General features: G+C 72.0%; 49 protein-coding genes and 1 pseudogene. 27 read left to right on the top strand and 23 right to left on the bottom strand.

Annotation, left to right across the window (positions count from 1 at the left end):
- Positions 1-15: 15 nt before the first annotated feature.
- On the top strand, positions 16-984 hold the full coding sequence (locus ABTY62_RS20310) for an acetylxylan esterase (RefSeq protein ID WP_352130812.1): 969 nt from the start codon (positions 16-18) through the stop codon (positions 982-984).
- Between the two features lie 194 nt (positions 985-1,178).
- Here the strand turns inward: ABTY62_RS20310 and ABTY62_RS20305 are convergent, their stop codons facing one another.
- Positions 1,179-1,922: an SDR family NAD(P)-dependent oxidoreductase gene (locus tag ABTY62_RS20305; protein ID WP_352130811.1), complete on the bottom strand. Its 744-nt coding sequence runs from the start codon at positions 1,920-1,922 to the stop codon at positions 1,179-1,181.
- A gap of 230 nt (positions 1,923-2,152) precedes the next feature.
- Here ABTY62_RS20305 and ABTY62_RS20300 point away from each other — a divergent pair, with 230 nt between their 5' ends.
- The 8 genes from ABTY62_RS20300 (at position 2,153) to ABTY62_RS20265 (ending at position 8,895) form a co-directional block, all read left to right on the top strand.
- Positions 2,153-3,550 carry a cytochrome ubiquinol oxidase subunit I gene (locus tag ABTY62_RS20300; RefSeq protein ID WP_352130810.1) on the top strand — a complete coding sequence of 466 codons (1,398 nt, stop codon included), beginning with the start codon at positions 2,153-2,155 and terminating at the stop codon, positions 3,548-3,550.
- 25 nt (positions 3,551-3,575) lie between these two features.
- Positions 3,576-4,595 (top strand): cytochrome d ubiquinol oxidase subunit II, encoded by a 1,020-nt coding sequence (locus ABTY62_RS20295; RefSeq protein WP_352130809.1) that lies wholly within the window; start codon positions 3,576-3,578, stop codon positions 4,593-4,595.
- 133 nt (positions 4,596-4,728) lie between these two features.
- Positions 4,729-5,211, top strand: coding sequence for an SPW repeat protein (locus ABTY62_RS20290; RefSeq protein WP_352130808.1), 483 nt, complete (start codon positions 4,729-4,731; stop codon positions 5,209-5,211).
- Positions 5,212-5,239: 28 nt separating this feature from the next.
- Positions 5,240-5,410: a hypothetical protein gene (locus tag ABTY62_RS20285; RefSeq protein WP_352130807.1), complete on the top strand. Its 171-nt coding sequence runs from the start codon at positions 5,240-5,242 to the stop codon at positions 5,408-5,410.
- Positions 5,411-5,523: 113 nt separating this feature from the next.
- Entirely contained in the window at positions 5,524-6,348 is an 825-nt protein-coding gene (locus ABTY62_RS20280; protein WP_352130806.1) for an LLM class F420-dependent oxidoreductase, read from the top strand.
- An 18-nt stretch (positions 6,349-6,366) separates the two neighbouring features.
- Positions 6,367-6,813, top strand: coding sequence for a TIGR03668 family PPOX class F420-dependent oxidoreductase (locus ABTY62_RS20275; protein WP_352130805.1), 447 nt, complete (start codon positions 6,367-6,369; stop codon positions 6,811-6,813).
- A gap of 101 nt (positions 6,814-6,914) precedes the next feature.
- Positions 6,915-7,673 (top strand): HdeD family acid-resistance protein, encoded by a 759-nt coding sequence (locus ABTY62_RS20270; RefSeq protein WP_352130804.1) that lies wholly within the window; start codon positions 6,915-6,917, stop codon positions 7,671-7,673.
- 148 nt (positions 7,674-7,821) lie between these two features.
- Positions 7,822-8,895: a LacI family DNA-binding transcriptional regulator gene (locus ABTY62_RS20265; RefSeq protein WP_352130803.1), complete on the top strand. Its 1,074-nt coding sequence runs from the start codon at positions 7,822-7,824 to the stop codon at positions 8,893-8,895.
- 43 nt (positions 8,896-8,938) lie between these two features.
- Here the strand turns inward: ABTY62_RS20265 and ABTY62_RS20260 are convergent.
- The 8 genes and pseudogenes from ABTY62_RS20260 to ABTY62_RS20225 all read right to left on the bottom strand — a co-directional run.
- A pseudogene (locus tag ABTY62_RS20260) lies at positions 8,939-10,027 on the bottom strand (pectate lyase family protein); the annotation flags it as partial.
- Between the two features lie 135 nt (positions 10,028-10,162).
- A complete protein-coding gene (locus ABTY62_RS20255; RefSeq protein WP_352130802.1) occupies positions 10,163-11,368 on the bottom strand; it encodes a PP2C family protein-serine/threonine phosphatase in 1,206 nt (401 codons plus the stop codon).
- A 24-nt stretch (positions 11,369-11,392) separates the two neighbouring features.
- The gene (locus ABTY62_RS20250) at positions 11,393-12,157 is read right to left on the bottom strand and encodes an ABC transporter ATP-binding protein (protein ID WP_352130801.1); all 765 of its coding nucleotides are present in this window, start codon (positions 12,155-12,157) and stop codon (positions 11,393-11,395) included.
- Positions 12,154-12,945: an ATP-binding cassette domain-containing protein gene (locus ABTY62_RS20245; protein WP_352130800.1), complete on the bottom strand. Its 792-nt coding sequence runs from the start codon at positions 12,943-12,945 to the stop codon at positions 12,154-12,156. The genes ABTY62_RS20250 and ABTY62_RS20245 overlap by 4 nt, the downstream gene beginning before the upstream one ends.
- Complete coding sequence (locus tag ABTY62_RS20240) at positions 12,942-13,784, bottom strand: ABC transporter permease (protein WP_352130799.1); 843 nt, start codon at positions 13,782-13,784, stop codon at positions 12,942-12,944. Before ABTY62_RS20240 ends, ABTY62_RS20245 begins: the two co-directional genes overlap by 4 nt.
- Complete coding sequence (locus tag ABTY62_RS20235; protein ID WP_352130798.1) at positions 13,781-14,746, bottom strand: ABC transporter permease; 966 nt, start codon at positions 14,744-14,746, stop codon at positions 13,781-13,783. Before ABTY62_RS20235 ends, ABTY62_RS20240 begins: the two co-directional genes overlap by 4 nt.
- Positions 14,746-16,266 (bottom strand): ABC transporter substrate-binding protein, encoded by a 1,521-nt coding sequence (locus ABTY62_RS20230; protein WP_352130797.1) that lies wholly within the window; start codon positions 16,264-16,266, stop codon positions 14,746-14,748. The genes ABTY62_RS20235 and ABTY62_RS20230 overlap by 1 nt, the downstream gene beginning before the upstream one ends.
- Positions 16,267-16,342: 76 nt before the next feature.
- The gene (locus ABTY62_RS20225) at positions 16,343-17,086 is read right to left on the bottom strand and encodes a DUF1684 domain-containing protein (protein ID WP_352130796.1); all 744 of its coding nucleotides are present in this window, start codon (positions 17,084-17,086) and stop codon (positions 16,343-16,345) included.
- A gap of 265 nt (positions 17,087-17,351) precedes the next feature.
- On the opposite strand from ABTY62_RS20225, the gene ABTY62_RS20220 reads away from it, so the two are divergent.
- The 3 genes from ABTY62_RS20220 to ABTY62_RS20210 all read left to right on the top strand — a co-directional run bounded on the left by ABTY62_RS20220 (position 17,352) and on the right by ABTY62_RS20210 (position 20,826).
- Positions 17,352-18,533: an ROK family transcriptional regulator gene (locus ABTY62_RS20220; protein WP_352130795.1), complete on the top strand. Its 1,182-nt coding sequence runs from the start codon at positions 17,352-17,354 to the stop codon at positions 18,531-18,533.
- 146 nt (positions 18,534-18,679) lie between these two features.
- The gene (locus ABTY62_RS20215) at positions 18,680-19,750 is read left to right on the top strand and encodes a substrate-binding domain-containing protein (RefSeq protein WP_352130794.1); all 1,071 of its coding nucleotides are present in this window, start codon (positions 18,680-18,682) and stop codon (positions 19,748-19,750) included.
- A 68-nt stretch (positions 19,751-19,818) separates the two neighbouring features.
- Positions 19,819-20,826, top strand: coding sequence for a sugar phosphate isomerase/epimerase family protein (locus ABTY62_RS20210; protein ID WP_352130793.1), 1,008 nt, complete (start codon positions 19,819-19,821; stop codon positions 20,824-20,826).
- Here the strand turns inward: ABTY62_RS20210 and ABTY62_RS20205 are convergent.
- Positions 20,823-21,002, bottom strand: a complete 180-nt coding sequence (locus tag ABTY62_RS20205) for a hypothetical protein (protein WP_352130792.1) — start codon at positions 21,000-21,002, stop codon at positions 20,823-20,825. The genes ABTY62_RS20210 and ABTY62_RS20205 overlap by 4 nt on opposite strands.
- Here ABTY62_RS20205 and ABTY62_RS20200 point away from each other — a divergent pair.
- Complete coding sequence (locus tag ABTY62_RS20200; protein ID WP_352130791.1) at positions 21,001-21,681, top strand: response regulator; 681 nt, start codon at positions 21,001-21,003, stop codon at positions 21,679-21,681. The genes ABTY62_RS20205 and ABTY62_RS20200 overlap by 2 nt on opposite strands.
- Here ABTY62_RS20200 and ABTY62_RS20195 read toward each other — a convergent pair.
- Positions 21,678-22,661, bottom strand: coding sequence for an extracellular catalytic domain type 1 short-chain-length polyhydroxyalkanoate depolymerase (locus ABTY62_RS20195; RefSeq protein ID WP_352130790.1), 984 nt, complete (start codon positions 22,659-22,661; stop codon positions 21,678-21,680). The genes ABTY62_RS20200 and ABTY62_RS20195 overlap by 4 nt on opposite strands.
- Before the next feature lie 27 nt (positions 22,662-22,688).
- Between ABTY62_RS20195 and ABTY62_RS20190 the strand changes: the two genes are divergently transcribed.
- Positions 22,689-23,861, top strand: a complete 1,173-nt coding sequence (locus ABTY62_RS20190; RefSeq protein WP_352130789.1) for a PucR family transcriptional regulator — start codon at positions 22,689-22,691, stop codon at positions 23,859-23,861.
- 22 nt (positions 23,862-23,883) lie between these two features.
- On the opposite strand, the gene ABTY62_RS20185 is transcribed toward ABTY62_RS20190, so the two are convergent.
- Positions 23,884-24,840 carry an alpha/beta hydrolase gene (locus ABTY62_RS20185; RefSeq protein ID WP_352130788.1) on the bottom strand — a complete coding sequence of 319 codons (957 nt, stop codon included), beginning with the start codon at positions 24,838-24,840 and terminating at the stop codon, positions 23,884-23,886.
- Positions 24,841-25,026: 186 nt separating this feature from the next.
- Between ABTY62_RS20185 and ABTY62_RS20180 the strand changes: the two genes are divergently transcribed.
- Entirely contained in the window at positions 25,027-27,084 is a 2,058-nt protein-coding gene (locus tag ABTY62_RS20180) for an amino acid adenylation domain-containing protein (protein WP_352130787.1), read from the top strand.
- A gap of 93 nt (positions 27,085-27,177) precedes the next feature.
- Here ABTY62_RS20180 and ABTY62_RS20175 read toward each other — a convergent pair whose 3' ends face one another.
- The 5 genes from ABTY62_RS20175 to ABTY62_RS20155 form a co-directional block, all read right to left on the bottom strand.
- Positions 27,178-29,238, bottom strand: coding sequence for an RICIN domain-containing protein (locus ABTY62_RS20175; RefSeq protein ID WP_352130786.1), 2,061 nt, complete (start codon positions 29,236-29,238; stop codon positions 27,178-27,180).
- A gap of 75 nt (positions 29,239-29,313) precedes the next feature.
- Entirely contained in the window at positions 29,314-31,395 is a 2,082-nt protein-coding gene (locus ABTY62_RS20170; protein ID WP_352130785.1) for a beta-galactosidase, read from the bottom strand.
- Between the two features lie 129 nt (positions 31,396-31,524).
- A complete protein-coding gene (locus ABTY62_RS20165) occupies positions 31,525-32,865 on the bottom strand; it encodes an ABC transporter substrate-binding protein (protein ID WP_352130784.1) in 1,341 nt (446 codons plus the stop codon).
- Between the two features lie 32 nt (positions 32,866-32,897).
- Positions 32,898-33,848, bottom strand: coding sequence for a carbohydrate ABC transporter permease (locus ABTY62_RS20160; RefSeq protein ID WP_352130783.1), 951 nt, complete (start codon positions 33,846-33,848; stop codon positions 32,898-32,900).
- Between the two features lie 3 nt (positions 33,849-33,851).
- Entirely contained in the window at positions 33,852-34,775 is a 924-nt protein-coding gene (locus ABTY62_RS20155) for a carbohydrate ABC transporter permease (RefSeq protein ID WP_352130782.1), read from the bottom strand.
- 293 nt (positions 34,776-35,068) lie between these two features.
- On the opposite strand from ABTY62_RS20155, the gene ABTY62_RS20150 reads away from it, so the two are divergent.
- Both ABTY62_RS20150 and prcB read left to right on the top strand, forming a co-directional pair.
- Positions 35,069-36,070, top strand: coding sequence for a LacI family DNA-binding transcriptional regulator (locus ABTY62_RS20150; protein WP_352130781.1), 1,002 nt, complete (start codon positions 35,069-35,071; stop codon positions 36,068-36,070).
- A gap of 148 nt (positions 36,071-36,218) precedes the next feature.
- The gene (gene prcB / locus ABTY62_RS20145) at positions 36,219-37,064 is read left to right on the top strand and encodes a proteasome subunit beta (RefSeq protein ID WP_352130780.1); all 846 of its coding nucleotides are present in this window, start codon (positions 36,219-36,221) and stop codon (positions 37,062-37,064) included.
- A 92-nt stretch (positions 37,065-37,156) separates the two neighbouring features.
- Here prcB and ABTY62_RS20140 read toward each other — a convergent pair whose 3' ends face one another.
- A complete protein-coding gene (locus ABTY62_RS20140; RefSeq protein WP_352130779.1) occupies positions 37,157-37,762 on the bottom strand; it encodes a phosphatase PAP2 family protein in 606 nt (201 codons plus the stop codon).
- On the bottom strand, positions 37,759-38,424 hold the full coding sequence (locus tag ABTY62_RS20135; RefSeq protein WP_352130778.1) for a DedA family protein: 666 nt from the start codon (positions 38,422-38,424) through the stop codon (positions 37,759-37,761). The genes ABTY62_RS20140 and ABTY62_RS20135 overlap by 4 nt, the downstream gene beginning before the upstream one ends.
- A gap of 139 nt (positions 38,425-38,563) precedes the next feature.
- Here ABTY62_RS20135 and ABTY62_RS20130 point away from each other — a divergent pair, with 139 nt between their 5' ends.
- Both ABTY62_RS20130 and ABTY62_RS20125 read left to right on the top strand, forming a co-directional pair.
- The gene (locus tag ABTY62_RS20130; protein ID WP_352130777.1) at positions 38,564-38,935 is read left to right on the top strand and encodes a BlaI/MecI/CopY family transcriptional regulator; all 372 of its coding nucleotides are present in this window, start codon (positions 38,564-38,566) and stop codon (positions 38,933-38,935) included.
- Positions 38,932-39,882: a M56 family metallopeptidase gene (locus ABTY62_RS20125; protein ID WP_352130776.1), complete on the top strand. Its 951-nt coding sequence runs from the start codon at positions 38,932-38,934 to the stop codon at positions 39,880-39,882. The genes ABTY62_RS20130 and ABTY62_RS20125 overlap by 4 nt, the downstream gene beginning before the upstream one ends.
- On the opposite strand, the gene ABTY62_RS20120 is transcribed toward ABTY62_RS20125, so the two are convergent.
- The 3 genes from ABTY62_RS20120 to ABTY62_RS20110 form a co-directional block, all read right to left on the bottom strand.
- Entirely contained in the window at positions 39,830-41,113 is a 1,284-nt protein-coding gene (locus tag ABTY62_RS20120) for an aspartate kinase (RefSeq protein ID WP_352130775.1), read from the bottom strand. The two genes, ABTY62_RS20125 and ABTY62_RS20120, sit on opposite strands and share 53 nt — an antisense overlap.
- 14 nt (positions 41,114-41,127) lie before the next feature.
- Positions 41,128-42,540 carry an aspartate aminotransferase family protein gene (locus tag ABTY62_RS20115; RefSeq protein ID WP_352130774.1) on the bottom strand — a complete coding sequence of 471 codons (1,413 nt, stop codon included), beginning with the start codon at positions 42,538-42,540 and terminating at the stop codon, positions 41,128-41,130.
- 126 nt (positions 42,541-42,666) lie between these two features.
- A complete protein-coding gene (locus ABTY62_RS20110) occupies positions 42,667-43,407 on the bottom strand; it encodes a response regulator transcription factor (protein WP_352130773.1) in 741 nt (246 codons plus the stop codon).
- 143 nt (positions 43,408-43,550) lie between these two features.
- Between ABTY62_RS20110 and ABTY62_RS20105 the strand changes: the two genes are divergently transcribed.
- A complete protein-coding gene (locus ABTY62_RS20105; protein WP_352130772.1) occupies positions 43,551-44,849 on the top strand; it encodes a HAMP domain-containing sensor histidine kinase in 1,299 nt (432 codons plus the stop codon).
- Positions 44,850-44,886: 37 nt separating this feature from the next.
- Here ABTY62_RS20105 and ABTY62_RS20100 read toward each other — a convergent pair whose 3' ends face one another.
- Positions 44,887-45,168: a DUF1876 domain-containing protein gene (locus tag ABTY62_RS20100; RefSeq protein ID WP_352130771.1), complete on the bottom strand. Its 282-nt coding sequence runs from the start codon at positions 45,166-45,168 to the stop codon at positions 44,887-44,889.
- A 135-nt stretch (positions 45,169-45,303) separates the two neighbouring features.
- Here ABTY62_RS20100 and ABTY62_RS20095 point away from each other — a divergent pair, with 135 nt between their 5' ends.
- The 7 genes from ABTY62_RS20095 to ABTY62_RS20065 all read left to right on the top strand — a co-directional run bounded on the left by ABTY62_RS20095 (position 45,304) and on the right by ABTY62_RS20065 (position 56,380).
- Positions 45,304-45,840 carry a hypothetical protein gene (locus ABTY62_RS20095; RefSeq protein ID WP_352130770.1) on the top strand — a complete coding sequence of 179 codons (537 nt, stop codon included), beginning with the start codon at positions 45,304-45,306 and terminating at the stop codon, positions 45,838-45,840.
- A gap of 158 nt (positions 45,841-45,998) precedes the next feature.
- On the top strand, positions 45,999-48,260 hold the full coding sequence (locus ABTY62_RS20090; protein ID WP_352130769.1) for an MMPL family transporter: 2,262 nt from the start codon (positions 45,999-46,001) through the stop codon (positions 48,258-48,260).
- A 150-nt stretch (positions 48,261-48,410) separates the two neighbouring features.
- Entirely contained in the window at positions 48,411-49,682 is a 1,272-nt protein-coding gene (locus ABTY62_RS20085) for a sensor histidine kinase (RefSeq protein ID WP_352130768.1), read from the top strand.
- A 124-nt stretch (positions 49,683-49,806) separates the two neighbouring features.
- Positions 49,807-54,030, top strand: coding sequence for a type VII secretion EssC family protein (locus tag ABTY62_RS20080; protein WP_352130767.1), 4,224 nt, complete (start codon positions 49,807-49,809; stop codon positions 54,028-54,030).
- A gap of 124 nt (positions 54,031-54,154) precedes the next feature.
- Positions 54,155-54,451, top strand: coding sequence for a hypothetical protein (locus tag ABTY62_RS20075; RefSeq protein ID WP_352130766.1), 297 nt, complete (start codon positions 54,155-54,157; stop codon positions 54,449-54,451).
- Positions 54,452-54,464: 13 nt separating this feature from the next.
- Entirely contained in the window at positions 54,465-56,054 is a 1,590-nt protein-coding gene (locus ABTY62_RS20070) for a hypothetical protein (RefSeq protein ID WP_352130765.1), read from the top strand.
- A gap of 38 nt (positions 56,055-56,092) precedes the next feature.
- Positions 56,093-56,380: a hypothetical protein gene (locus tag ABTY62_RS20065; protein ID WP_352130764.1), complete on the top strand. Its 288-nt coding sequence runs from the start codon at positions 56,093-56,095 to the stop codon at positions 56,378-56,380.
- Positions 56,381-56,683 lie beyond the last annotated feature (303 nt).

The following is a 56,683-nucleotide window of genomic DNA, read 5'->3' as shown; positions in this document are numbered from 1 at the left end:
GGGAGCTGCCTGCCCATGGCCCTGTTCGACCTTCCGCTCGATCAACTGCGCGACTACCGGCCGCTGATCGCCGAACCCGAGGACTTCGACGGGTTCTGGGAGAAGACCCTCGCCGAGGCCCGCGAACACGAGCTCAACGCCACGTTCACGCCGGTCCGCACGGCGCTCACCGGTATGGAGGTGTACGACGTCACCTTCGCGGGGTTCGGCGGCCACCCGGTCAAGGGCTGGTTCCTGCACCCGGCCGGGGCCCGGGAGCCACTGCCGGTCGTGGTCGAGTACATCGGCTACGGCGGCGGCCGCGGGCTGCCGCACACCCATCTGGTGTGGCCGGCCGCGGGCTTCGCCCATCTCGTGATGGACACCCGTGGCCAGGGCAGCGGCTGGACCAACGGTGACACCCCGGACCCGGTCGGCTCGGCGCCCGCGTACCCGGGGTTCATGACCCGGGGCATCGAGAACCCCGAGGACTACTACTACCGGCGGGTCTTCACCGACGCCGTGCGCGCGGTGGAGGCGGCCCGCTCCCACCCGCTGACCGACCCCGCCCGCACCGCGGTCGTCGGCGCCAGCCAGGGCGGGGGCATCGCGCTGGCCGTGGGCGGCCTGGTGCCCGACCTGGCCGCGATCGCCCCCGACGTGCCCTTCCTGTGCCACTTCCCGCGGGCGGCGACGCTGACCGACCGCGATCCGTACCGTGAGATCGGCAACTACCTCAAGACCCACCGCGGCAAGGACGAGCGGATCTTCCGCACGCTCTCCTATTTCGACGGGGTCCACTTCGCCGCCCGGGGGCGGGCGCCGGCGCTCTTCTCGACCGCGCTGGAGGACCAGACCTGCCCGCCGTCAACCGTGTTCGCCGCGTACAACACCTACGCGGGCGAGGACAAGCGCATCGAGGTGTACTCGTTCAACGGCCACGAGGGCGGCGGCCCCGTCCACCAGGAGATCCAGCTGGACTGGCTGCCGCCGAAGCTGCGGTAGTCCCCGAGCGCCCCAAGGGCGGACGGCCGGGTCCGGAGATGGTTGAGAGCCTTCGGGGAGGCTCCCTCCGGACCGGCCGTCCGTCCTTCGTTCCCCCCACCTTGTGGGGATAAATCCTGGCTGGTGGCCGGCGGCGGGGGCAGGGCCGTCCGACCCCGGAACCAGGGCCGTCCGGCCCTGGACGAATGATCGGTTCAGCGGCCGAGCTGCGCCCCGCCGTTGATGTGGAGCACCTGGCCGGTGACATAGGCCGCCTCCGGGGAGGCCAGATAGCGGATGGCGGCCGCGACCTCGGCGGGGTGGCCGGGCTGCCCGGTGAGCGTCTGCCCGATCTGCTGCGCGATGAACTCGGGAGTGCCCCGCTCGCCGAAGAACTCGGTGTCCTGGACATAGCCGGGGGCCACCGCGTTGACCGTGACGCCCTCCGCGCCGAGCCGCTTGGCCAGGTCGTAGGTGTAGACGTGCAGATGCGCCTTGGTGCCGCCGTACGAGCCGGGGCCGCGCAGCGACGCCACGGAGGACAGGTGCACGATCCGGCCGCCGGGCCGGGTGAGGTGCGGCAGCAGGCCCTCGGTCAGCAGCACCGCGGTCAGCACATTGGCCGTGAAGTTCCGCTGGAACTGGTCGGCTATGCCTTCGAGGGTGCCGTCGTTGCCGGGCGCGACATTGCCGCCCGCGTTGGTGACCACCACGTCGACCGGGCCGTCCGCGGCGATGAACTCGACGGCGCGCCGGGTCTGCCCGGGGTCGCTGAGGTCGGTGCTGGTCCAGGTGACCAGGTCGGCCCCGTGCGCGGCGTTGACCTTGTCCGCCGCGGCGCGCAGCACCTCGGCGCGGCGCCCGAGGATGACCACCCGGTCCCCGTCGGCGGCGAAGGCCTCGGCGGTCGCGAGCCCGATGCCCGTGCCGCCGCCCGACACCACGATCCGTCGTCCCATCCCGGCCTCCCCGTGCAACTTATTGAACCTTGGCCATATCCGTGAACAGACGCTAGGGAGTAAGCGCTTTCCCGTCAAGGGGCCCACCGGCCCTCGGGGCCTGAACGGGCCGTCGGCGAGCTCCTCGCTCCGGACCGCCGTTCGGCCGTATCCGTGTTTGGCCGCCGGGCCGCCGGGATACGGCAGCGTGTGGCTCCGTACCTCGCCCCGCCCCGCCCCGGAGGCTCCAGGTGTTCGCTGTCCCGCTCGCTCATGCCGCCACCGAGGGCGATCTCAGCGGGGCCCGGGCACAGATGGGGTTCTCGCTGGCCTGGCACATCGTGGTGGCCTGTCTGGGGGTGGGGCTGCCGCTGCTCACCCTGATCGCCGAATGGCGGGGGTGGCGCACCGGGGATCCGGCCCTGCGGATCCTGGCCCGGCGATGGGCGCGGGCCATGGGGGTGCTGTTCGCGGTCGGCGCGGTGTCCGGCACGATCCTCAGCTTTGAGCTCGGGCTGCTGTGGCCGGGGCTGATGGGGACGTACGGGCAGGTGATCGGGTTGCCGTTCGCACTGGAGGGGATCGCGTTCTTCATCGAGGCGATCTTCGTGGGCCTCTATCTCTACGCGTGGGACCGGCTGTCGCCCGGCAAACACCTGCTCACCGGGGTGCCGATCGTCGTCGCCGGGGTGGCCTCGGCGTTCTTCGTGGTGTGTGCCAACGCCTGGATGAACCAGCCGCGTGGCTTCGAACTGTCCCGCGACGGGCGCGTGGTGTCCGTCGACCCCTGGGCCGCGATGATCAACCCGGCCGCGCCGCCGCAGACCACGCATATGATCCTGGCCGCGCTGATGGTGGCCGCGTTTCTGACCGCGAGTGTGTACGCGGTGGCGCTGCTGCGCGGCCGCCGGGACCGGTACCACCGGGCCGGGTTCTTCATCCCGTTCACGGTCGGGGCGGTCGTCACCCCCTTCCAACTGGTCGTCGGGGACTGGGCGGCCCGTTTCGTGGCCGAGTTCCAGCCGGTCAAGCTCGCCGCCATCGAGGGCGTCTACCGCACCGGCGACCATGCGCCGCTGACGATCCTCGGCATCAGCAACGGCCACAGCGGGCTCAAGTACGGCCTGGAGATCCCGAGCGGTCTGTCGCTGCTGATCGGATACAGCCCCAACACCGTGGTGCGCGGCCTGTCGGAGGTGCCCCGGTCCCAGTGGCCCGCCGTGACCGGGGTCCACCTGGCCTTCGACCTGATGGTGGGGGCGGGGATGTTCCTGCTGTTCATGGGCGTATGGCTGGTGCTCGCCCGGTGGTGGCGGCGGCGCTCCGGCACCGACGACATCCTGAGCGTGCCCGGCACCCGGCCCTTCCTGCTCCTCGCGGTCCTGACCGGACCGGCCGCCGTGGTGGCCCTGGAGTGCGGATGGGTGGTCACCGAGCTGGGCCGTCAGCCCTGGGTCGTGCAGGGGATCATGACGGTCCGGGACGCGGTGAACCCGGCGCCCGGGCTGCTGAACGGGCTGTGGCTGGTGCTGCTGGTCTATTTCGGCATGACGGTGGCCACCGTGTACGTGCTGCGCCGGCTGGCCCGGGACCGGCCGGTGCCGATCGCCCCGCAGGACAGCGACGTGCCCCGGTACCCGGTGACATGAGCGGTGACATGAGAGGGGCCGGCCGGTGCTCGCGAATCTGACGCTCGCGGTGATGTGGATCGGGCTGACCTGCTACGCCCTGTTCGGCGGCGCCGACTTCGGGGCCGGGCTGTGGGACCTGCTGGCGGGCCGCAGCGGGCCCGGCGCACCGCGGCGGGCCCTCATCGAGCACACCATCGGGCCGGTGTGGGAGGCCAACCACGTCTGGCTGATCTTCGTGGTGGTGCTGCTGTGGGCGGGCTTCTCGCCGGTCTTCGCGGCCGTGATGTCCACGCTCTACATCCCGCTCACGCTGACCGCGCTCGGCATCATCGCGCGCGGCGCGGCCTTCGCCTTCCGCAAGGCCAGCACCGAGCTGTGGCAGAAACGGCTGTTCGGGGCCTGCTTCGCGCTGTCGTCCGTGCTCACCCCCTTCTTCCTGGGCACCGTCGCCGGCGGTGTCGCCTCGGGCCGTATCCCACCGGGGCTGGCGGCCGGGAACCTGATCACCAGTTGGCTGAACCCCACCTCCCTGCTGGGCGGGGTGCTGGCGGTGCTGACCTGCGCGCATCTCGCCGCCGTCTATCTGTGCGCGGAGACCGCCCGCCTGGGACGCCCGGAGCTGGGGGCGTGGTTCCGGACCCGGGCGCTGGTCAGCGGGCTGGCCGCCGGAGCGGTGGCGCTGGCCGGGATCGCGATCCTGCACGCCGACGCCCCGCACCTGTTCCATGGGCTCACCCATCGCGCCCTGGCGCTGGTGCTGCTCAGCGCCTGTGCCGGGGTGGCCGCCCTGGCGCTGCTGCGGGGCAACCCCGGCCTGGCCCGGCCGCTGGCGGCGCTGGCGGTGGCGGCGATCCTCTGGGCGTGGGGCGTGGCCCAGTACCCGGCCATGCTCGTCCCCGGTGTCACCGTCGGCGATGCCGCGTCCACCCACGCCGTGCTCGCCGCCTGCCTGCTCAGCCTGGCGGTCAGCTCGCTGGTCCTGGTGCCGTCCCTGTGGTGGCTCTACTCGGTGTTCCAGCACGAGCCGGACGCGGAGCCGTCGCCGGGCGACGCCGCCCGCTAGGCCCGGACAGGGCCTCGGGGTGTGCGGCTGATCCCAGCGCCCATTTAGGTCGATGTTTATGGCGGTCCGCGCGATACCGGACCGCATATCGGGCACTCGGGGCTCTGGAGCGAAATGATTGCAGGAGGCGATCATGACGGAACCGACCCATGCGACTATGGAGTCGCATCCCGACATCCTGGAGATGCGGGAACGCCACACCTGGGCCGAGCGGGCGGCGAGCACTCCCGGGGCCCAGGCCGTCGAAGCGATATCCCTGATCACCGGCCTCTACCTTGCCGCATCCGCCTGGATCGTGGGCTTCAACGGCATGATGACCCTGGCCGTGACCAACCTGATCGTCGGAGTCGCTTACGCGGTGCTGATGGGCGGCTTCGGCCATGCCTATGAGCGCACCCACGGCATGGCATGGGCCGCCGCGCTGCTGGGCGTGTGGACCATCATCGCGCCGTGGGTGGTCTCGGGAGCCGTGGCCACCATGCGCACCATCATCAGCAACGTCGTCGTCGGCGCTGTCGCTCTGGTGCTGGCGCTCGCCGCCAGCTCGCTCGCGCAGAAGAAGGCTGCCCCGGGCAGCCAGGGCGGCCGGGGCACGACCGCTCGTGCGGGGCGCTGACGGCCCGGAACAAGAGCGGAGGCGTGCCATGACCGAGCCCTACCGCTCCACCCCGTCCCAAGCGGAAGGCGAGCGAGAGAACGAGGTGCCTGCCGAAGCCATGCATCCCGACGTACCGGTCACGACCCCCTCGCAGGCGGAGGGGGAGCGGGAAGTGGAAGAGGAAGAGGAGGAGACGGAGGAGGAGACGAAGGAATAGCGACATCACCAGGGCTCGGAGGCCCGCGGCCCCGACCGGGGTCCGAGCCGGGAGCCGGGCCGGTGACGGCGATCACTGGCCCTCCTCGATCCTCGATCACGGGAGGACCCGCCGTGAAGTTCGGTATCTCGACCTTCGTCACCGACCAGGGAATCAGCCCGGCCGCGCTGGGGCGGGCCCTCGACGAGCGGGCGTTCGACTCGCTCTTCATCGCCGAGCACACCCATATCCCGGTGGAGCGGCGCTCCCCCTACCCGGGCGGCGGCGAGCTGCCGGAGATCTACTACCGCACGCTCGATCCGTTCGTCGTGCTGAGCACCGCGGCCGCGGTCACCGAGCGGCTGCTGCTGGGGACCGGCGTCGCCTTGGTGGCACAGCGGGACCCGATCATCACGGCGAAGGAGGTGGCCTCGCTGGACCTGGTCTCCGGCGGGCGGGCCGTCTTCGGGGTCGGCGTCGGCTGGAACCGCGAGGAGATGGAGAACCACGGTACGGACCCGACCACGCGCGGCCGTCTGGTGAATGAGCGGCTGCGCGCGATGCGGGAGCTCTGGACCAAGGAAAAGGCCGAATTCCACGGCGAATTCGTGAACTTCGACCCGGTGTACCTGTGGCCCAAGCCGGTGCGGCGCCCGTACCCGCCGATCTATGTGGGCGGCGGTGAGAGCGCCTTCCCCCGGATCGCCGCGCTCGGGGACGCCTGGCTTGCCAACAGCGTTCCCCCGGAGCAACTGGGCCCGCAGATCGAGCGGCTGCGCGAGGTGGCCGGCCGGGATGTGCCGGTGACGGTGTACGGGGTGCCGGACACCCCCGAGGTGATCGACGGGTATGCGCGGGTCGGGGTGGAGCGGGTCCTGTTCTATCTGACGACCGCGCCGGAGCCGGAAACGCTCCGCGATCTCGACACGATGGCCCAGGTCGCCGCCCGGTTCCGGTGAGCGGCCGGCGGCCGCGCGATGCCCACGATGACGAGCGCCCGGGCGCGGGGGCGCTTCGCGCTGGCCAGGGTCGCCCGGCTGGCGACCGTCGGCGACGGGGGGCGGCCCCATCTGGTGCCGGTGGTGTTCGCGCTGACCGGGGACACGGTGGCGACGGCGGTCGACCACAAACCGAAGCGGTCGGCGCGGCTCAGGCGTCTGGACAACATCCGGGCCAACCCCGCCGTATGCCTCCTGGTGGACGCCTACGACGAGGACTGGGACCTCCTGTGGTGGGCGCGGGCCGACGGCACGGCCCGTGTTCTGCCGCCCGCCGACGGGTCGGCCGCCTCCGCCGGGTACGTCGGGCTGCTCGCCGCCAAATACGCGGCGCAGTACGCGGACCGGCCGCCGCGGGGGCCGGTCGTGGAGATCGCGGTCGACCGGTGGAGCGGCTGGCAGGCCACCGAGGGCGACAGCACGTGAGCCTGCCCGGGGCCACCGCGCCATGAGGCGAAGAGACGCATACGGGGAGAGGATGGTGGTGTCGGGTACGGCCTTCTGTTCCATCAAGGAGGTGGACGGCCATGAGTTTCTCCTCCGACGACGCACACGGCGCCGAACAGCGGCGCGAGCAACCCTATGGCGCCGAACAGCAAGGTGCCGAACAACGGGGTACGGAGCCTTATGGCGCCGAACGGCGAGGCGAGCGGCCCCCTGAGGCCGAGGCCCCGCTCCCCGGTCTCCTGAGCACGTTGTCCAACGCCGCCTGGCAGGTCCTGGTGACCACGGGCCTCGTGGCGGTCGCACTGGGCGTCATGGTGCTGGTCTGGCCAGGGGAGACCCTGGCGGTACTCGGTGCCCTCTTCGGCGCCTATCTGGTGGTCACCGGGGTCTTCCAGCTGGCGGGGGCCTTCGGCGCACATGTGCCGGGGCATCTGCGGGTGCTGAGCGTCATCAGCGGCGCGCTCGCCGTGCTGCTCGGTCTGCTCTGCTTCCGCGGACCGGCACAGTCGATCCTGCTGCTGGCCCTGTGGATCGGGTTCTCGTGGCTGCTGCGGGGCGTCATGATGACCGCCGCGGCCATCTCCCACGAGGGGATGCCGGCCCGCGGCTGGCAGATCTTCCTCGGTGTCATCAGCATGCTGGGCGGCATCATCCTGATCGTCGCGCCCTTCGGCTCCATCACGGCGCTCGCCGTGGTGGCCGGCATCTGGCTGCTGGCGCTGGGCGTGCTCGAGGTCTTCCACGGCGTCCAGCTGCGTGTCGAGCTGGGCCACCACGCCCCGGGCAGGGCGGAACACCGCCCGCACTTCCCGGGCTTCCGGCCGCACCCCCAGCCGTAGCCTCGTAGCCGTGGCCCGTAGCCGTGGCCCGTGGCGGTGACCCCGTTCATGGCTCTCCCCGCGCCCCTCCCCCGCTGTTAGCCTCTGGTCCGGCAACCGGTTGTCACCCGGTTGCCCGACTCGGGGGCAGGCGAGCGAGGGGTGGGCCATGGTGCGGAAGGGCGGCGGGGACCTCGGGGGGCGTCGCAGCACGATCCGGGATGTCGCGGCCCGCGCGGGGGTGTCCGCGTCCACGGTGTCGCGGGTGCTCGGCGGCGTGTATCCGGTGAGCACGCGGACGCGTGCCCGGGTGCAGCGCGCCGTGCGCGAGCTGGACTATGTCGCCGACGCCCACGCCAAAGCGGTGGCGGGCGCCGGCACCCCGACGCTCGCTTTCGTCCTGGACGACATCACCGGGCCGTCGTTCGCGCACATGGCGCACGGGGTGGAGCGCGAGGCGGCCAGGCTCGGCCACCTGTGCCTGGTGTGCAGCACCGACGGGGACACCGCCCACGAGCTGGAGTTCATCGAGATGATGCGGGCCCAGCGCGCCGCCGCCGTGATCCTGGTGGGCGGCGCCGTGGACAGCCCCGAGTACCGCCGGCGCATGGCCCGCGTCGCCGATTCACTGGCCTCGGCCGGGTCGCGGCTGGTGCTGTGCGGGCGGCCGCCGCTGGCCCCCGGCACCCCGGTGACGGTCATCGAGTACGACAACGAGAACGGGGCCTTCGCGCTGTGCGCCCATGTTCTCGCCCAGGGCCACCGGCGGGTCCTCTTCCTCGGGGGCAGCCCGGAGAACACGGCGGCCCAGGGCCGCGAGCGCGGCTATCTGGCCGCGCACCGCGCCCGCGGCATCGAACCGGACCCGGCGCTGCGCCTGTCCGGCGACTTCACCCGTGACTCGGGCCACCGCCTGCTGCGCCGGGCCCTGGACCAGGGGCTCGCGTTCACCGCCGTGATGGCCGCCACGGACATGGTCGCGGCGGGGGCGCTCACCGCCCTGCACGAGGCGGGGCTGAGCGTGCCCGGCGATGTGTCGCTCGCCGGGTACGACGACATCCCGCTCGCGCGCGATCTGCACCCGCCGCTGACCACGGTCCATGTGCCCTACGAGCAACTGGGCCGCCTCGCCGTCCGTACGAGCCTGGGCAGAACACCGGACGCCCCGGACGAACACCTGCTCCTGGGCACCCATGTGGTGATCCGCGACTCGGTGGCCCCGCCCGCCGGGGCACCGCTGTGACCGGCGCGGCAACCGGTTTCCCTCACGGATGGCGCGCTCAGCGCGCCACGGTCCCGATGGCGGAGCTGGGCCCGGAGCGGGACTTCACGATCGACGGCACCTGGGAGGCGGGGTCCAGGGTGTAGTTGTAGTACGTCTTCGGGTCGAAGGCCGTGCCGCCGCTCTCGTTGCGGCCGGTGGTGCCCGCGAAGATGCTGCCCCGCTGCACCAGGGAGGCCGTGGCGTCCTTGATGACCGGGTTCTTCATGCCCTCGAAGTAGCTGTTCTCCAGCACCATCTTGGTGTTGCCGCGCGCGTAGTTGCCGTAGGAGGAGTTGATGCTCGTCCCCGGGTCGTCCTGGAGATAGTTGTTGTACAGGTGCGCGTGCGCGACGTTGTCAGTGGACGGATTGCGCTGCTCGGTCTCGTGGAACCAGTTGTGGTGGATCGTGATGTCGGCGGTCGTGTTCTCCGTCCAGCCGATGCCGAAGGCCTTGTTGTGCTGCTGGAGCCGGTTCCAGGACACCGTGAGGTAGGTGGTGTCCTTGCGGCTGTCGATCAGGCCGTCGGCCATGTGCCGCAGATCGTTGTGATCGATCCACACATGGTGGGCGCCGTCCATCTGGATGCCGTCCCAGTCGTGGTCCTTGTCGTTCCAGGTGCCTTCGTAGGAGTCGCGGATCGTCAGATTGCGGATGATCACGTTGTGCACGCCCTGGCCGAGGAAGAAGCCGCCGCCGACGATCTGACCCGCGGTCCCCGAGCCCACGATCGTCTTGTCCGAGGCGACCTTGATCTCCTTGCCCTTCGGGTCCATGGTGATCGCCCCGGCCACCACGATGATGTACGGGTCGGCGGATGTCGCGTACTTCTCCAGATCGGCGAGCGTCCGCACGGTCACGGTCGCCCCGCCCCGGCCGCCGTACGTCCCGTTCTGCCCCAGCGCGTTGACCGAGGCGAAGCCGTCGGCGGCGTCATCGGCCCACGCCGCCGCGTCCATCGTCACCGCCGTCCCCGCTCCGGCCCGGTCCGGCGCGAAGGCGCCGCCGTCGGTGAGACCCACCGTGGCGCCCAGGGACAGGGCCACTCCGGCCGTCAGGCCGAGCCTGCCCCAGCCCCTGCCCTGCCGCGTCTTGTGCCGCTCGGCTTCCATGGCCACCTCTTCCACAGCTCGGGGGATGTCGTCCATGCCCCTGTCGCCGCCGCGGGCCGGGAGGTTGCCCCATCGCGTCATCGGGTCGGATCGGCTCCTCGGCAAACGATCGCGAAAAATGCTTGCCGCCTGCGGCTACGCCGCGACGGGCGGCTGCCATTCGATCATCAGAATCGTGGCGTCGTCGCTGAGTTCGTTCTTCCGCTGGTCGAGGATGGCGTGGATGAGCAGGCGGAGCACTTCGGAGGCGGTGTGCCCGGCGGCCGTCGAGCGGATGATGTAGTCGGTGAAGCGCTCCAGGCCGAACTGCTCGCCTCCCTCGTCGCGCGCCTCGACGACCCCGTCGGTGTAGAGCAGGATCCGGTCCCCGGGTTCGAGCGCCGTCTCGTACACCTGCCGGCTGTCGCCTGCCAGGCTGGCGGGCAGGCCGAGGGGCGGTTCGGGGGGCCGCGCCAGCGCCTTCTGGTGGAGCCGGTGGCGGCGGATGAGCAGCGGCGCGGGGTGGCCGCAGTTGCACCAGCGCAGCACGCCGGTGGGCATGTGCAGCTGGGTGAAGATACCGGTGCAGAACTGGTCGGGCAGCCACCGTGACAGCGCCTGGTCCACCTCCGTGACCAGCTGCGCCAGCTCCGCGCCGGTGCGCCGGGCATTGCGGCAGCCGGCCATGGCCACGGAGGTGGTGAGGCCGGACGCCAGGTCGTGGCCCATGGCGTCGAGGATCGTGGCGTGCAGGACGTCCTCGGTGAACGAGTGGTCGAAGGCGTCGCCGCCCAGCTCGTACGCGGGCTCCACGACCGCGGTCGACACCACCCGGCCGGTGCCGATCGAGCGCGGCGGCAGAAACGCCCGCAGCATCTCCGTGTGCAGCTGCATGGGCTGGGTGCGGGTGCGCTGCGCGATGGTGTCGATGTAGGTGCGCTTGGAGGTGACGATCAGGGTGAGGACCGAGGCCAGCGCCCGGCAGCGCCACAGCCTGTGCCCGTCCAGGGTCTTCATCGAGAAGCGCACGAGGCCCAGCCGCTCCGCCGCGTTGATCAGGGGCAGCCATACGACCAGACCGCCCGCGCCGTCCTCGGCCACCCGCAGGGAGTCCGTGCGGTAGGACCAGCCGGCCAGGGTGCCGTCGACCTCCAGCTCCTCTTCGCCCTCGGTCAGCGGCAGCAGTCGCCTTTGCTGGAGATCGATGAGGAACACGACGACCCGGCCCAGGCCCATGGCCGTCACATAGCGGTCCAGGACCTCGGGGAGCTCCGCGGGGGAAGCCTCCTGGGAGGTCCTGACCAGCTCTTCCAGCAGGGCTTCCGCGGTTCCGGCCGATACCGACGCCTCCGCGCCCACCATAGGGTCAACTGTACGGAATCCCGCTCAGGCGGGCAGGCGGGGCACGCTGTCGACGAGGCGGCGGGTGTACGGATGTGCGGGGGCGCCCAGCACCTGGGCGGTGTCGCCCTGCTCCACGACGCGGCCGCGCTCCAGGACCGCGGTCCGCTCGCACAGGGAGGCGACCACCGACAGGTCGTGGGAGACCATGACGATGGTCAGCCCGCGCTCCTGCTGCAACTCGGCGAGCAGATCGACGACCTTGACCCGGGTCGTGACGTCGAGCGCGCTGACGGGTTCGTCGGCGAGCAGCACCCGCGGGTCGCACACCGTGGCGCGGGCGATCGCGATGCGCTGCCGCTGCCCGCCGGAGAACTCGTGCGGATAGCGCTCCGCGGCGTCGGCGGGCAGCCCGACCCGCTCCAGGGCCTCGGCCACCTTGGGCGCCGCCGTACGCCTGGTGTCGATGCCCAGGGAGCGCAGCGGCTCGGCCACGGTGGCACCCACCCGGCGGCGCGGGTCGAGCGAGGAGTACGGGTCCTGGAAGACGCACTGCACGCTGCGCCGGAACCGGCGCATCTGCCCGGCGTCGCGCAGTCTCAGCGCCTCGCCGTCGAAGGCCACGGTGCCGGCGGTGGGCCGGGCGAGCCCGAGCAGCAGGCGCAGCAGGGTCGTCTTGCCCGCGCCCGACTCGCCGACCAGGGCGAGGCTGTGTCCGGCCCGGACGGCGAGGGACACGTCCTGGACGACGGGGGCGGTGCCGCCCCGGTAGCGCAGCGCGACGTCGCTCAGCTCCAGTACGGGGGTCATGGCGCGCTCCTCGGGTCCAGGGCGGACTCCAGCCGGCGCGCGCTGGCCACCAGGGACTTGGTGTACTCCTCGCGCGGCGCCCGGACGATCTCGTCGACGGTGCCCTCCTCCACGGCACGGCCGTCCTTCATGACCAGGGCCCGGTCGGTGACCTTGGCGACGACCGCGAGGTCATGGCTGACGAACAGGACCGCCATCTCGCGCATCCGCACCAGGGTGTCGATCAGGGCGAGCATCTCGGCCTGCACGGACACGTCCAGCGCGGTGGTCGGCTCGTCCGCGATGAGCAGCTTCGGCTCGCAGGCCAGCGCCACGCGCTGGCGCTGGCCGCCGGAGATCTCGTGCGGGAAGGCGCGGGCGATGCGGCCGGGCTCGGGGAGCCGTACCCGCTCCAGCGCCTCGGTGACGGCCCGGTCCAGCGCGCGGCCGGTCAGCCCACGCGTCCTGCGGAGGGGCCCGGCGATCTGCCGGCCCACCCGCATCAGCGGGTCGAGCGCGGTGAGCGGCTCCTGGAAGACGATGGCGGCGTCCCGGCCGCGCACGCCGGTGAGCCGCTTCTCGCTGGCGCCCACGATCTGGGTGCCGCCCAGTTCGACGCTGCCGGTGGCGGTCATGCCCTCGGGCAGCAGTCCGAGCACGGCGAGGGTGGTCAGCGACTTGCCGGAGCCCGACTCGCCGATGACGCCGAGCCGCTCGCCGGGGGCGATGGACAGCGAGAGGTCGTCCACCAGTGTGCGCCCGTCCGCCGTACGGACGGTGAGGCCGCGCACGTCGAGGAGGGGGGTCATGCGCGCCTCCGCCGGGTCGCCGGGTCGAGGGTGTCGCGCAGGCCGTCGGCGATGAGGTTCACGCCGATGACGAGCAGCACGAGCAGGATGCCGGGGGCGAGCGCGCCCGCCGGGGCGGTGGTGAAGGTGGCCTGCGCCTCCTGGAGCATGCGGCCCCACGAGGCGTTGGGCGGCGGCGCGCCCAGGCCGAGGTAGGACAGGCCGGCCTCGGCCAGGACGGCGAGGCCGAACTGGAGCGCCAGGTTGACCACGAGGGTGGGCCAGATGTTGGGCAGGACGTGTCCGGCCACGACGCGGGGCCAGGAGCTGCCCGAGGTGCGGGCGGCCGTGATGTAGTCCTGCGCCAGCACCCGCTTGACCAGGATGCGCACCAGACGGGCCACCACCGCGCTCTGCGCGAGGCCGATCGCCAGCACGGCCGATCCGAGGGTGGCCGAGCGGGCGGCGACGATCAGCATGGCGAGCAGCAGCGTCGGGAAGGCGATCAGGATGTCGAGGAACGCGGAGAGCGTGTCGTCGAGCCAGCCCTGCGCGAACGCGGTCAGCACGCCCAGGGTGACCCCGATCGCGGCCGCGATCAGGACGGAGCCGAGGTCCGCCTCGACGGCGATCCGGGAGCCGGTCATCACCTGGGTGAACAGGTCGCGGCCGAGCTTGTCGGTGCCGAGGAGATGGTCCGCGGAGGGTCCGGTGAGCCGTCCGCCGGAGGTGTCGTCGGTGGCGTACGGGAGCCAGACCAGGGAGACGAGGGCGAGCAGGACGATCAGACCGGCCAGGGCGCAGCCGGCGAGCAGCGTGTACGACCGCTTGGCCCGGGGGGCCGTCGGAAGCTCGGTCATCGGGCGCCTCCCGAGAGCCTGTCCCGCAGCCGCGGGTCGATGATCCGCTGCACGAGGTCGGCCGCGAAGCCGATCAGCAGCACCGCGAGCGTGGAGACGAACAGCACGCCCTGGATGACCGGGTAGTCGTGCTGGGCGATGCCGGTGGCGAGCATCGAGCCCAGGCCGGGCAGCGCGAAGACCGACTCCACGACGACCGCGCCGAGCAGCGTGGAGGCCAGCTCGATGCCGAGGATGGAGATCACCGGCACGGAGGCGTTGCGCAGCCCGTGCCGCCACATGGCCCACCCGAACGACGCGCCCAGGGCCCGTGCGGTCCGCAGATAGTCACTGTCCAGGACGTCGAGAGTGGCCGACCGTACGTACCGGGTCAGCGAGGCGCCCATCACCAGCGCGATGGTGACGACCGGCAGCGCGAGCGAACGGATCGCCTCGGCGGGCTCCGCCCAGCCGTCCTGGGGGAAGCCGCCCGCGGGCAGCCAGCCGGCGTTCAGCGCGAAGACGGCGATGAGGATCATGCCGAGCCAGAACACCGGGATCGCGATGCCGAGCTGGGACACCCCGCTGAGCAGCGCGCCGTACCAGGTCCGCCGCTTGTACGCGGCGACGAACCCGGCCGGGACTGCGATGAGCACCGCCAGGACGAAGGCCGCGAGCGTCAGCGGGATCGTGACGTTCAGCCGCGAGCCCACCTCGGGCGCGACCGGCAGCGAGCTGACGAACGACGTGCCGAGGTCGCCGCGGGCCAGCTGCCCGAGCCAGTGGATGAACTGCTCGGGCAGCGGGCGGTCGGAGCCGATGGCGTGGCGTGCCGCCGCGATCTGCTCGGGGCTCGCGCCCACTGAGGTGAGCGCGTTGGCGGGGTCCCCGGGCAGCAGGCGCAGCAGCACGAACAGCACCACGCTGGCGAGGGCCAGCGACACCAGCAGGAAGGCGAGGCGGCGCAGGAGATACCGCGCCATCAGCCCTTCTTCTTGATGTCGTAGGCGAAGAACTGCGAGTTGAGGCCGTTGACGGGGTAGCCGGACAGCTTGCTGTTCGCGACCACGATCTGCGGGTAGAGGTACAGCCAGTCGCTGGCCGCGTCCTCGGCGGTCTTGCGGTTGACCTTCTTCAGCAGCTCGGTCTGCTCCGCCGTGGTGGACGCCGCCTCAGCCTGCTCCACCCACCGGGTGACCTGCTTGTTGTCATAGCCCCAGTAGAAGTCGGGGTTGCCGTACCAGACCAGGTCGCGGTCGTTGACGTGTTCCTGGAGCGTGGCCGTGAAGTCGTGGTTCTTGTAGACCTTCGTGTACCACTCGTCCGGCGTGATGGTGTTGATCTTGACGGTGATGCCGACCTTGGCGAGCTGCGACTTGATGAAGGTGGCCGCGGTCGGGTGCGGGTCGTAGTTCGGGGTGTCCAGGGTGAAGGTGAAGCCGTCCTGGTAGCCGGCCTCCTTCAGGAGCTTCTTGGCCCGGGCGGTGTCATACCCGTTGACCTTGGTGAGGTCCTCGTACCAGGGGTCGGTGGGCGGCACCATGGAGCCGATGAGCTTGCCGTAGCCGCCCCAGACGGACTCCAGCAGCTTCTTGTCGTCGATGGCGGAGGACACCGCCTGGCGGACCCGGACGTCGGTGAACGGCTTGGCCTTGTCGTTGAAGGCGAGCAGCAGCTTGGTCGTCGAGTTGCCGTCGTTGACCTTGTAGTTCTGGTTGTTCTTGAACTGGTCGAGGGCGTCGGGCGACTGCTCGCTGGTGACCACGTCCACCGCGTTGGTCAGCAGCGCGTTGTTCAGCGCCGTGGCGTTCTTGTAGTAGTGGAAGAGGACGCCCTTGTTGGCGGCCGCGCGGCCCCAGTAGCCGGCGAACCGGTCGAGGCCGAGGGCCGAGCCGCGGGTCCACTTGTCCAGCGTGTACGGCCCGGTGCCGTCCTCGCTCGTCTTCAGGTTCTTCGCCTCGGAGTTGATGATCCAGACGTAGGAGAGGTTGTAGACGAAGGAGATCGACTTCTTCGAGAGGGTGACCTTCACGGTCCTGGCGTCGGGCGTGGCGATGTCCTTGATGACCTCGAGGCTGCTCTTGCGCGCGGACTGCGAGTCCTTCGAGATCACCTTCTCCAGGCTGTACTTGACGTCCTGGCTGGTGAGCTTCTTGCCGCTGTGGAACTTCACCCCGCCGCGCAGCGTGAAGGTGTACGTGAGCCCGTCGCCGCTGACCTTGTAGTCCTCGGCGAGCTGCTTCTCGACCTTGCCGTTGTCGCCGAGCTTGAACAGCCCCTCGTAGACGTTGCCGGCCAGCGCCTCGGTGACGCCCTGGCCGCCGCCCGCGGTGTTGTCGAGGTTCTGCGGCTCGTAGAGCGAGCCGACGTTGACGGTGGCGTTCTTGTCGTACGCCCCGCCCGAGGCGCCGCCTCCGCCCGCACCCCCGCCGCAGGCGGTGAGGGTCAGGGCGAGGGTCGCGGCCGTGGCGCCGCCGTACAGGGAGGACTTCTTGATGTTCATGGAAGGAGTGCGCTCTTTTTTCTGCGGAGGGGTGACCGCGGATCTGCGGAGGGGTGGCCGCGATCTGCGGAGGGGATCAGTGCTGCGCGAGGAAGCCGTCGCGGAAGACGGGGCGCTGCTCACCGGCTTCGACGGCCAGGTGGAAGCGGTTCTGCCGCGGCGGCATCGGACAGTTGTACTGGTCGGAGAATCCGCAGGGCGGCACGAAGGCGCGGTTGAAGTCCAGCCGGACCCGGCCCGGGTCGACGGTGCGCTCCACGAAGAGGAAGCGCCCGGCGCCGTAGGTGGTGTCGCCGTTGGTGGGGTCGCCGAAGACGAGCAGCAGGGTGCCGTCGTCGTCGAAGGCGCTGAGCGTGTACTCGCGGCCGTCCACGGTGAGCGAGATGTCGCCGGGCACCACCAGGTCGCGGGTGCCGCCGTTGTCCCGGAGGTGCTCGAACGCGACGCGCCGGGCGCCAGGCACCGGCCGGTACGAGGCTTCCAGGACCCAGGCCGGGTCGTAGGCGAAGGCGTCGGTGCGCTCGAAGTGGCGGATGGCCGGCGACTCCGCGTCCCAGAAGCGCAGGCCGTGCTCGGGCTCGCCGGTGACCAGGTCGGTGCGGGAGAGCGCGGTGACGGTGATCCGCTCCGGCTGTCCCGCGCGGGCCGCGTCGAGGTCGGGCCGCTCGCCGGCCGGGAGCCAGCGGGTCTCGACGAGGGCGAGGTTCCCGGTCGGGGAGGTGACCGAGCGCCGCCGCTGGGCGCGCCAGTCCTCCCAGGCCGCGGCGGGGCCGGCGGCCGGCTGATCGGGGGTGGTGGCGTGGGACACGGTATGGCTCATTCGCGTAGTCGATCCAAGGCCGTCACGCCTCGATGGTCACGCTGCGTGAAGTAAACCCAAAGGACTATCTTTATCTGTCATAAGACTGCCTAATGTCAAATTTGCGCCACATGGCGAGACGGCGCCCCTCTTTGTCCTCGGGCAGGTTAAAGCCAGCGTGGATTGCGGCGTAAATTCTTCCCACGCCGGACAGCCGCTGCTACGTTCCCCGTGAAAGCCGGGCCGGCGGCATGCCGATGACGGCGGGAGGGGCAGTGTGAGGCGCATGACGGCACGACCCGCGAACGCCCATCAGGCGCGGCTGCTGCGCCTGCTGCGCGACGGTGGGCCCACCTCCCGGGCGCAGCTGGGCGACCGGATGGACCTCTCGCGCTCTCGGCTGGCCGTGGAGGTCGACCGGCTGCTCGACACCGGGCTGGTGATCGCCGACGGGCTCGCCGCCTCCCGCGGCGGGCGCCGCTCGCACAACATCCGCCTCTCGCCCACGCTGCGGCTCCTCGGCGTCGACATCGGCGCCACCTCGGTGGACGTGTCCGTCACCAACGCCGAGCTGGAGGTGCTCGGCCACCTCACCCAGCCCATGGACGTGCGCGAGGGGCCGGTCGCGGTCTTCGAGCAGGTCCTGGCCATGGCCGGAAAGCTCCGGGCCACCGGCGTGGCCGAGGGGTTCGACGGGGCCGGGATCGGGGTCCCGGGCCCGGTGCGCTTCCCCGAGGGGGTGCCCGTCGCCCCGCCGATCATGCCCGGGTGGGACGGCTTCCCCGTCCGCGAGGCGCTCAGCCAGGAGCTGGGCTGCCCCGTGATGGTGGACAACGACGTGAACCTGATGGCGATGGGAGAACAGCAGGCGGGCGTCGCGCGCTCCGCGAAGGACTTCCTCTGCGTCAAGATCGGCACGGGCATCGGCTGCGGCATCGTGGTCGGGGGCGAGGTCTACCGCGGTACGACCGGCAGCGCGGGCGACATCGGCCATATCGTGGCCGAGCCCGACGGCCGGCCGTGCGCCTGCGGCAACCGCGGCTGCCTGGAGGCGTACTTCGGCGGCGCGGCGCTCGCCCGCGACGCCGAGGCGGCCGCCCGCGAGGGCCGGTCCCCCGAGCTCGCCGTCCGGCTGGAGGCCGCGGGGACCCTCGCCGCCAGCGATGTCGCCGCCGCCGCGGCCACGGGCGACGCCGCCGCGCTCGATCTGATCCGCGAGGGCGGCACCCGCACCGGCCAGGTCATCGCCGGGCTGGTCAGCTTCTTCAACCCCGGCCTCGTGGTGATCGGCGGCGGGGTGACGGGCCTTGGCCACACCCTGCTCGCCGCGATCCGCACCCAGGTCTACCGCCAGTCGCTGCCGCTGGCCACCGGCAACCTCCCCATCGTGCTGGGCGAGCTCGGCCCCCTGGCCGGGGTCATCGGGGCGGCCCGCCTGATCAGCGACCACCTCCTCTCGCCGGCCTGACCCGACACCCACCCACACCCGCACCCACCCGCACCCGCACCCGCACCCCAACCCCCCTCGCCGCCTCAGCCGCTCCGCGATCAGCCCTGCCCGCAACGGCGCGATCACCGTCGCCGCCGTCCTGGTCCAGAAGGGTCGTACCAGCCATGAGGGACAACCCACACACACCGGCCGACTCACCGATCCGCACCAGCCGCAGAAACCTCCTCTTCGGAACCGCCGCCGCGGGGGCGCTCTTCGCCGCCGGGTGTACCAGCAACGAGAACAACGACAAGCCGGACGACAGCCGGCAGGCCGCGAACACGGCCGACACCGAGCCCGGCAAGAAGGTCACCATCGGCTTCGCGGGCCCCCAGGCCGACCACGGCTGGCTCAACGCCATCAACGAGCAGGCCAAGCGGCGCGCCAAGGAGTACGAGGACGTCACCCTGGAGACCACCGAGGGCTCCAACGACACCGCCCAGCAGATCGGCCAGATCGAGACCCTCATCAACAAGAAGGTCGACGTCCTGGTCATCCTGCCCGCCGATGGCAAGGCCCTCACCCAGGTCGGCCTCAAGGCCATGAGGGCGGGCATCCCCGTCGTCAACCTCGACCGGATCTTCGCCACCCCGCAGGCGTACCGCTGCTGGATCGGCGGCGACAACTACGGCATGGGCCTCAACGCGGGCACGTACATCGGCGAGAAGCTCAAGGACACGAAGAACGCCAAGGTCATCGAGTTGGCCGGGCTCGACAACCTGGAGCTGACCCGGCAGCGCACCAAGGGCTTCGACGACGCGCTGAAGAACTACCCCAACATCGAGAAGGTCGGCCGCCAGGCCGCCGACTTCACCGTCGAGTCGGGCCAGGCGAAGATGGCCCAACTGCTTCAGGCGCACAAGAAGTTCGACGCGCTCTGGAACCACGACGACGACCAGGGCGTGGGAGCCGAGCGGGCCATCCAGCAGGCCGGGCGGGACGACTTCCTGATGGTCGGGGGCGCGGGCGCGAAGCGCGCCATGGACGCCATCAAGGCCGACAACACCGTGCTGAAGGCCACCGTCCTCTACCCGCCGACCATGGCCGCCTCCGCGATCGACCTCGCCCGCGCGCTCGGACAGGGCAAGGGCGTCGGCGGCCTCGCCGAGCTGGAGATCCCGGCCTCCATGACCCTCTACTCCGCCGTGGTCACCAAGGACAACGTCGACGACTACCTGCCCACCGGATTCAGCTGACCCTCTGCCCCCGCCCCGCCGGACCGAGTCCCCCGTCTACCCCCGGTACCCGCCTGAGGAGGCCACGCATGCCCCGATCCTTCACTCTCTTCACCGGTCAATGGGCCGATCTGCCCCTGGAGGAGGTCTGCCGACGGGCCCGCGACTTCGGCTACGACGGACTGGAACTCGCCTGCTGGGGCGACCACTTCGAGGTGGACCGGGCGCTCGCCGAGCCCGGCTATCTGGACGGCCGGCGGCAGCTGCTGGAGAAGTACGGGCTCCAGTGCTGGGCCATCTCCAACCACCTGGTGGGCCAGGCCGTGTGCGACTCCCCCATCGACGAGCGCCACCAGGGCATCCTGCCGGGACGGATCTGGGGCGACGGCGACCCGGAGGGGGTACGGCAGCGGGCCGCGGCCGAGATGGCGGACACCGCGCGGGCCGCGGCCGCCTTCGGGGTCCGTACCGTCATCGGCTTCACCGGGTCGTCCATCTGGCACCTGGTGGCGATGTTCCCGCCGGTGCCGCCCCACATGATCGAGCGCGGCTACGAGGACTTCGCCGAGCGCTGGAACCCGATCCTGGACGTGTTCGACGCGGAGGGCGTGCGCTTCGCCCACGAGGTGCACCCGAGCGAGATCGCGTACGACTACTGGACCACGCACCGCGCGCTCGAAGCGGTCGGCCACCGCCCCGCCTTCGGGCTCAACTTCGACCCCAGCCATTTCGTCTGGCAGGACCTCGACCCGGTCGGCTTCCTGTGGGACTTCCGGGACCGGATCTACCACGTGGACTGCAAGGAGGCGCGGAAGCGGCTGGACGGCCGCAACGGCCGGCTCGGCTCACATCTGCCCTGGGGCGACCCGCGGCGCGGCTGGGACTTCGTCTCCGCCGGTCACGGGGACGTGCCGTGGGAGGACGTCTTCCGGATGCTGCGCTCCATCGGATACGACGGGCCGGTGTCGGTGGAGTGGGAGGACGCCGGCATGGACCGCCTCCAGGGCGCGCCCGAGGCGCTGAAGCGGCTGAAGGCGTACGACTTCGACCCGCCGTCGGCCTCCTTCGACGCGGCCTTCGGCGGCGGGTCCGACTAGGCGCCCCCGGGGTGTCCCGGGGCCGGGGCGGGGCCGCCCGCACGGGGGTAGCGGGCGGCCCCGCCCCGGCCGCCGGGCCGTTCGCCGACGCCATGGCTCACCATGGTGGGGACGGCAGGCCGGCCGATGTGCCGCCGCGCCCCCGCGCCCCCGAACCGGAAGAAGAACCCGCCCATGACGATCCGCGTCCTGCTCGCCGACGACCAGACCCTGCTGCGGGCCACCTTCCGGATCCTGATCGACTCCTGCGAGGACATGGACGTGGTGGCGGAGGCCGCCGACGGCGGCGAGGCGGTCGCGCTCACCCGCGCGCACGCCCCCGACGTGGTGGTGATGGACATCCGCATGCCCGGCACCGACGGCCTGGCCGCGACCGCGGCCATCTGCGCCGACGCGGATCTGTCGGCGACCCGGGTGCTGATCCTCACCACCTTCGAGACCGACGAGTACGTGGCGCGGGCGCTGCGCTCGGGGGCCAGCGGCTTCCTCGGCAAGGACGTGGGCGCCGAGGAGCTGCTGACCGGCATCCGCACCGTGGCCTCCGGCGACTCCCTCCTCTCCCCCGTGGCCACGCGCACCCTGATCACCCGCTTTCTCGCCGCCCCCGACCCCGAGGCCCCGCTGGCGCCGCCCGAGCTGCTCGCCTCGCTCACCGCCCGCGAGCGGGAGGTGATGGCCCTGGCCGCGGAGGGGAAGTCCAACGCCGAGATCGCCGAGGCGCTGTTCCTCAGCCCGCTGACCGTACGCACCCATGTCCAGCGCGCCATGAACAAGCTGGGGGCGCGGGACCGGGCCCAGCTGGTCGTCATCGCCTACCAGTCCGGCCTCGTCCGCCCCGCGCCCCCGCGCGACTAGGGGGTGTCCAGGCCGAAGAAGGTGATGGCCCGGGCGGCCATGCCGGCGAGCGGAAGCGAGTGGCCCGTGCCCTGGACGCTGATGGCCTCGACGGGGGCCCGGTCGCCGGTGGCCCCGTAGCGGGTGCGGGTCCAGTTGGTCTGCGGACTGTCCGTGCTCGCGGGAGTCTGGCTCACCCCCAGGACGTTGGTCCACTGCTTGATCGCCTCACCGAAGTTCGGATAGCGCAGGGTGGCGTCCTCGGTGCCGTGCCACAGCTGCATCCTGGGCCTGGCGCCCGTGTACCCGGGGTAGGCGCCGCGAGCCAGATCGCCCCACTGCTGCGGTGTCTTGATGATCGTGCCGTTGGCGCAGGCGCTGTTCCAGCCGGATCCGTCCGTGGTGGCGAAGCAGCCGAAGGGCACGCCCGCGAACGCGGCGCCCGCCTTGAACACGTCCGGGTAGTCGCCGAGCAGGACGTTGGTCATCATGGCGCCGGAGGAGGCTCCGGTGACATAGACCCGGCTGGGGTCGGCGTTGTTGCGCTGCTGGACGTAGCGGACCATCGACACGATGCCCACCGGGTCGCTGCCGCCGTCGTGCCGCAGCGCCTGCGGCGAGGAGACGTCGAAACAGTTGCCGCTGCGGGTGGCGGACGGGTAGATGACGATGAAGCCGTAGCGGTCGGCCAGCGAGGCGAACTCGGTGCCGGAGTAGAACGCGGGGCCCGAGCCCGTGCAGTAGTGCACCGCGACCAGGACCGCGGGGCGCGCCGCGACGTTGTTCGGCACGTACAGGTGCATCCTGAGGTTGCTCGGATTGTTGCCGAATCCGGTCACCTCGGTGAGCGTGGCGGCCGCCGCGGGCGGCGGTGTCAGCAGGAACAGCGACGCGAGCAGCGGCAGGATGCCGCCGAGTAACGCCGCGAGCACGGACCTGGGTGTTCTGCGCCGCCTTCCGGCCACGTCGGTGTTTCCGGCTGACGCGGGGCTGTTGGTCATGTCCCTGTCCTTTCTAGACTTGTTGCCGTGAAGGGCTTGCTGCTGCGGCTCTCGGCGCTGGACGCGGATGCCGCCACCGCGGTGCGCGTGATCGCCCACTTCGAGGCGCTGCTCGGCGGTGCCACCCTCGACGCGACCGCGCTGGCCCGGTCCACCGCGGGGCTCGCGGAGTGCGCGGCGGGCGTGGCGCTGCCCGACGGCCGCGGGGCCCGTTTCGGGCCGGACGGCGCCGCCCTCCCGGGCGAGCCGGAGGCGGTGTCCGGGAGCGTGGCGCTCGGCCCGTCCGGGCGGGTCTGGCTGGAGCGGCCGGGGCGGCCGGGCCCGTTCGACGAGCTGATCCTCGAGTGGATGGCGATCGCGGCGCGGATGCTGTCGGGCGGCTTCCTGCGGCCCCCTGCGCCCACCGCGCCGAGCGCGCCTCGTACGCCCGATGTGGCCGATCCCGCGCTGGTGGAGCTGGTGCTGGCCGAGCGGGAGTCCGACCACGACCGCGCCCGCGCGCTGCGGCGGCTGGGCCTGGCCCCCGAACTGCCGCTGCGGATGGTCGCGGTGCGCGGCGACCCGGCCGTCGACCCGGGCCTGGACGCGGTGGCGCTGCTGGGACGCGCGGGGCTCGAGGCCGTCGTCCGGGTCACCAGGACCGGCCCGTGGGGCACGGTCCTGGTGCAGCCCCCGGCCGGGGCGGCCGACTCCCCGGCCGCGGCGCTGCGGGCCGCGGTGGCCGACCCCCGCCGCGGCCCGGACGTGGCGCGCGACGCGGCGCGCCGGCTACGGATCGGCGTCGGCGGCCTGGTTCCGGCGCTCGCGGCCCGCGAGTCCTGGGCACAGGCGCGCACGGCGCTGCGGTTCGCGGTGGCGGGCACCCCGCGGGAGGCGGTGGCCGACCACGACGCGCTCGGCCCGGTGGCACTGCTGGCCGACATCCCGGCGGAGCGGCTGGGCGCGCTGCCCGAGGCACGGCAACTGGACACGCTGGCCGCCCAGCCGAACGGATGCCTGACCATCGCCGCGCTGGCCGCCTTCTGCCGCACCGGATCGCTGCGCCAGGCCGCCGCCGAACTGCATCTGCACCACAGCTCCGTGGCCGCGCGCCTGGCCCATGTGGAGGCCGCACTGGGGTGGCGGCTACGCGACCCCGAGCACCGCTTCCGCGCGCAACTCGCCCTGTACGCAAGACAGTTGGCCGCCGCTCCGGCCTGAGTGCGGGCGGCCGGGGTGGCGGTCATGGCGCGAGCGCCCGCCGCAGGACCGCGACCGTCTCGGCTCTCATCCGCCGGACCACCCCGGCGTACTCCACCGCCGCCGAGCCGTGAAACGTGCCCGGAAAGAGGTGCAGTTCGGTGGGGACACCGGCAGTGAGCAGGGCGCGCGCGTAGTCGATGCCCTCGTCGCGCAGCGGGTCGAACTCCATCACCGCGACATAGGCGGGCGGCAGCCCCCGCAGCTCGGCCGCACCGGCCCGCGCGGGGGCCGCGTACGGCGGCACGTCGCCGGTGCCGGGCACCCCGGCGCCCAGATACGCCTCCCAGCTCCGCCGGGCCAGGTCGCGGGTCCATACGGGCGTGTCGGTGAAGGCCCGCGCGCTCGGGGTGTCCAGCCGGTCGTCGAGCGCGGGGCTGCCCAGGTACTGGAAGCGGATCGCGGGGCCACCGCGGTCGCGGGCGAGCATCGTCAGAGCCGTGGCCATGCCCGCCCCGGAGCTGTCGCCGAGGACCGCGATCCGGTCCGCCATGACGTCCGGTCCGGCGTCGCCCTTGGCCAGCGCGCACAGCCCGGCGTAACAGTCCTCCAGACCGGCGGGGAAGGGGTGCTCGGGCGCGAGACGGAAGTCCGGCGAGACCACCACGGCCCGCAGCTCGCGGCACAACGGCAGGTTGACGGCGTGGTCCACGTCCGGCGAACCCAGCATGAAGCCACCGCCGTGGATGCTGTAGACGGCGGGCAGCGGCCCGGCGGCGCCCCGCGGCCGGTACGTGCGCAGCGCCACGTCCGACCCGCCCCGCGGCCCCGGCGCCGACACCTGTCCGACCTCAACCCCCGCGCCGTCCACGGCCGCGAGCCGCCCGGCGACCTCCCGCGCCTGCGCGGCCCGCGCGGCGGCGAGGTCGGAGAGGTCGACCGGGGGGATCAGGGCCGCGGCCGCGGCGAGTTCGGGGTCCAACGGGTAGTCGTAGCCCATGCGTCACACCGTGCCACGGGGCGTGGCGCGGGTCATCAGACAGGCGTCGGGACAACGCTTCTTTTCACCCGACTTACGTGCGGCCCCATCAGGCTCACCCGTCCCTCGCGTTCATGCGGCGGCGCCCGGCCCGGCCGCCCCGGAAATTGCCCGGCGGCGGCCCCGCCGGTCGGGCACCATGGCACGGTGACCAGCAGTTCCCCGACGCATCCGGCTCCCCTGGAGCGCTTCCGGACGATCCTGTCCGGTCTCTCCGACCGTACGGAGAGGTCCCTCGATGACCTGATCACCGCGCTGACGCACCTTGACGCGACCGGTGACGCCGCCGATGCCACAGCCGCGCTGCGCATGCTCGGCGAGCGGCCGGGCGTCGTCCTGCGGTTGGACTGGCAGGTGCGGCGGTCGTGGCAGCACGCGGAGTGGTCTCACTCCGCGCGCCCGGGGGCGACGGCGCCACCCGCGCCGCCGGAGTACGACCGCCCCCTGGCGCTGGCGTTCGCCTGCTCGCACCACGACGGGCGGGTCCGCGAGCGCGCGGTCCGGCGGATCGTGGAGCGGCCGAGCCCCGAACTCATGCCCTTCCTGGTGCTGCGCACCGGCGACTGGGTCCGCCAGGTGCGGGAGCGGGCCCGGGCGGGCCTGACGGACCTGCTCCAGCGGGACCCGGCGCGGTACGTCCCGGCCGCCGCGCCGACCGCGCTGCTCGCCGACCGCCGCCGGCGCGGCGACTTCGCCCGCCGACAGGTCCTCGCCGCGCTGCTGTCCGCCCCCGGAACGGCCCTGTTGGAGGGGTTGCTCGCCTCGCCGCTGCGCGAACAGCGGCGGTTCGCGCTCGAGGTGGCGGGCGCGGCCGGCCGCCTTCCCCTCCGGGCGCTGGTCTCGGTGGCGGAGGGCGACACCGATGTGCGGGTGCGGGCCCGGGCGGCCGAGGTGGCCGCCCGCGAGGCGGTCTGGACCGACCGGGCCGACCTGCTGCGGCGGTTGGCCGCCGCGCGCCATCGCGAGGTGCGGGCCACCGCCCTGACCGGGCTGATACGTGCGGGACATGCCGAGGAGGTCACGGGCGCGCTGGACGACCCGGCGGGCCTGGTCCGGGCCGTGGCGCGGGATGCCGCCCGCCGCACGGGCGTCGAGCCGCTCACCCACTACCGCGCGGCGGTCCGGGGCCCGCAGCCGCCGACCGGGGCCCTCGACGGGCTCGCCGAGACCGGAAGCGACGCCGACGCCCCGCTGCTGCTCCCCCTGCTCGACCACCCCCAGGCCCCGGTCCGTGCCCATGCGCTGCGCGCGCTGCGGATCCTCGACGCGGTGCCGACCGACCGCGTCGTCCCCTTGCTGCGCGACCCCTCGGCCAGAGTGATCCGCGTGGCCGTCGCCACGCTGCGCCCGCGCGCCGCGCGGCTGCCGCGCGGGCTGGCCGCCTCGTTGCTCACCGACCCACGGGCGGCCGTCCGCAAGGCCGGATACCAGCTGCTGTCCGAGCCCGACCCCGTGGCCCGACTGCTCACCGTCCTGCCGTCTGCCCTCGACCCCGACCCCCGGCTGTCGGCCCGCGCGGTCGCCGAGGTCACGACCCTGGCCCGGGGCCTGCGCCCCACGCCGGAGCAACGGGCCGACCTGCTGGCCCGGACCGAGGCCTCCGCGGCCGCGCTCCCCCACCGCACCCTCCAACTGCTGCACGAGGCGCTGGACCCGACCTCGTGGACGGCGGAGCTGCTCAGGGCCCGCCACGGCCGCCACCCCGACACACGCAATCCGCTCATCGAGCTGAAGGCCACGTTCACCGCCGAGGATCCGCGCGCCACGGCCGAGCTGATCCGGGAGGTGCTGACGGCCGTCCTCGAACACGCCACGGCCCCCGCCGGGGAGTGGCCGACCGAGGACGAGTGGCCGACCCTTCTCCCCGAGTGGTTCGTCCAGCGCTGCGCCCCCGAGCCCCCGCCCCCGCCGGAGCGGACGGATCCCGCCACCTGGCTGGCCCGCTGGCGTGGATTGACGCAGCGTCAGCGACAGATCGAGGCGATCTCCGCCGCCACGGCGGACTGGCGGCTCGCCGGCTGGCTCGACCTCTTCGATCCCGACGGGCTCGCCGACTCCCGTAGCTGGCGCTTCTGGGACTGCGGCGCCACCCGGCAAACCGACGGCTGGGTGCGGGTCGGCGTGGACGGCCATCCGTACGGCGGTCGCGGGGCGCTGCTCTGGCTGATCGAGGCCGCCGGGGGCTACGACATCGATCTGCCGTGAACCGTTGCCGCCTCCGCCGCGGGAGATCCCACGGCGGAGGCGGCGACGGGGTCTGGGGCGGAGCCCCAGTTGAGGGAAGGGGCGGGTAGGGGATCAGCCCGCCGCAGGCGTCACATCGGTCACCTTCCAGCGCTGGTTGGCGCCGGAGTTGGGCTGCCAGGTGGAGACCGCGGCCCCGTCCTGCGTGGACTGGCCGGAGACCTCCAGCAGCCTGCCGGTGGCGGCGTTGACGAGCGTCCACGTGCCGTCCCCGGTGGTCGACATGATCCACTGGGTGGCCTGGTCGCGGGCGCCCTGGTCGGGCTCCAGGACCGCGGCGCCGTCACGGACGGCGAGCCGCTTTCCGTCCGTCGGGTTGGTGAACACATACCGCTGGCGGTTGCCCTCGCCGCTGATCTGACGGAGCTGCCACTGCTGGGTGGTGTCGGCCGCGTCGGCGCTCGCGGTCTTGATGACGAGCCCGGTGCCGCCCTCCGCGACGGTGAGCTCCTTGCCGCTCTGGGCGCCGGTCAGCCGGTAGGTGTGGCCCTCGCGCAGCAGCGCGGCGTCCTTCGCGGTGCCGGAGACCCCCTTGACGAGGAAGGAGGTCACCGATTGGGCCGGGACGGTGAAGGTGGCGCGCCGGTCGGTGACCCGGATCGGGCGGTGCCGCTCCAGCTTGCCCTCGGCGCTGGTCACGACGGGGGTGACGGTGGCGCCACGCGAGACGTTCGCGAACTTGGACAGGTCGATGGTGACCGTGCGCTCGGCGGTCGTGCTGTTGACGTGGACGACGGTGGCGCCGTTGCCCCGCTGGGAGACGGCGGCGGCGCTGGAGGTGTCGTCGACCTTCACCAGCCGGTCGCCCGGCTTGATGTAGTGGGTGAAGTTCCGGGCGGTGTCGAACTTGGTGTTGGTGCGGATCGGGCAGGTCTTCAGGGTGTCCTTCGAGGTGCAGCTGAAGGGGAGCTGGATGCTGCCCCAGTTGCCGCCCTTGGCGGACTCCCCGCCGGGCTTCATGTTGTCGTAGTCCTCGACGGGCTGCCAGAAGACCCAGGCCCGGGGCTCGAGTTCGCGCAGGTCGTCGACGATGTGCTGGGCCAGTCCGAGGCCGGGCCGCATGTCCTGGAAGTCCTGGCCGTCGCCCCAGTCGCCCTCGACCTCGCTCATCCACAGCGGCTTGTCGGCCGCCTTGGCCAGGTCGCGCACGGCGGTGCGGCCGCCGGTGCCGTAGGTGTGCACGTTCATCTGGCCGACCAGGTCACGCACCTCCTGCGGGTAGGTGTTCCAGTTCTGGGCGAAGATGTTCGGGTTGGTCTCGTCCATCGCGGAGATCTTCGCGCCGGTCCTGGCCTTCTCCAGGGCCGGGGCCAGGGCGCGGATCACCTTCTGCTGGAGTTCGGGGCCGATGTGGGCCCCTTCCTGACGGCCGCCGACCGGCTGGCCGTCGGCTCCCAGGCGGGTGCTCCAGTAGCCGGTGTTGGGCTCGTTGAAGGGGTCGACGGTGTCGACCTTGATGTCGTGCGCCTTCTCCAGCCGCTTCGTGGCGCCCGCCAGGTACGCGGCGAAGTCGCCGACGGATTCGGTCTTGAGCTGGTCCGTGTTGGCGTTGAAGCCGCCGGAGACATAGCCGCTGGTGGTCATGAACCAGGGCGGGGAGTTGCTGAACGTCTCCCAGTGGTCGATGTCGCCCTTGATCCGGTCCACCCACCAGCGCTGCTTCGCGTCGGCGTCGGGGTTCCAGTCGGCGGGGTCGTCGGCGCTCCACCAGTCGGTGTCCTCGCGGGTGGTGCCCTCGGGCGCCTTCCACCAGCCCGGGACCGCCCCTCCGGCGCGGAGGTAGTCCTTGACGTCCGGGGCGTTGCCGCCGCCGATGTTGTAGCGGGCGATGTTGAGGGCCAGGCCGTCGTCGCCGAAGAGGAGCGAGGCCAGCTTCTGGCGTATCTCCTCGGGGTAGCCGCCGGTGGCGTTGGCGAACCACACCAGGCTGGTGCCCCAGCCCTCGAACTTCTGCTGCTGGTAGGAGGGGTCGGGCGAGACGGTCACGGAGGCGGCCGCGGCTGTCGGCTGGGCCTGTGCCTGCGGTGACGGTGCGGTGATCAGGGCGGCGCCGGTGGCCAGAGCCGTGACGCCGATGGCCCCCAGGAGCCGTGGTGTGCGGGTACGGCGTTCCATCGTGTGCTCCCAACTCGTTGGTGGTCGCTTCGGTGGGACGGCATGCCCAGCGGACATGCCCGTGTGGGGGGGGTGTCAGGTGGCGGGCGCTCGCAGCACGGCGACTTCCCGCGGGCGCAGGGTGAGCGAGCCGTCGGCGGCCGTGGTGCCGCCGGTCAGCGGCTCCCCGGTGAGGCCGTCCAGGCTCACCTGCTCGTCGGTGCGGTTGACGAGGAAGAGGTAACGGGCGTCGGCGGTGCGGCGCACCGTCAGCTCGACGCGTCCGCGCACCTCGGCGGGCAGCTCGCTGTGGACTCCGGCGCCCTCCAGCAGGTCCGGCAGGAGGCGGGTGAGGCCGTCGGCGCCCAGTCGGGTGGAGACATACGCGGCCGAGCCCTCGCCCACCGCGCGGCGGGTGACGGCGGGGCGGCCGGCCTGGTTGCCGGTGCGGTAGTGGGCGAGGATGCGTACGCCGTCGGGGTCGGTGACGGTGATCCGGTCGGTCCACAGGGTGCCGGTGGCCGGCCCTTCCGCCCCGTCCGGACCGTCCGGGCCGTCCAGTTCGACGGTGTCCCCGGCGAGCAGCGGGCCGAACTCCTCGATGCGGATGCCCAGCAGCTCGCGCAGGGCCCCGGGGTAGCCGCCCAGCCAGATGTGGTCGTTCTCGTCGACGACGCCGGAGAAGTACGTGGTGACCAGGTGGCCGCCCGTCTCGGCGTACCGCGTGAGCTCCTTGGCCAGGGCCTGGGGCACCACGTGCAGCACGGGCGCGATCAGCAGGCGGTACTCGCCGAGGTCGGCCCGGGTGGTGATGACATCGGCCCGGATGCCCAGCGCGAGGAGGGCGGAGTACCAGTCGAGGGCCTCCTGCCGGTAGTTGAGCAGGGAGCTGGGGTGGGAGTCCTGCTCGCTGGCCCACCACGAGTCCCAGTCGTATACGATCCCGACCCGCGCCCGCTCGCGCTCGGCCCCGGCGACCGGCGCCAGCGCCTGGAGGGTGGCGCCCAGCTCGGTGACCGCGCGGAACACCTCGCTGTCGGTTCCGGCGTGGGGCACCATCGCCGAGTGGTACTTCTCGGCGCCGGCCGCCGACTGCCGCCACTGGAAGTAGCAGACCGCGTCGGCGCCGTGCGCGACATGCAGCAGGGAGTCGCGGGCGAGGTCGCCGGGGCGCTTGGCCAGGTTGACCGGCTGCCAGTTGACCGCGCTGGTGGAGTGCTCCATCAGGAACCAGGGGCGCCCGCCGGATATGCCGCTGGTGAGGTTGGCGGAGAAGGACAGCTCGTCGCGGTCCTGGGGGCCGGGGAGGACGTAGTGGTCGTTGGAGACGAAGTCGATCTCGTCGGCCCAGTCGGCGTAGTTCATCCCCTTGGTCTCGCCCATCACCATGAAGTTGGTGGTGACGGGCGTTCCGGGGGTGAGCTCGCGCAGGATGTCGCGCTCCGCGCGCAGATACTCCTTCAGCGCGTCGGAGGAGAAGCGCTTGAAGTCCAGCTGCTGGGTGGGGTTGGGGTGGGACGCGGCGAGCCGGGGCGGCAGGATCTGGTCCCAGTCGCTGTAGCGCTGGGACCAGAAGGCCGTGCCCCAGGCGTGGTTGAGCGCATCGAGCGTCTCGTAGCGCGCCCGCAGCCAGTCGCGGAAGGCGCGGGCGGCGTCGTCGGAGTAGTCGTAGATGTTGTGGCAGCCCAGCTCGTTGGAGACATGCCAGGCCACCAGGGCGGGGTGGTCGGCGTAGCGCTCGGCCATCCGGGTCACCAGGCGCAGCGCGTGCTCGCGGAAGACCGGGGAGGTGGGGCGCCAGTGCTGCCGCGCGCCCGGCGACAGCGTCTCGCCGGAGGCGGTCACCGGGAGGATCTCCGGGTGCGCCGTGGTGAGCCAGGGCGGCGGGGACGCGGTGGCGGTGGCCAGGTCGACGCCGATGCCGCCCGCGTGCAGCAGGTCCATGACCTCGTCGAGCCACTCGAAGTCCCACCGGTCCCGGGCCGGCTGGATGCGGGCCCAGGAGAAGATCGCCACCGAGACGACGTTGACGCCGGCCTGGCGCATCAGCCGGACGTCCTCCTCCCACACCTCGCGCGGCCACTGCTCGGGGTTGTAGTCGGCGCCGAAGAGGAGGCGGGGGGAGGCGGGGTCACCGTCCGCCCCGTGCGGCAGCCGGGAGAGGAGGGTGGAGATCATGGTGGTCCTTCCGGAGTACCGCACGGGGCGGCGCGGCGTTGGTGCTGGTGGTGCTGGTGATGCTGGTGGTGCTCGGAGCGTCCGGCAGCGGGGCGCGCGGTGTCGCGCGTTCCCCGCTGCCGGGCGGTCTCACTGCGAGACGGTGAAGCCCTGCTCGGTTCCGTACTTGACCGAGGCGTCCTGCCAGCCCTTCAGCCCCTTGGTCAGCGGGGTGTTCGAGACATAGGCCTTGCCGACGCTGTCGTTGAAGATCGAGTTGGCGTACACCTGGTAGGGGAGGTACGACCAGCCGCTGCCGACGTTCGCGGCCGAGTCGGCGAAGATCTTGTTGGCCTTCTGCCCGCCGAAGTACGGGAACTCGGTGTTCTGGAACGCGTCGGACTGGAGGTCGGCCGTGGTGGCCGGGAAGGCGCCGCCCTTGAGCCGGGTCTGCACGCCCTTGCCGGCGTTCGCGTACTCGGTGAAGGCGTAGGCGAGCTCCTTGTTCTTGCCCGCCGAGGGCAGGGCCAGCGAGCTGCCGCCGTTCTCCGCGGTGGTCTTGTCGCCCTTGGTCCACTGCGGCAGCGGGGCCACACGCCAGTCACCGGAGGCGTTCTTCACACCGGAGACGAAGTTGGCGGGCATCCAGGCGCCGGTGGTCAGGGTGGCGATGCTGCCGTCGCCCAGCCCCTTGTACCAGTCGTCGGTCCAGCCGCTGACGGGCGGCAGCAGCTTCTCGTCGATGAGCTTCTGCCAGGTCTTGGTGTAGGTGGCGGCGCCCTTGTCGGAGAAGTTGATCTTCACGTTGGTGCCGTCGACCTGGTACGGGCGCGAGCCGGCCTGCCACAGCAGGCTGGTGGTCATGCCCGCGTCGCCGGTGTCGCTGGTGATGTAGACCTTCGGGTCGGCCTTGTGCAGCTTGCGCGCCGCGTCGACGTACTCGTCCCAGGTGGTGGGCACCGCGACCTTGTACTTGTCGAAGACCTTCTTGTTGTAGAACAGCGCCATCGGGCCGGAGTCCATGGGCAGCGCGTAGATCTTGTCGCCGGACTTCACCGAGTTCCACGGGCCGGGCGAGTAGGTCTTGGAGAGCTTGTCGGCGCCGTAGCCGGACAGGTCGGTCACGGCCTTGGTCAGCGAGAACTGGCCCAGCGCGTAGTACTCGATCTGCGCGACGTCCGGGACGCCCTTCTTCGCCGCTATGGCGTTCTGGAGGGCGGTGTACTGGTCCTTGTTCGTACCCGCGTTGACGAGGTTGACGTGGACCTTGGGGTGTTCCTTCTCGAAGTCCTTGACGACCTGCTTGAGCGTGGGCTCCCAGGCCCAGACCGTGATCGAGCCGCCCTTCTTCAGAGCCGCCTGGATGTCCCCGGCGGAGACCTTCTCGCCACTGGAGCCGTCGTCGTCGGAGCCGCCACAGGCGGTCGCTCCCAGGGCGAGGGCACAGACGAGGCCGATGCCGCGCAGCAGGCGGCGCGTGTTCTTGGGCATGGTGCTTCCACTTCTTCGTGGTGGGGTGAGGGTTATTCCTTGACGCTTCCGGCGGCGAGTCCGGACTGCCAGTACTTCTGCAACAGCAGGAAGGCGGCGATCAGGGGGAGGATGGTGATCACCGAGCCGGTGATCACCAGGTTGAAGACGGCTTCACCACCGGCCGTCTGGGCCTGGGCGTTCCAGCTGTTCAGCCCCAGGGTCAGCGGGTACCAGTTCGGATCCTTGAGCATGATCAGCGGCAGGAAGAAGTTGTTCCAGGTCGCGACCATCGTGAACAGCAGCACGGTCACGATGCCCGGTGCCAGCAGCGGCAGGCTGACCTGGAAGAAGGTGCGCAGCTCGCTCGCCCCGTCGATGCGGGCGGCCTCCAGCAGCTCGTCGGGGATGGCCTCGGTGGCGAAGACCCACATCAGATACAGGCCGAAGGGCGAGATGAGCGAGGGGACGATCACCGCCCAGGGGGTGTTGGTCAGCCCCATCTTGCTGAACATCAGGAAGGTGGGGACCGCCAGGGCGGTGGTCGGCACGGCGACGGCCCCGATGACGACGGCGAACACGGCGCGCTTGCCGGGGAAGGTGAACTTCGCCAGGGCGTAGCCGCCCAGGACCGCCAGGAAGGTGGCGCCACCGGCGCCGAGCCCCACATACAGCAGGGTGTTCAGCAGCCAGCGGACGAAGACGCCGTCGTTGTAGGTGAAGGTCTCACGGATGTTGTCCCACAGGGCGAAGTGGTCGGCGAACCACAGCCCGGAGGAGTCGGCCAGCCCTTCCTGGGTCTTGGTGGAGCTGATGACCAGCCATATCAGCGGCACCAGGGAGTACAGCAGCACCAGACCGGTCAGCACGGTCAGCAGCACGCTGCGGCGGGGGCGGCGCCTTTCGGCGGCCTTGCGCGGGGTGCGCAGCCGGGGCGCGTGGCCGGCTGATCCGGTCCGGGCGGACGCCTTGGCCTTGGAAGCGGTGGTGGCGGGGCTGCTCATGGTTCAGGCTCCCTTGCGCATGCCGCGAAGCTGGACGACATAGGCGACGACCATGGTGATCAGCCCCATGACGATGGCGACCGTCGCGGAGTAGTTGTGCTGCTGGCCGTTGAAGGACAGCGTGTACGTGTAGTAGTTGGGGGTGTAGTCGGTGGTGATCGCGTTGGGCGCCAGGGGCTTCAGGATGCTCGGCTCGTTGAACAGCTGGAAGCTGCCGATGATCGAGAAGATCGTCGCGATGACGAGGGCGCCGCGGATCGCGGGGAGCTTGATGGCGGTGATGACCCGCCACTGTCCGGCGCCGTCGATCTCCGCCGCCTCGTACAGGGAGTGCGGGATCACCCGCAGCGCCGAGTAGAAGATCAGCATGTTGTAGCCGACGAACTCCCAGGTGACGATGTTGCCGATCGACGCCAGGACCAGGTCGGGCGAGAGCGGATCGGGCAGCGAGACACCGAAGGCGTCGTTGATGTCCCCCACCAGCCCGAAGCGGGTGCCGTACATGAAGGCCCACATCAGCGTGGCCACCACGGCGGGCACCGCATAGGGCAGGAAGATCGAGATCCGGAAGAAGTTCTTGCCGTACAGCCGCCCGCTGTCCAGCGCGAGCGCGACGAGCAGGGCGATGCCGAGCATGATCGGCACCTGGACCGCCAGGAACAGCCCCACCCGGGTGACCCCGGACCAGAACTGGTCGTCCTGAAGCGCCTGCTGGTAGTTCTCCAGCCCCACGAACGTGGTGCCGCCGATCAGCTTGTCCCGGAAGAGGCTGAGGTAGATCGAATACCCGATGGGGGCCAGGAAGACGAGGGCGAAGACCGCCACGAAGGGGCCGACGAACCCCCACCCCGTCCAGGACCGTCGGTCCCGTTTCAGCGAAGCCCGTGCCGTGCGGTCCACGGCCGCCGGTGGTTGCAGCGTCGTCATGTCGATCCTCGTTCATCCCTCTCGGCGCCCGAAGGCCCGGCACCCAGGCAATGTTCACGTAAACACCACTCCGCGGAAAAGCCCTTGACGGGTGTTATGTTTACGTAAACATCTGGTGGCGGCATGTCTACACTGCCCGAATGTCGACGGTCAAGGGTCGTCGTCAGAAGAATCCGCGAAACTGTGGACGAAAGGGGGCAGGGGTGGACACAGCGGACAGTGGGTCGGCGAGTACGCCACAGGCCCGGGTGGGGGCCCGAACACGCGCCGACCGACGGGTCCAGCGCGCTTCCATGGCGGACGTGGCCCGCCTGGCCGGCGTCTCCTCGCAGACCGTCTCCCGGGTCGCCAACGGCTACTCGGGCGTGACGGAAGAGACCCGGCAACAGGTGCTGGCGGCGATGAAGGAGCTGGGCTACCGGCCCAACAGCGCCGCCCGGGCTCTCAAGCGCGGCGAGTTCCGCACGATCGGCGTCATCACGTTCTCTCTTGCCACCACCGGCAATGTGCGCACCCTGGAGGCGATCGCCACCTCCGCGGCCCACGAGGGCTACGCCGTGACACTCCTGCCCGTCGCGGTCCCCACCCAGGACGAGGTGCGCGGCGCCTTCTCCCGGCTGGGGGAGCTCGCCGTCGACGCCGTCATCGTCATCATGGAGGTGCATCTGCTCGACTCGGCCACCGTCTCGCTGCCGCCCAACGTCCAGGTGGTCGTGGCCGATTCGGACGCCGGGGACCGCTACAGCGTGGTCGACACCGACCAGGCGGGCGGCACCCGCGCCGCCGTGCGCCATCTGCTCGGCCTCGGCCACCGCACGGTGTGGCACCTCGCCGGCCCGGAGGCCTCCTTCGCCGCGCAGCGCCGCGCCGACGCGTGGCGCGCCACCCTCACCGACGCGGAGTGTGCCCCGCCGCCCCTGGTCCGGGGCGACTGGTCGGCGGAGTCCGGCTATCGGGCCGGACTCCGCCTCGCCGACGAGGCCGACTGCACGGCGGTGTTCGCCGCCAACGACCAGATGGCGCTTGGCCTGTTGCGGGCCCTGCACGAGCGCGGCAGGAGGGTCCCGGAGGACGTGAGCGTCATCGGCTTCGACGACATTCCCGAGGCCGGTTCCTTCCTGCCGCCCCTGACCACCGTCCACCAGGACTTCGCCGAGGTGGGGCGGCGCTGTGTCGAGGGGGTGCTCCGGCAGATGCGCGAGGAGGCGCCGGAACACGGCACCACGCTCGTCCCGACGGAACTCGTGCGGCGCGGCAGCACCGCGCCACCGCCGGCCCGCCACCTCCGTCCGTAAGGTCCGGTGAGCCCGGCCTCCGACAGGGCCTCCGCCACAGGCAGGGACCGCACAACTGCCGTGCGTCTCTTCATGGATTGCCCGGGGCGGGGGTTGGGTAATGTGCGGCAAGCGAGAGCCGCCGATGCCTCTGGGGAAGGGAACGCGCATGTCGTTCGACGCGCTGATGAATGGCGGCCTGCCGCCCGCTTTCCTGGCCCCCGAGACCTCCTCCTTCCTGGATTTCCTCAAGGCCCAGGCTCCGCAGCTGCTGCCCGCCGGGCGTCAGCACCCGCCCGCCCGGGGCGACTTCGAGGCGCCCCACGGCACGACCGTGATCGCGGCGACGTATGCGGACGGCGTGCTGGTGGCCGGCGACCGGCGCGTCACGTCGGGCAACCTCATCGCGCACCGTGAATACGAGAAGGTCTTCCCGGCCGATGGACACTCCGCCATCGCCATCGCGGGCACCGCGGGCCCGGCGGTGGAACTCGTCAGGCTCCTCCAGCTGGAACTCGAGCACTACGAGAAGATCGAAGGCACGGCCCTCTCCCTGGACGGCAAGGCCAACCGGCTGACCAAGATGGTCCGCGACAATCTCGAGATGGCGATGCAGGGCATGGCGGTGGTCCCGCTGTTCGCCGGCTACGACGTGCACAAGGGGCGCGGGCGCGTCTTCTCCTACGACGTCACCGGCAACCGCTCCGAGGAGCGCGGCTTCGCCACCACCGGATCGGGCTCGGTCCACGCCCGGGGCTCACTGAAGAAGCTGTACCGGGAGGGCATGCCGGAGCGCGACATCGTCACCGCCGTCGTGCAGGCGCTCTACGACGCGGCCGACGAGGACTCCGCCACCGGCGGCCCCGATCTCACCCGGCGGCTGTTCCCGCTCATCGCCCTCGTCACCGAGGACGGATACCGGCGGATCGGCCAGGACGAGGTGGCCGCCGTCGCGCGGGCCGTCGTCGAGGGGCGCCACACGGCGCCCGACGGGCCGCGGGCCCCGACCCTGTAGCCCGGCGAGCTTCCGCCACACCCCCGGCGTCGAGCCCCCGAGGGCCGCCCGGTGACCGCCCGTTGACCGGCCGCCACCGACACCCGCACTGGCTACGACACGGTCAGCAGCGGCCGTAGCCGCGTCGCCGCCAGGCGCCGGGCCAGGGCTTGTGGCCTGTGGTACAGGGCGGCGCCCAGGGCCAGGGCCACCACCGCCCCGATCACCAGCCCGGCGGCGACGTCGTGCGGATAGTGCGCCCCCACCCACACCCGGGACGCCCCCATCGCCAGGGCGGCGAGGGTGGCCACCGCGCCGAGCCGCGCCGAGACGAACCACAGCGCCGCCGCGGCGGCCGCGGCCAGCGCCGCGTGGTTGCTGGGGAAGGACCAGTCGCCCGGCGCCGGGCAGGCCTCGAGGACGGCCCGGTGCAGGGTCTGGCACGGGCGGTCCTCGCGCACCACCTGCTTCAGCGCGTCGTTCACCCCGTACGCCACCAGCACCAGCACCGGGGCGGCCAGGGCCTGCACGGCCGCCTCGGGGCCGCTGCGGCGGGCGCGCCACCAGCCCGCCAGCATCAGCACCGCGAACAGCGCGAGCCCGTAGGTGGACCAGGCCGAGATCGTGGTGTCCAGCCAGCCGGGGGTGCGATGCGCCAGATCCACCACCGCGGTGTATGCGGAGCCGTCGATACCGGAGCCGTCGTAGGCGAGCATCATCGGCCGGCCTCCTTACGCCGCGCGGACCGGGCGCGCAGCAGCTCGGCGGCCAGCGGCAGCAGGGACACCACCACGATCAGCACGATGAGCGGAAGCAGATAGCGGTCGACGTTCGGGATGGACGACCCCAGCGCGAATCCGGCGATCACCAGCCCCTGCGTCCACAGCAGCCCGCCTGCCGTCTGCCACACCGCGAAGGTGCGCGGCGGCACACCGAGCGCGCCCGCCATCGGGTTCAGGACCGTGCGCACCACCGGCACGAACCGGGCCAGCACCACCGCCCGCGCGTGTCCGTAGCGGTCCAGCAGCTCCCCGGCCCGGTCGGCGCCCGCCCGCAGCCGGGGCGAGCGGCCCCGGGCCAGCAGCGTGGCGCCCGCCCGGCGGCCGAGCAGATAGCCGCACTGGGCGCCGAGGAGCGCCCCGACGGCGGATGCGACCATGACCCCGGGCAGCGAGAGCCTGAGCCCGCCCGACGTACCGGAGGTGCACAGCAGCCCGGCGGTGAAGAGCAGCGAGTCCCCCGGGAGGAAGAACCCGATCAGCAGCCCGGTCTCGGCGAACAGCACCACGGCGATGCCGAGCACCCCGAACGCGGACAGCAGGGACTGGGCGTCCAGGATGTTCACGGCGAGGGGTGGGCCTGCGGACAGGTCGAGGGTCACGGGTGCGGTCCCTTCGGCGGACGTACGGAACGGAACAGAACAGCACGGAAACGGAGCGAGGCACTCGGGCCGCGCGCCGACTACAATCCAGTAGACCGTCTACGACACTGTAGACGAAGAGGGGAGAGGTGGCATGCCGATGACCGGCAAGCAGCCCGAGCGCAGACCCGCGGGTGAACTGGAGGCGACCGTGATGGCCGCGCTCTGGACCGCCGCGGGGCCGCAGAGCCCCGGTCAGGTGCAGCGGAGCCTGGAGACGTCACTGGCCCGTACGACGGTGACCACGATCCTGACCCGGCTGTACGAGAAGGGGGTCATCGACCGGAAGCGGTCCGGGCGCGGCTTCGTCTACTTCCCCCTCCAGGACGCCCACGGGCTGACCGCCCGCCGCATGCACCAGGAGCTCGACCGCGACGAAGCCCGCGAGGTCGCCCTGGCCCGCTTTGTCGACCAGCTCAGCGACGACGACGAGCGCCTGCTCCGGGAGCTCCTCGAAGCGGGTGATCAATGATCGCCCCGCTGCTGGTCGCGCCGCTGGTCCCGCTGCTCGTGCCCTGCGCCGTGCCGCCCCTGGCCCGGCGCGCCGTCGCCCGGCTGGCCCCCGCCGCCGCCCTGTGGTGCCTGACCGCGACCACGGTCGTGCTGGCCGTGTGCTCGCTGGCCGCGCTCGGCACCCTCACGCTGTACGGACTGCTGGCCCTCCCCCCGTTCGCCACCCTCGGGGAACTGATCCATCCGCTCGGCGCCGCGCCCGGCCTGCTTCCGCTCGCCGCGGCGGCCACCGGGGCGCTGGCGGTGTGCGCCTGGGCGCTGCCGCGCTCCGTGCTGCGCCAGATCCGGGAGTACCACGAGGTCAGGAAGGCAGCGGACACCCAGCCCACGGCCGGCGACCTCTGTGTGATCGACAGCCCCGACCCCGATGCCTATGCCCTGCCCGGCAGCCCGGGCCGGATCGTGGTGACCACCTCCATGCTCCGCAGCCTCAGCCCGGCCGAGCGCGAGGCGCTGTTCGCCCATGAGCGGGCGCACCTCAGCGCCCGCCATCACTACCATCTGGCCGCCGTCGGGCTCGCCGCGCACTGCCACCCCGGGCTGCGCCCGGCGGGCGCCGCCGTGCGGCTCGCCGCGGAGCGCGCCGCCGACGAGGCGGCGGCCGCCGCCACCGGCGACCGGCAGCTCACGGCCCGGGCCATCGGCCGTGCGGCCCTCGCCACCCGCGCGGCCCGGCGCCGCCCCACCGTGGCCCCGGCCGCCACCTCCGGGCCGGTGCCGCAGCGGGTCGCGGCGCTGCTGCGGCCGCCGCGGCCCGGTGTCCGTGGCAGGAGGCACCTCGCGGCGGTGGCCGCGGGGGTGCTCCTCGCGCTCTGCGCCTGCCTCTCGCTCGCCGGCGCGGGGGCCGGAGCGATCAGCCTCCACCAGAGCGTCGAGATCGCCCAAGGAGAGCGACCGGGCGGTTGAGCCCGCGGGGGCCGCCGACAAGGGCCCGGTGCACCGCGCGTACGGCGTCCACGAGCCGGGAGGCGGGGCACAGCACGGAGATCCGGGTGTCCGTCGCCGAGAAGCTCTCGAAGGGCACCCCCGCCCCGGCCAGCGTGTCGCGGAGTGTCGCGTACACATCGGCGTGCGTCAGCAGGCCGGACCCGACGATCGAGACCTTGCCGATGCGGTCGCGGTAGGTCACCCGCTCGTATCCGAGCTCTCTGCGGTGGGTCCGCAGGGCGGTCATCGCGGCGGCGGCGTCCGTCCTGGGCAGGACCAGCGCGACGTCCGCGCTCCGTCCGTCCGGGCGCGGCACGCCGTGCGACTCGGCCGCCTCGATTCCGGCGTCGGCCAGGACTCCGTGGACCCGCCCCGCGGACCGGTCCCCGTCCGGGACGCCGAACACGGTGATCTTCACGCCGGACATGTCATGGGCCACGCCCGTCACGGCGGCGGCCCGCGCGCCCTCGTCAGGGATCGCCTCGTCCGAGATGACGGTGCCGGGGCGGTCGTCGAAGGACGAGCGGACATGCACGGTCACGCCGTGCCGGCGGGCGTACTCCGCGCTGGGCAGCGCCAGCACCCGCGCGCCACCGGCCGCCATCTCGCACATCGCCTCATGGGTGAGCCGGCCGAGCGGCCTGGCCTCCGGGACGATGCCGGGGTCGGCCGTGAAGACACCGGCCACATCGGTGTAGATCTCGCACACATCGGCCTTGAGGGCCGCGGCGAGCGCGACCGCCGTCGTGTCGGACCCGCCCCGGCCCAAGGTGGTCACCTCATCGGTCTCCCCGCACACCCCCTCGAACCCCGTGACCAGCGCGATCGCCCCCCGGTCGAGCGCCTGCCGCACCCGCCCCGGCCGGACCTCGACGATCTGCGCCCGGCCGTGGTCCGAGGTCGTGAGCACACCCGCCTGCCGTCCGGAGAAGGAGTACGCCGGGGCGCCCAGCGCGTGGATCGCCATCGCGGTCAGCGCGCTGGACACCCGCTCACCCGTGGTCAGCAGCGCGTCCAGTTCGCGCGTGGCCGGCAGGGGGTCCACCTCGCGGGCGAGCCTGAGCAGCTGATCGGTGGTCCGGCCCATGGCGGACACCACCACGACCACGTCATGGCCCGCGTCATGGGCCGCGACAACACGTTCGGCGACACTCGTGATCCGCTCGGTGGTCGGCACCGAGGAGCCGCCGTACTTCTGGACGATGAGCATGGGGCCCGGCCTCCTCAGAAACCGCCCAGTCCGGCCCAGACCACGGGACCGGAGCGCGCGGAACGGCGCGAGGCACACGCCGAGACCGCCTCGACGAGGATCGAACAGGCCGTCTCGACGACATCGGCCGTGACATTGAGCGGGGGCAGAATCCGGACCACGGCGTCCTCCCGCCCGCCGCGCTCGACGATGAGCCCGTGCCGCAGCGCATACGTCTGCACCTCGGCCGCGAGCGCGGTCGCGGGCCGGCCGTCGCCGGGGTGCGCCAGCTCGATCCCCCACATCAGGCCGCGGCCCCGCACCTCGCGGACCCACGGGTTGCCGATCAGCTCACCGAGCCGGTCCGCGACCTGCACTCCCCTGCGCCGGACATTGCCCAGCACATCGTCGCGCCGGACGATACGGACCGCCTCGGCACCCGCGGCGAAGGCCAGTTGGTTGCCGCGGAACGTCCCGATGTGCGCACCCGGCTGCCAGGTGTCCAGCGCCGCGTCGTACAGGATGAGGGCGACCGGCAGGCCCATGCCGCTCAGCGCCTTGGACGCCACGATGACATCCGGCTCGATGCCGTACTGCTCGAACGCGAACCAGGTCCCGGTGCGCCCGCAGCCCGTCTGCACCTCGTCGACGATCATGGGAATGCCCAGCGAGCGGGTCACCTCGCGCACCCGCCGGACGAACTCGGTGCGGGCGACGACGGCCCCGCCCTCGCCCTGCACCATCTCCAGAATCACCGCGGCGGGAAGCGGGATGCCGCCCAGATCGTCCCGGAGCGCCCGCTCCAGATAGCCGGCGCAGTCCCGGGCGCAGCTGCCCGGCGCCGGACCGGCGGGGCACGCGGAGGAGCAGTACGGGAAGAAGTGGACGCCGGGCATGCCGTCCCGGACGGGCGCCTTCTGGGACACCAGCCCGCTGACCGCCATGGCGGCGTGGGTGCTGCCGTGGAAGCCGCCGTGGAAGGAGACGATGTCGCCCCGGCCGGTCGCGATCTTGCACAGCTTGAGGGCGGCCTCGACCGCGTTGGCGCCGGTCGGCCCGCAGAAGTGCACCTTGGTCCGCTCCCGCAGCCGCGGGGGCAGCATGGACAGCTGGGCCTCGGTGAAGGCGTCCTTGGCGGGGGTGGGGAAGTCGAGGCCGTGGGTGAGGGTGTCGAGCTGCCGGACCACGCTCTGGACCAGCTCGGGGTGGTTGTGGCCCAGCGAGAGCACACCGGCGCCGCCGAGGAAGTCGATGAAGACGTTTCCGTCGACGTCCCGGACGAAGCTCCCCGACCCCTCGGCCAGCGCGATGGGCAGATGGCGGGGGTAGGTGCGGGCCTGGGACTCCCGTCTCGCCTGATGGGCGAGGAGGGCGTCCGACCCAGGGCCGGGCAGGTCACCCCTGACCTGAGGTCCCATCAGTCCTGCCGTCCGCAGCGTCGATGTCATGGTGCCTCCTCGTGCTGAGCCGAGCCGACCTCATGCTCACCACCGTAGGAACCCGGCTGTTAAGGCTCGCTGCGACGAAAGTTAGGCGACGACAAAACCTCGGGCGGACACGGCTATCGGCTCGGGCTACCGGCTCGAACCGCCCGGTTCGAGCCGGTAGCCGTGTCCGCGCAGCGTGGTGAGCTCGGGCAGCTCGAGCGGGACGGGGGAGGCCGCCGCGGCGGTGTGCAGCCGGCGGCGCAGGGAGGACATGGTGACGTCCAGGGTCTTGGTGGGTCCGTACCAGTTCTCGTCCCACACCCGCGCCATCAGCGTCTCGCGCGAGACGGCCTCGCCCGGGTGCTGGGCCAGCACGGCGAGCAGTTCGAACTCCTTGGGGCGCAGTTCGACTTCGCCGTCGCCGAGCAGACAGCGGCGGGCCGCGATGTCCACGGTCAGGTCCCCCAGCCGGACCGGCTCGCCCGAGCCTGGCGGTCCGGCCGGGAGACGGCGCAGGTGGGCGCGGAGCCGGGCGAGCAGCACGGTCAGCGAGAAGGGCTTGACCAGGTAGTCGTCGGCGCCCGCGTCCAGGCCCGCGATCACGTCGATCTCCTCGCCGCGCGCGGTCAGGATGACGATGAGGAGGTCGGGGAACTCGTCGCGCAACTCCCGCGCGACCTCGATGCCGTCCACGTCGGGGAGGCCGAGGTCGAGCAGGACGACATCGAGGGCCAGCCGCCGGGCCTCGGCCAGCCCCGAGCCGCCGGTCCGGCTCCAGACCACCTGGTAGCCGCTGCCGCGCAGCCCGGTCTCCAGGTGTCGTCCGATGATGTCGTCGTCCTCGACGACCAGCACGGATACGGAGTCCTCGGCCCGTGGCGTACGCATGCCCCGAAGCGTAGGCGTTGTCCGGCGGATCCTTGCGCCTTCGGCGGACGCGCGCCGCCGGGTGGCGCCGGGCGCGGTGGCGACACGCGGTGTCCCGGTCGTGCCGGGCGCCGCCCGGGTGGCCGGGTGGTCATGATGGGCGCATGAGGAAGCGCGTGGTGCGCGTGGCGGTGGTCGCGGTCATGGTGGCCCTCGTCCTGCTGGCCACGCCGCTGGCCGTGGGGATCCAGCGGTCCTTCATCGCGGACGAACGCGGTGAGCTGGAGCGCGCGGCCCTGGCGGCCGCCGTGCACGTGGGCGCGAAGTCCACGGCGGAGAACCCCTCGAAGCTGCACGTCGGCGAACGGGACGCCCGGGTCGGCCTGTACGACCTGGCCGGCCGGCTGCGCGACGGACACGGGCCCGCGACGGCGGACGCGGTGACCCGGCGGGCGATGGCCGGGGTCGTGGCGCGCGGGCGCGACGGCCAGGACCTGGTCGCCGCCGTGCCCGTGTCGACGGCCGAACGGATCACCGGTGTGGTCCGCGCGGCGGACGGCACCCAGGAGCTCTGGGCCCGGGTGGGCCTCGCGTGGGCGGCGCTCGTCGGCACCGCCCTGGTCGCGCTGGCCACCGGCGTACTGGTGGCGCGGCATCAGGCGCGCACGCTCTCCGCTCCGCTGGAGGCGCTGTCGGCCACGGCCGTGGCCGTCGCCGACGGCGATCTGACCGCGCGCGCCGACCGCAGCGCGATCGCCGAGATCGACCAGGTGGCGCGCACCCAGAACACCATGGTCGAGCGGCTCACCACGCTGCTCGAACACGAGCGGCAGTTCAGCGCCAACGCCTCCCACCAGCTCCGTACCCCGCTGGCGGGCCTCCAGCTGGGTCTCGAGGAGGCCGCCGCGGACCCGGACACGGGCCACCTCAGGGCGGCCGTCGAGGAGGCCCTGGAGCGGTCCCGGCACCTTCAGCAGACGGTCGACGAGGTCCTGCGCCTGGCCAGAGCGGCGCCCGGACCGCGGGTCTCCGAGCGGGCCGGGCCGCTCGGAGAGCTGGCCGAGAGTGTGGAGCGCCGCTGGCACGGCGCGTTCGCCGCCGAGGGCCGCCGCCTGGACTTCGCGTTCGAACCGGGCAGTGAGGCGATCCGCGTACCGGACCGGACCGCCGAGCAGATCCTGGATGTGCTGCTGGACAACGCGCTCCGGCACGGGCGCGGGGCGGTCGAGGTCACGGTGCGGGAGATGACGGGCGCGGTCGCCGTGGACGTGGCCGACGAGGGGTCGCTGGCCCTCGAACCCGGGCTCGTCTTCGCGCGGGGCGCCACCACCTCCCGCTCCGGCAGCGGCATCGGCCTGCCTCTGGCGCGCGACATGGCGCGGGCGGCCGGGGGCCGGCTCACGCTCGTACGGGCGTCGCCGACCACCTTCACCCTGCTGCTGCCGATGCCCGAGGGCGAGTGACGGACGGCGCCGCGCTCAGCGGATCGGGGATCGGGGATCAGCGGTCCATATGCAGCGGGTGCGACGTGCGGCCGGACACCGCGTCGATCTCGCCGTGCGCCTTCTCCAGCAACTTCGCCGCCAGCTCGTTGAGCGCCCTGGCGCCCGCGATCTCCTCGCCGACCCGCGGCTGGTTGGAGTCGGCGGGGGCCCGGCTCGCGGCCCCGTGGCCCCGGATCTCGCTCCCGTCGGCGAGCCGGACCAGGGCTGCGGCGCGTGTGTGGCGGGTGTCCTCGTCGAATTCCAACTCGACATGCCATCCCACGCTGGTCTGTGGCATGACGCTCACCTCCGGAATCGCTCCTGCGCGCGTGTGTCCACTCCCCAGCGTGCATCCACTCCCCGGCAGCCGCACAACATGACGCACCCATTTAGTTAGGTGAGGCATACCTAACTTCCTTCTATGCTGTGGCGCATGGACATCTGGGAACTGACGGGCGTGAGCCTCGGCTGCGCGCTCTTACTGGTCGCGCTGTTCACCGTCGTCATCGTGGGTTCTCTCCTGGTGGCCCGGGACGCCCTGCTCCCCGACTACCCGCCCGCGATCCAGGAGCGGTACGGGGAGCGGAGCGCGCGGGGACGGCGGACCGCGGCGGCGGCCGGGCTGCTGAACTTGGCGGTGTTCACCGCGGTGCCACTGCTCGGCGTCCTCGAACTGCACGACCGCGCCGACGGCCCGCTCGGCTTCTGGCCGCCGTTCGTCCTCGGCACCGTCAGCTTTCTCGCCCTCGTCCTCTTCGACCTGGTGGTCCTGGACTGGTGTCTGTTCTGCCTCGTGCAGCCGCGCTTCATGGTGCTGCCCGGCACGGAAGGCATGCCCGAGTACCGTGACTTCGCCTTTCACGCGCGCGTGCTCGTCCCCCGTCCCGTGCCGTGGCCGCTGGTGGCCATCCCCGGGTTCGGGGTGGCCGTGGGCGCCGTCGCCTCCCTCGCGGAGGTGCTGACCGGCTGAGGACGGGGCCGACGGGGGTCATGCCCGGGAACGACCCGGCGGGCGGCCGGTACTGCGTTCTCAGTACTCCCGATTGTCGGCAGCCGCACGACGACGGGCGGGCCGCGCGCCGGGAGCCTGGAGAGGTACCCGAGTTCAGATGTGGAGACCTCCGTCCCGTGGCTGCTTATCTCTATCGACTGGGCCGTCTGGCCTTCCGACGACGCTGGTGGGTGACCCTGCTGTGGGTGGCCGTGCTGGCGGCCGTCGGCTTCGGCGCGGTCAAGGCGCCGGCCGCCCCCGACACCGGGAACTCCATGCCCGGCATCGAGTCCCAGAAGGCGTTCGACCTGATGGACCAGCGCTTCCCCGGCGCCAAGGCCGACGGGGCGAACGCCCGGATCGTCTTCGTCGCCCCGCACGGGGAGAAGGTCACCGCGGCCGCCAACCGGGCGGCCGTCGAGAAGGTCGTGCACGAGGTGTCCGGCGGTCCCCAGGTCGCCGGCGCGGTGGACCCCTTCCAGGCGCGGGCCGTCAGCAAGGACGCCGGCACGGCATACGCGACCGTCACCTACAAGGTGGCGGCCGACGACCTCACCGACGCCGCCAAGAAGACCTTGGAGGACGCCGTCCAGCAGGCCCGGGACGCGGGGCTGACCGTCGAGGTCGGCGGCAACGCGCTGGCGACCCAGCCCGCGGCGGGCGGGGCGGCCGAGGGCATCGGCATCGTCATCGCCGCGGCCGTGCTGCTGATCACCTTCGGCTCGCTGGCCGCCGCGGGGCTCCCGCTGCTGACCGCGATCGTCGGCGTCGGCGTCTCCATGGCCTCGATCATGGCGCTGGCCAGCACCTTCGGCCTGTCCGGCACCACCGGCACGCTCGCCTCGATGCTGGGGATCGCGGTCGGCATCGACTACGCCATGTTCGTGGTCTCCCGCTACCGCGAGGAGCGGGCCCGGGGGCACGAGCCCGAGGAGGCGGCCGGGCTGGCCGCGGGCACGGCCGGGTCGGCGGTGGTCTTCGCCGGGCTCACCGTCGTGATCGCGCTGGCCGGGCTGTCGGTGGTCGGCATCCCGATGCTGACCAAGATGGGCCTGGCCGCCGCGGGCGCGGTCGCGATCGCCGTCGTCATCGCGCTGACCCTGGTGCCGGCGCTGCTCGCCTTCCTCCCGCGGGCCGTGCTGTCGCGCTCCGCCCGGCGGGGCGCGAAGAACAAGGATGCGAAGAACAAGGACGCGAAGGCCAAGCGCGCGAAGGCCAAGGAGGGCGGCGAGCACAACGCGGGCAGCCGCTGGGCCCGGTTCGTACTGCGCCGCCCCCTGCCCGTACTGCTGGCCGCCGTGGCCGGGCTCGGCGCGATCGCGCTCCCGGTGACGGGCCTCCAGCTGGGCATGCCCGGGGACGAGGCCAAGTCCACCTCGACCACGGAGCGCCGCGCCTACGACGCGCTCGCCGAGGGCTTCGGCCCCGGCTTCAACGGACCGCTGACCATCGTCGTCGACGCCAAGGGCACCACCGACGCGAAGGGCGCCGTACACCGGATCACCGACAGGATCGGCGCCACCAAGGGGGTCGTGTCCGTCTCCCCGGCCCGGTTCAACGCCGCGGGCGACACCGCGGTCTTCTCCGCCACCCCGTCCACCGCCCCCACGGACGAGAAGACCAAGGACCTGGTGCGCACCATCCGCGCCGAACGGCCCGCGCTCGAGTCCGCCACCCATGCGAGCTTCGAGGTCACCGGCTCCACCGCGGTGAACATCGACGTCGCCCAGAAGGTGCAGGACGCGCTGATCCCCTATCTCGCGGTCGTGGTGGGCCTCGCCTTCGTGCTTCTGCTCGTGGTGTTCCGCTCCCTCCTGGTGCCCATCAAGGCGGCGGCCGGGTTCCTGCTGTCGGTGCTCGCCGCCTTCGGCGCGGTGGTCGCGGTCTTCCAGTGGGGCTGGGGCGCCGACCTCCTCGGCGTGGAGCAGACCGGCCCGATCATGAGCCTGATGCCGATCTTCCTGGTGGGCATCGTCTTCGGCCTCGCCATGGACTACGAGGTCTTCCTGGTCACCCGCATGCGCGAGGCGTACGTCCACGGGGACCGGCCCGGCCAGGCGATCGTCACCGGGTTCCGGCACAGCGCCCGGGTCGTGGTGGCGGCCGCGCTGATCATGATGGCCGTGTTCTCCGGGTTCGTGGGCTCCTCCGAATCCATGATCAAGATGATCGGGTTCGGCCTCGCCATCGCCGTCCTGTTCGACGCGTTCGTCGTCCGCATGGCGCTGGTGCCCGCCGTCCTCGCGCTGCTCGGCGACCGCGCCTGGTGGCTGCCGCGCTGGCTGGACAGGGTGCTGCCGAACATCGACGTGGAGGGCGAGGCGCTCAGCCGCCGCTCCCCCGCCGCCGCGCTCCCGGCCCCCGACACCACGCCGGACCGGGAATCGGCACACGTCTGACCCGGCAGACGCCTGATTCGACAGACGCCTGATTCGACAGACGCCGCCCCGCGCCCCGAGGGCCGCCCGTGGTCACGCACCCGGGCGGCCCGTCGGCCGTTCGCGCCCAGCCTCGTCCACCATGGACCCAGGCCCCGACCGGAGACCCCGATGACCAACAGCTTGGAGCGCTATACGGAGCGCCATCACCTCGCCTTCGACCTGTTCGTGGCCGGGGTGCTGTTCGGCCTTGTCGTCCTCGGCGCCGGACTCAACATGCCGGGCAGCGCCCAGCCGTCGTTGGGCCCGGCCCTGCTGCTGGCGGGTATCTCCAGCGCCGCCCTGGTGGGATGTCGCAGCCACCCGCGCATCGCCGTCGCCGTGACGGCGGCCTGTGTCGCGGCCGCGAGCGCGGTCGGCTATCTGCTCACTCCCCTGCTGCTGGCCCCGGTCCTGACGGCGCTCTACTGGCTGGCGGTGCTCACCGAGCGGAAGGTCACCTACGCCTACTGCCTCGTCACCATCGCCGCGCTGGTGACCACCGCGACGGTCGCCGACCCCGCCCATCACGCGCTGGTGCTCAAGACCATCGGCCCGGCCGTGTGGCTGCTGCTGCCCGTCGCCGCCGGCCGCGCGGTCCGGATACGGCGCGCCTATACGGACGCCGTCATGGACGCCGCACAGGCCCGCGTCGAACACGCCGAGCGCACCCGCGAGGAGGAGGCGCGGCACCGCGTCGCCGAGGAGCGCATGCGCATCGCCCGCGAGCTGCACGACGTGGTCGCCCACCACCTGGCCCTGGCCAACGCCCAGGCGAGCACCGCCGCGCATCTCGCCCGGAACAACCCCGACCAGGCCCAGAAGATCCTCACCGGCCTGGCCTCCACCACCTCCTCCGCACTGCGCGAACTCAAGGCCACCGTCGGCCTGCTGCGCCAGACGGACGACCCGGACGCGCCCCTGGAGCCCAGCCCCGGACTCGCCCGGCTCCCCGAGCTGACCGACGCGTTCGCCTCCGCCGGGCTCCCGGTCACGGTCACCACGCGCGGCGAGCCGCGGCGGCTCTCCCCGGGAGTGGATCTGACGGCGTTCCGGATCGTGCAGGAGGCCCTCACCAACGTCACCAAGCACGCCGCCGCGCACACCGCGCACGTACGGCTCAGCTACTCCCGCGACCGGCTGACCATCGACGTCACCGACGACGGAACCGCTGCTACGGACACGGCGGCCGCGCCGGCCCCCGGACACGGCTTCGGCCTCATCGGCATGCGCGAGCGCGCGCATTCGGTGGGCGGCGCCCTCACCGCGGGCCGCCGCCCGGAAGGCGGCTTCGAGGTCACCGCCGAACTGCCGCTGCACCCCGACGGACCGGCACCCGCACCCGAACCGGACCCCACGCCGGATCCGAACCCCGCACCCGAGCCGGGGGAACAGGGAGCCTGACCCGCCGCGACGGGATTGCGCGCACGGTCAACGACTGTGCGCTCGCTGTCAATGCCTTCCGGCGGGGCCTGCGACAGACTCGACGCGCCCCTTCAACCCCTGACCCCTCTGGAGGGACTGCGCGGTGCGGATCGTCTATGCCGACGGTGAGACCGAACGGGAGATGGAACTGCGCGTCGGCCGGCCGAACGCCACGCTGGCCGACCTCGCAGCGGCCCTGGACATCCCGGCGAGCGGGCTGAGCATCGACGGCAGGACGGCACCGCCGGAGACCGGGCTGAGCGAGTCCGGTCTCGCCCACGGCTCACGGGTGGCCCGCGCGGGCTGGGGCTCCGCCGGCGGGCCGCGCGTGGCGGCCGCCGTGCTGCGGGTGGTCGGTGGGCTGGAGGCCGGGCGCAGCATTCCGCTGCGGGTGGGCAGGGTGGTCATCGGCCGGGGCGCCGAGGCGGATGTGCGGGTCGTGGCCGCGGGGGTGTCCCGACTGCACGCCGCGCTGGAGGTCTCGGCCGATGGGCAGGTGCACATCGCCGACCTGAACACGGTCAACGGCACGGATGTGTGCGGCGAGCGGATCGCCAAGGCCGTCCGGGTCCAGCCGGAGGACCTGGTCTCGCTCGGTGGCGAGGTGCAGCTGCGCATCCTGCCGCCGGACCGCATCGGCCCCGTGCAGCGGGTCAACGCGGTCCGGGAGGTGGGCCCCGGCGGCACCCTGCCCTTCAACCGCCCGCCGCGCGGCGGCAGGCCGGGCGAACCGCCGCGGATCGCCGCCCCCGAGCCGCCGCCGAGCGCCAACAAGGCTCCGTTCTCGATCTCCAGCATGCTGGGTCCGCTGGTCCTGGCCGGCACGATCGTCGCCCTCACCGGCGATATCCGCTACGCGGCCATCGCGGCGCTCACCCCCCTGATGTTCCTGGGGAACTTCCTGGAGGAGCGGCTGCGGGGCCGGTTCTCCGTCCGGCGCGGGATGCGGGACCACACCGCCCGGGTCGCGGAGTTCGAGCAGACCGTGGCCGCGCGTCACGCGGCCGAGATCCGTACCCGCCGGGCCGCCCACCCCGACCCGGCGGAGGTGGTCCACCGGGCCACCGCGCCGGGGCTGGCCCTGTGGGAACGGCGCCCCGGCGCGCCGGACTTCCTCAGGACGGTGGTGGGCGGCGCCGATCTGTCCTGGTCTCCACCGCTGGAGACGGGCTCCTCGGGACCGGCGCCCGAGGTGGCGGACATCCTGGGCGAGCGGTGTGTGCTGCCGCAGGTGCCGGTGGTGGTCGGGGTCTCGGCCGGTGAGGCGGTGGGGTTCGAGGGGGACCGCCGGGCGTCCCTCGCCATCGTCCGGTCCCTGTTGTGCCAGGCGGTGGTGGGGAGCGGTCCGGCGGATGTGACGCTGGCGGTGTTCGCCGACCCGGAGCGGCTCGCCGACTGGGACTGGACGAAGTGGCTGCCGCACGGCGCGGATCCGCAGTCGGGCACGGCGCGGCTGGTGGCGGTCGGGCCGGAGCAGTCCGACGCGCTGGCCCGCCATCTGCTCGCCGCAGCGCCCCGGCGCGCGGAGGGCGGCACCGGCCCGGTGCTGCTGGTGGTCGTGGACGGCGCCACGCTGCTGGAGGGCCGCCCCTGCCCGCTGCGGGAGCTGCTCGCGGACCGCGCGCTGAGCTGCGGCGCCCTGGTCCTCACCACCCGGCTGCCCGCCCTGTGCACCTCGGTGGTCACCGCCTCGGCGGAGGGCCGTGGCCGGGTACGCGATGTGGCCTCCGACGAGGTGGTGTCCGATGTGCTGCTGGGGGGCATGCCGGTGGCCGAGGCGCGCGCCACCGCCAGGGCGCTGGCCCGCTTCGAGGACCCGGAGTTGCGGATCGAGGGCGCGGGGCTGCCGGACCGGATCTCCCTGCTGCCGCTGCTGGACCTGGCCGCCGTCTCCGGGGACGAGGTCGGCCACCGGTGGAAGACACGTGCTCCGGCGCTGCGGGTGCAGGCCGTGCTCGGGGTCAGCGAGCGGGACCTGTTCACCGTGGACCTCGACGACGACGGGCCGCATGCGCTGATCGCCGGAACCACCGGCTCCGGCAAGAGCGAACTGCTGCGCACCCTCATCGCGAGCATGGCCACCGACGCCGACCCCGAGCATCTGACCTTCGCGCTGGTGGACTACAAGGGCGGCGGTGCCCTGGACGAGTGCGCCGAACTCCCGCACACCGTGGGCCTGGTCACCGACCTCGACGAGCAGCTCAGCGAGCGCGCCCTGCGCTGTCTGGACGCCGAGCTGCGCCACCGCGAACGCCTGCTGCGCGAGGTGGGGCTCGGCCACATCCGCGACTACCAGCGGCTGCGCGACACCGAAGACGCCAAGGACGCCGCCATGGAGCCGATGCCCCGGCTCGCCGTGGTGATCGACGAGTTCGCCACCCTGGTCAAGGCCCTGCCGGACTTCGTCGACTCGCTGGTGAGCATCGCCCAGCGCGGCCGCACCCTCGGCGTCCATCTGATCATGGCCACCCAGCGGCCGGCCGGCTCGGTCAACGACGCCATCAAGAACAACGTCAAACTCCGTATCGCGCTGCGACTTGAGAGCACCGGGGACTCGCAGGACGTCATCGACAGCCCGGCCGCGGCCGGGATCGGCACCCGCCAGTGGGGACGCGCCTACTACCGGCTCAGTGCGCGGGAGGTGCTGCCGGTGCAGACCGCGCTGTCCACCGGGGTCACCCCGCAGGCCGCGGTGACCGTCCCGGTGACCATCGCGCCGTTCATCCTGGGCATGCCGGTCCTGGCGGCGGCCACCGACGGCACAGAGGGCGAGACCGATCTGCGACGGCTGGTCAAGGCCGCGCGGCAGGCCGCCGACCTCTCCGGATTCGCCCCGCCGCGGCGGCCCTGGCCCGATCCGCTGCCCGATGTGCTGCACCGCACGGACCTTCCGCCGGTCGCCGAACAGGGCCTGCACACCGAGGCCGCCGGGCTGCCCGCCTGGGCGCTCGCCGACGACCCCGACCGGCAGCGGCAGTACGCGGTCGGCTGGGACCCGGCGGCGGGAAACCTGCTGGTCTACGGCTCCGGCGGCTCCGGCACCTCCACCGCGCTCGCCTCGCTCGCCCTCTCCGCCACCGGCACCGCACCGCCCGACCGGCTGCACGTCTTCGCCCTCGACATGGGCGCGGGCGACCTGGCCCCGCTGGCCGCGCTGCCGCACACCGGCGCCCACATCGGGTCCGGCGAGCGCGAGCGGCAGAACCGGCTGATCAAGCTGTTGCGCCGGGAGCTGGACGAGCGCAAGTCCCGCGGCCCGGCCGGCTCCCCGGACTGGCTGGTGCTGCTGGACAACCTCGGCGCCCTGATCTCGGACTTCGACAAGGACGTGGCGGGGATGAACCTGATCGACGAGCTCGCCCGTGTCTACGCGGACGGCCCCGCGGTCGGCATCCGGTTCGCCGTCAGCGCCGACCGCTCCGGTGCCGTGCCCTCGGCCTGGTCCGCCCTGACCCAGACCAAGCTGCTGCTGCGGCTGGCCGACCCCGGCGAGTACGGATACTTCGACGTGCCGCGCAACGCGGTCCCCACGTACGTGCCGGGCCGGGCGCTCGTGGCCGCCAACCGGCAGGTGATCCAGATCGGCTGGCCGGGCGAGGACCTGACGGCGGCCGTCGCGGACACCGCCGCCCGGTGGACCGGCGCCGAGCGCATCGCCCCGGAGGTCGGGCTGCTGCCCACCGACGTCCCCGCCACCGCCCTCACGACACCGCCTCAGACCGCCACGGACCCCTGGTGGCTCCCGGTCGGCCTGGACTCCGACACCCTCGGCTGCGCCGGGCTGCGGATGTACGAGCGCGAACACGCCCTGATCGCCGGGCCGCAGCGGTCCGGCCGCAGCACGGCCCTGTGCACCGTCGCCCGTCTCGTGATGTCCTCCGCCGACGCCCCGACCACGGTCGTCGGCTTCGCCCCGCGCCGCTCCCCGCTGCGGGAGCTGCCCGGACTGACCGCCCTGGCCACCACGTACGACGACCTCGAACAGACCCTCGCCGCCCTCCCTCTGGGCCGGCCCGCCCTCCTCCTGGCCGATGACGCCGACACGGTGGACGACGAACGCGGCTTCCTGGAACAGTGGCTGTCCTTCCCCGCCACCGGCCACCACCTGATCGCCGCCGGCCGCGCCGACGCCCTGCGCCGCGCCTACGGCCACTGGACCCAACGCGCCCGCGACAACCGCTGCGGTGTCCTCCTGTGCCCCGACCACGACCTCGACGGCGACCTGCTGGGCACCGAACTGCCCCGCCACGACCGCATGGCCCCGCTGCCGGGCCGTGGCTACCTCGTGGTGGACGGCGTGGCGGCGGGCGTGCAGGTGGCGAACTGAGCCGTGCTCGCCCGCATATGACTCATTGCGCTGAACGCACATGGACAGTGCGCCCAAGGTCAATGACACGGGGCAGTCCAGGACCGGAGAATTCACGAGTGAGCCACACAGGGGGAACTGACTGATGCCACCGAAGTACGACTTCGCTGCCGCCGACCGGCTCAGTCAGCAGCTGACCGAGCTCATAAAGAAGATCGACTGGTTCTTATGGCTGCGTGACAGCCAGTCCAACCATCTCCTCGGCGCCCGCCACAGCGACCACTGGCAGGGAGCGAAGCGCGACGAATTTCAAGACGAATTCAAGCACCAGAAGACTGCATTCACCCATCTCAAGGACGCCGCAAAGAGACTCCAGTCTCAGGTGCACACCGCGACCGAGGCAGCGCACGCCGCCGAGAAGGCCGAGAAGAACAAGAATTAGGCGCAGAAGCGACATGATCAAAGTCTCCGCGATTCCGGAAAACCTCTTCAGGTATTCCGATGCGTGCACCCAAGGTGCCGAACAGATGCAGACCTGGGTCCGCAATGTGCTGACCCCTGCGCTCCAGGCGTATGAGAACGGCGGCGGACCCTGCACGGCCCAGGCCCTTGACGTGGACGTCGCCAAGCAGGTGGCGGCCGCGTACTACACCGACCGGAAGGCGCGGACGGTCGGCATGGCGTTTCTGCGGGCCGGGGGCGTTCTCGTACGGGGGCGGAACCATCCGATCTTCTCCAACAACAAGGACATAGACAAGGCATTCAAGCGACTTCAGACGGAGGCCGCGCATCAGGGACAGATCAACGCGGGAGCCGCGCTCGCCCGCGGTCTGCCAACGGTCATGGACGCCGACGAGCGCCAACGGATCGAACGCGAACTCGCCAAGCATGCCGACGACCCCTACTTCACCGCCGGATTCTTCAATTCACTGAATCTACGGCAACTCGAGCAGTTCCTGGCGCAATCGCCCAACATCAAGCCGTTTGTCAGCGCCTACGCCAGCGGCGTGCTGAGCGATACGACGACCGCGAATTTCGTCGAAACGCTCAGCAGACTCCAAGGCAGAGACAACTCGCCTGAGCACAACCACATCACCGCCGAGCAGCAGATCGCCTTGCTCAATGCGCTCGCCCGCAACCCGGCGGCGTCCGCGAACTTCGCCAACTCTCTGACCGCTGCCCAGATAAGGCATCTGATCCACGGTGAGGCCTCGCTCAACCCGCCACTGAGGACGACCCTGCTGGGCGTACTCACGACGGCGATGGAGAACATCGGCGGTCAACCAGGGGCCCATGCCCTTATGGGGAAGGTCTCCCAGGCGCTGTTCGCGCCCGACGCACCAGGGCTGACCAAGACCGACCTGGACCAGCTGCTGCCCTCCCTGACCCTCTTCTTCTCAGCCGGCGTGAACCAGAGCGTCACACCCCCGGAGAAGCTCGGAGCGAATGACCTTCGCAAGTGGTCCGGCGATCTCGGCACCCTGATCGGCAAGGAACTCCGGCCGTTCATGGCAGCGATCGAGCAAGTCGACCTGAACGCGAAGAATTCGGTGATCAAGCTTCTGATCGACCGAGTATTCGTCAAGGTGCTCTTCAAAGTGGTGGGACCCGCTACGCCGCAAGGGCTTGTCGCGACACTCGCCTACAGGGCGGCCATGATGGCCGTGCAGAAGCTGGTGCTCAAGCATAATCCCCTGGACCTCATCCTCAACAAGCTGCTACCCGACGGAAAGTACAAGAACACGTCAGTAATCAACGACAAGATCGCAGCGGGAGGACTCGTCCTTTCCGTCAGCGCGCTTATTTCACAGGGTCTGGTCCACCATGTGGACGGCGGCAAGGTTCGGTTCACCGGCAACCCCGAGATCGACAGCCAAACCATCGCGACGGTCCTTGAGAATCCGCTGCAATACTACGCAAGCAAGCCGAATTCCAAGGAAAGAATCCTTCCCACCATCAAGGACCTGATGAACGAATTCACCCTCAGTGAAACCGGCGAAGCCGGGACCCCGCCCAAGGCCCCGGAGACCCAGCCGGGCTCATAAGACGCCTCCGAGACAGACCAAGAAACAGGAGAAACACCATGGCAGATGACAAGGTTTCAGTCGACGGCGACGCACACCTCGCAAGCAAGAAGTTCCTGAGCATCATCAACGGCGGCTTCCAGGAGTCCATCAAGCACCTCTCCGACGCCGGGACCACCCTGAGCGACCCGAACCACTGGAGCGGCCCGTACGCCGCCCAGTTCCGTTCTTCCTGGAGCAGCGCCCAGACCGACCTGAACAAGATCAGGCACTCTCTGGACGAGTTCCAGCGGAAGTTCGACGCGATCCTGAAGAACATCTCCCAAGCCGGCGGCCAGCACCGCTGACCGACCCGAAGCGTCATAGCAGGAACTCCCTAAGGAAACTCCCATGTCTGAGAGGGACCCGGTCCACCCCTGGACCGGAGAGCTGAGCCCCGCCGACCTCGAACGCCTCGGCGCGGAACCGCTGCGGCGGTCGGACCCGGTGGCGATCGGGCCCTACCGGGTGCTCGCGCGCCTGGGGGGCGGGGGGATGGGCCGGCTCTACCTCGGGCGGGAAGCGGGCGCGGAGGGGGAGGCGGGGGGGGGGGGGGGGGGCGCCGCGGGGGGGGGGGGGGGCGGGGGAGGCGGGGCGGGCGCCACCCGCCG

The sequence above is a fragment of the Streptomyces sp. NPDC097640 genome (assembly GCF_040302705.1).
In the GTDB taxonomy this organism is placed as follows: Bacteria; Actinomycetota; Actinomycetes; order Streptomycetales; family Streptomycetaceae; genus Streptomyces.
This window is presented reverse-complemented; position numbering and strand designations above follow the sequence as displayed.

Coding starts and splice junctions, on each gene's coding strand:
- ABTY62_RS20195 (WP_352130790.1), bottom strand. CDS start 22,661: ATGACCAACAGCCCCGCGTCAGCCGGAAACACCGACGTGGCCGGAAGG.
- ABTY62_RS20200 (WP_352130791.1), top strand. CDS start 21,001: ATGACGATCCGCGTCCTGCTCGCCGACGACCAGACCCTGCTGCGGGCC.
- ABTY62_RS20270 (WP_352130804.1), top strand. CDS start 6,915: ATGAGTTTCTCCTCCGACGACGCACACGGCGCCGAACAGCGGCGCGAG.
- ABTY62_RS20275 (WP_352130805.1), top strand. CDS start 6,367: ATGCCCACGATGACGAGCGCCCGGGCGCGGGGGCGCTTCGCGCTGGCC.
- ABTY62_RS20160 (WP_352130783.1), bottom strand. CDS start 33,848: ATGAGCAGCCCCGCCACCACCGCTTCCAAGGCCAAGGCGTCCGCCCGG.
- ABTY62_RS20085 (WP_352130768.1), top strand. CDS start 48,411: ATGACCAACAGCTTGGAGCGCTATACGGAGCGCCATCACCTCGCCTTC.
- ABTY62_RS20220 (WP_352130795.1), top strand. CDS start 17,352: ATGACGGCACGACCCGCGAACGCCCATCAGGCGCGGCTGCTGCGCCTG.
- ABTY62_RS20125 (WP_352130776.1), top strand. CDS start 38,932: ATGATCGCCCCGCTGCTGGTCGCGCCGCTGGTCCCGCTGCTCGTGCCC.
- ABTY62_RS20290 (WP_352130808.1), top strand. CDS start 4,729: ATGACGGAACCGACCCATGCGACTATGGAGTCGCATCCCGACATCCTG.
- ABTY62_RS20150 (WP_352130781.1), top strand. CDS start 35,069: ATGGCGGACGTGGCCCGCCTGGCCGGCGTCTCCTCGCAGACCGTCTCC.
- ABTY62_RS20065 (WP_352130764.1), top strand. CDS start 56,093: ATGGCAGATGACAAGGTTTCAGTCGACGGCGACGCACACCTCGCAAGC.
- ABTY62_RS20165 (WP_352130784.1), bottom strand. CDS start 32,865: ATGCCCAAGAACACGCGCCGCCTGCTGCGCGGCATCGGCCTCGTCTGT.
- ABTY62_RS20235 (WP_352130798.1), bottom strand. CDS start 14,746: ATGGCGCGGTATCTCCTGCGCCGCCTCGCCTTCCTGCTGGTGTCGCTG.
- ABTY62_RS20130 (WP_352130777.1), top strand. CDS start 38,564: ATGACCGGCAAGCAGCCCGAGCGCAGACCCGCGGGTGAACTGGAGGCG.
- ABTY62_RS20075 (WP_352130766.1), top strand. CDS start 54,155: ATGCCACCGAAGTACGACTTCGCTGCCGCCGACCGGCTCAGTCAGCAG.
- ABTY62_RS20285 (WP_352130807.1), top strand. CDS start 5,240: ATGACCGAGCCCTACCGCTCCACCCCGTCCCAAGCGGAAGGCGAGCGA.
- ABTY62_RS20205 (WP_352130792.1), bottom strand. CDS start 21,002: ATGGGCGGGTTCTTCTTCCGGTTCGGGGGCGCGGGGGCGCGGCGGCAC.
- ABTY62_RS20120 (WP_352130775.1), bottom strand. CDS start 41,113: ATGCTCATCGTCCAGAAGTACGGCGGCTCCTCGGTGCCGACCACCGAG.
- ABTY62_RS20255 (WP_352130802.1), bottom strand. CDS start 11,368: ATGGTGGGCGCGGAGGCGTCGGTATCGGCCGGAACCGCGGAAGCCCTG.
- prcB (WP_352130780.1), top strand. CDS start 36,219: ATGTCGTTCGACGCGCTGATGAATGGCGGCCTGCCGCCCGCTTTCCTG.
- ABTY62_RS20100 (WP_352130771.1), bottom strand. CDS start 45,168: ATGCCACAGACCAGCGTGGGATGGCATGTCGAGTTGGAATTCGACGAG.
- ABTY62_RS20210 (WP_352130793.1), top strand. CDS start 19,819: ATGCCCCGATCCTTCACTCTCTTCACCGGTCAATGGGCCGATCTGCCC.
- ABTY62_RS20185 (WP_352130788.1), bottom strand. CDS start 24,840: ATGGGCTACGACTACCCGTTGGACCCCGAACTCGCCGCGGCCGCGGCC.
- ABTY62_RS20310 (WP_352130812.1), top strand. CDS start 16: ATGGCCCTGTTCGACCTTCCGCTCGATCAACTGCGCGACTACCGGCCG.
- ABTY62_RS20215 (WP_352130794.1), top strand. CDS start 18,680: ATGAGGGACAACCCACACACACCGGCCGACTCACCGATCCGCACCAGC.
- ABTY62_RS20250 (WP_352130801.1), bottom strand. CDS start 12,157: ATGACCCCCGTACTGGAGCTGAGCGACGTCGCGCTGCGCTACCGGGGC.
- ABTY62_RS20170 (WP_352130785.1), bottom strand. CDS start 31,395: ATGATCTCCACCCTCCTCTCCCGGCTGCCGCACGGGGCGGACGGTGAC.
- ABTY62_RS20070 (WP_352130765.1), top strand. CDS start 54,465: ATGATCAAAGTCTCCGCGATTCCGGAAAACCTCTTCAGGTATTCCGAT.
- ABTY62_RS20230 (WP_352130797.1), bottom strand. CDS start 16,266: ATGAACATCAAGAAGTCCTCCCTGTACGGCGGCGCCACGGCCGCGACC.
- ABTY62_RS20095 (WP_352130770.1), top strand. CDS start 45,304: ATGGACATCTGGGAACTGACGGGCGTGAGCCTCGGCTGCGCGCTCTTA.
- ABTY62_RS20155 (WP_352130782.1), bottom strand. CDS start 34,775: ATGACGACGCTGCAACCACCGGCGGCCGTGGACCGCACGGCACGGGCT.
- ABTY62_RS20105 (WP_352130772.1), top strand. CDS start 43,551: ATGAGGAAGCGCGTGGTGCGCGTGGCGGTGGTCGCGGTCATGGTGGCC.
- ABTY62_RS20175 (WP_352130786.1), bottom strand. CDS start 29,238: ATGGAACGCCGTACCCGCACACCACGGCTCCTGGGGGCCATCGGCGTC.
- ABTY62_RS20305 (WP_352130811.1), bottom strand. CDS start 1,922: ATGGGACGACGGATCGTGGTGTCGGGCGGCGGCACGGGCATCGGGCTC.
- ABTY62_RS20240 (WP_352130799.1), bottom strand. CDS start 13,784: ATGACCGAGCTTCCGACGGCCCCCCGGGCCAAGCGGTCGTACACGCTG.
- ABTY62_RS20245 (WP_352130800.1), bottom strand. CDS start 12,945: ATGACCCCCCTCCTCGACGTGCGCGGCCTCACCGTCCGTACGGCGGAC.
- ABTY62_RS20115 (WP_352130774.1), bottom strand. CDS start 42,540: ATGACATCGACGCTGCGGACGGCAGGACTGATGGGACCTCAGGTCAGG.
- ABTY62_RS20225 (WP_352130796.1), bottom strand. CDS start 17,086: ATGAGCCATACCGTGTCCCACGCCACCACCCCCGATCAGCCGGCCGCC.
- ABTY62_RS20265 (WP_352130803.1), top strand. CDS start 7,822: ATGGTGCGGAAGGGCGGCGGGGACCTCGGGGGGCGTCGCAGCACGATC.
- ABTY62_RS20110 (WP_352130773.1), bottom strand. CDS start 43,407: ATGCGTACGCCACGGGCCGAGGACTCCGTATCCGTGCTGGTCGTCGAG.
- ABTY62_RS20140 (WP_352130779.1), bottom strand. CDS start 37,762: ATGATGCTCGCCTACGACGGCTCCGGTATCGACGGCTCCGCATACACC.